This is a genomic window from Halomonas sp. MCCC 1A13316, from assembly GCF_014931605.1.
Classification (GTDB): Bacteria; Pseudomonadota; Gammaproteobacteria; order Pseudomonadales; family Halomonadaceae; genus Halomonas.
This window is the reverse complement of record NZ_CP053382.1, coordinates 568118-625031: the sequence shown is the minus strand read 5'-3', so window position 1 is coordinate 625031 and position 56914 is coordinate 568118. Positions and strand designations below refer to the sequence as shown.

Here is a 56914-nt window from a genome sequence, read left to right as displayed (position 1 = left end):
CGGCCAGGGTCGTGGCGACCAGGGAGCGCTCGATGCCGCGCCGTTCGAATTCGGCACGCACCTTGAGCGGCCCCTGGCCGCGCATCACGCGGGAACGCAGGAAACTCTCGGCAAAGCGCGCATCGGACTGCAACCCCTCGGCTGCCAGCGCGTCGAGGCAGGCATCGATCGCTTCCGGCGAGTGGGCACGGGCGGCCAGTCGCTGCGCCAGTTCGGCGCGGGAGTACTCGCGCCGGGCCAGTAGGCGGATGGCGTCGTCCCGTGGGGACGACGCACGCGCTTCGGACTGGGCAGACATGGCTTAGAGCAGGTCGTCCTCGCGCTCGGCGTCAGCCGCCACCGGCTCCCCGGCCTCCTCTTCCTTGGGCGCGACCGTGGCCAGCAATTGGCCGCGGATCTGGCTCTCGATCTCTTCCATGACCGCCGGGTTGTCCTCGAGGAACTGGGCGGCGTTGGCCTTGCCCTGGCCGATCTTGTTGCCCTTGTAGCTGTACCAGGCACCGGCCTTGTCGACCAGGTTGCACTGCACGCCCAGGTCCACCACTTCGCCGGCATGGTAGATACCCTTGCCGTAGAGGATCTGGAACTCGGCCTGGCGGAACGGCGGGGCCACCTTGTTCTTCACCACCTTGACGCGAGTCTCGTTGCCGGTCACCTCGTCGCCCTGCTTGACCGAGCCGGTGCGGCGGATATCCAGGCGCACGCTGGCGTAGAACTTGAGCGCGTTGCCACCGGTGGTGGTCTCGGGGCTGCCGAACATCACGCCGATCTTCATGCGGATCTGGTTGATGAACACCACCATGCAGTTGGCGTTCTTGATGTGGCCGGTGATCTTGCGCAGCGCCTGGGACATCAGGCGCGCCTGCAGGCCGACGTGGGAGTCGCCCATCTCGCCCTCGATCTCGGCGCGCGGGGTCAACGCCGCCACCGAATCGATGATGATCACGTCGACGCCGCCGGAGCGCACCAGCATGTCGCAGATCTCCAGCGCCTGCTCGCCGGTGTCCGGCTGCGAAACCAGCAGATCGTCGAGGTTGACGCCGAGCTTCTCGGCGTAGCTCGGGTCGAGCGCGTGTTCGGCATCGATGAAGGCGCAGGTCTTGCCCTGTTTCTGGGCCTGGGCGATCACCGACAGGGTCAGGGTGGTCTTGCCCGAGGATTCCGGACCGAAGATCTCCACTACGCGACCGTAGGGCAGGCCGCCGATGCCCAGTGCGATGTCCAGCCCCAGCGAGCCGGTCGACACCGAGGGCATCACCACCCGTGGCGTATCGCCCAGGCGCATCACGGTGCCCTTGCCGAACTGGCGCTCGATCTGGGAAAGGGCGGCATTCAATGCCTTGGAACGGTTTTCATCCTGTGCCATGAGGCTCTCCTCGCAGAACTCGCTGATGCTTGCAGGTGCAAAATGAATGGCGGGCTGCCAACGGGGAGCTCGCCTGGACACTGTATGGTTGGCCAGTAGTATGACGAAAAATTCACTGCGCGACTAGCCACTCGATGAATACGATCTAGGAGCCTGTCGGATTTGACCGATCGTCACGAGAGATTTGGATTTCGAGATAAGTTTATCGATCTGATAAGGCGAATAGCCCGCTATACAACGAATCAGATCGAATCAAATTGGCCGAAAAGACCGGATCTCGTAGTAGATCAGCGTTAAGTCCGACAGGTTCCTAGCCGGCCTCCAGGTAGCGAATCAGCCCGACGATGGCCTCGCGCACTGCCCGCTCGCGCACCGCGCGGCGGTCACCGGGAAACTGGAAACACTCGGCTTGTTGCCGTGTCTCGCCGCCCCAGGCCAGCCACACGGTGCCCACCGGTTTTTCCGGCGTACCGCCTTCGGGGCCGGCCACTCCGCTGATCGCCACGCCGAGCTTGGCCCCGCTGTCGCGACAGGCACCCGCCACCATGGCCTTCACCACTGGCTGGCTGACGGCGCCATGCTGGGCGATCAGCGCTTCGGGCACGCCAAGCAGGCGCGCCTTGGCCGCATTGGAGTAGGTCACGTAGCCGGTTTCGAAGTAGTCCGAACTACCGGACACCGAGGTGATGGCACTGGCTACCCCGCCGCCGGTGCACGATTCGGCCGCGGTGATACTGACCCCATGCTCGCGGCAGCGGCGCCCGAGCCGTTCGGCGAGCGTAGCGAGGTCGAGGTTGGCTAGGCTGGAGGCACTGTGTGGCATGTAACGCTCCTTGGTTCGAGAGGGTCGACGCAGGCGCCGGACGCAGGACCTGCGATTGCCTGCCACCATAGCGCATCCTTTCCGTCGGTAGCAGGTAGAGGATAAACGACCGCCGCTTCCGCATTGGCAGCCATCGGCAAAGCACCGTCGGGAGAGGGTCGTTACGGCATGTCGACCATGGGCAGCGCGTGGTAATCTTGTCCCTCCCATGCCCCACCCAACCGACGAGCCAGCCGAGAAAGCATGAACGACGCGGTCAAGACGGATGTGCCGAGCCATACGCCGATGATGGCCCAGTACCTCAGGATCAAGCGCGAGCACCCCGATGTGCTGCTGTTCTATCGAATGGGCGATTTCTATGAGCTGTTCTTCGACGACGCCAGGCGCGCCGCGGCCCTGCTCGACATCACCCTGACCCAGCGCGGTCAGTCCGCCGGCAAGCCGATTCCCATGGCCGGCGTGCCCTACCACAGCGCCGAAGGCTACCTGGCGCGCCTGGTGAAGGCCGGCGAGTCGGTGGCGATCTGCGAGCAGTTCGGTGACCCGGCGGCCAGCAAAGGCCCCGTTGAGCGCAAGGTGGTGCGCATCGTCACGCCCGGTACGCTCTACGACGAGGCACTGCTCGACGCCCGCCGCGACAACCTGCTGGTAGCCGTGCACCCGGCCGGCAACTGCTGGGGCATTGCCTGGCTGGAACTCTCCAGCGGTCGCTTCAGCGTGCTCGAGGTCGAGGGCGAAGGCGACATGCTCGCCGAGCTGCAACGCCTCGACCCCGCCGAGCTGCTCCTACCCGAGAGCTTGTCGCTGCCACCCGCCCTGGAAGGCCGGCAGGGCCTGCGTCGCCAGAGTGACTGGCTGTTCGATCTCGAATCCGCCACGCGTCTGCTATGCGATCAGTTCGAGGTGCAGGACCTGCGCGGCTTCGGCTGCGCCCATCTCGAGGCCGCCCTCACCGCCGCCGGGGTGCTGGTGGAGTATGCACGTGACACTCAACGCTCGCGCTTGCCCCACGTCACCGCGCTGGGTGTGGAGAATCGCGACGACGCCGTGGTCATCGACGCCGCCAGCCGGCGCAACCTGGAGATCGACATCAACCTCGGCGGCGGCGGCGACAATACGCTGGCAAGCGTACTCGACACCACCGCCACCGCCATGGGCTCAAGGCTGCTCAAGCGTTGGCTCAACCGCCCGCTGCGCGAACGTACCCAGGTGCAGGGCCGCCAGGCGGCGGTCGCCCTGCTGCTGGAGCAGGAGGGCTTCGTGGCCCTGCGCGAGCAACTCAAGGCGATCGGCGACGTCGAACGCATTCTCGCCAGGGTGGCGCTCTACAGTGCCCGGCCGCGCGATCTCGCCCGCCTGCGTGACGCCCTGCTGGCGCTGCCGGAACTGCAGCGCGAACTGCAGGGTTACAGCGAAGGAACCGCGCTCGACGAGTTGGCCCACCATATCCGGCCCTATCCGGAGCTAGCCGACATGCTCGCTCGCGGGCTCAACGACAACCCGCCGGTGGTGATCCGCGACGGCGGCGTCATTCGCGAGGGCTTCGACGCCGAACTCGACGACTATCGAGGACTGGCCGAGCACGCCGGTGACTATCTGGTGCAGCTCGAGGTTCGCGAGCGTGAGCGTACCGGCCTGGCCGGCCTCAAGGTGGGCTACAACCGCGTGCATGGCTATTACATCGAAATTCCCCGCGCCCAGGCCCGCGAAGCGCCGGTCGACTATGTGCGCCGCCAGACCCTGAAGAATGCCGAACGCTTCATCATTCCCGAACTCAAGGAGTTCGAGGACAAGGCACTGTCGGCCAAGTCTCGCGCCCTGGCTCGCGAGAAGCTGCTCTACGACGGCCTGCTCGACTCGCTCAACGGTGAGCTTGGCGCCCTGCAGGGCAGCGGCCGCGCCCTGGCCGCGCTGGATGTGATGGCGGCCTTCGCCGAGCGCGCCCAAGCACTCGGCTTCTCGCGGCCACGGCTCGCCGAGTCGCCGGGCATCGAGATTCGTGGCGGGCGTCATCCGGTGGTGGAACACGTCAGCGACTCGCCTTTCGTGCCCAACGACCTGATGCTCGACGACAACCGCCGCATGCTGGTCATCACCGGTCCCAACATGGGCGGTAAATCGACCTACATGCGGCAGGCGGCACTGATCACGCTGCTCGCCCATACCGGCAGCTTCGTCCCCGCCGACGAGGCCTGCATCGGCCCGGTGGATCGCATCTTCACGCGCATCGGCTCGTCGGACGACCTCGCCGGCGGGCGCTCCACCTTCATGGTGGAGATGACCGAGACCGCCAACATTCTGCACAACGCCACCGACCACAGCCTGGTGCTGATGGACGAGATCGGTCGCGGCACCAGCACCTTCGATGGCCTGTCGCTGGCCTGGGCCAGCGCCGAGCACCTGACCCGCACGCGGGCGTTCACGCTGTTTGCGACGCATTACTTCGAGATGACGGCGCTGTCCGACCAGGCCGAGGGTGTGGCCAACGTGCACCTCACCGCTGCGGAGCACCGCGATGGCATCGTATTCATGCATCGCGTGGAGGAGGGTCCCGCCAGCCAGAGCTATGGCTTGCAGGTGGCACAGTTGGCCGGCGTGCCGCAGTCGGTCATCGCCCGGGCTCGCGACAAATTGTCTCAGCTCGAGCAACAGGAGGTCGACCAGAGCAGCCGCGGCAGCACGCATTCGGCAGATGATGCCAAGCCGCTTCAGAGCGACCTTTTTGCCAGCGCACCGCATCCGCTACTCGACGCCTTGGCCGATCTGGATCCGGATGGATTGTCACCGCGCCAGGCCCTTGAGCTGATCTATACCTGGCGTGAGCGGCTCTAGGCTTCGTGCGGCTTGCTCAGGCCTTTAGGCATGACTAGAATGAAGCGTCCAACGAATTCATGCTTATAAAAAGTTTATTTTTTATAACTATCAGGCTTAAGACTGATACCGAACATCACCAACCGGGAAGGGCACGACCCGGCTGCGAGGAGGGAGACAGGCATGACCTTTGTCGTCACCGAAAACTGCATCAAGTGCAAGTACACCGACTGCGTCGAGGTCTGCCCGGTGGACTGCTTCTACGAGGGGCCCAACTTCCTGGTGATCCACCCGGACGAGTGCATCGACTGTGCCCTGTGCGAACCGGAGTGCCCTGCCGAGGCGATCTTCTCGGAGGACGAACTGCCGGAAGGTCAGGAGGAGTTCATCGCCATCAATGCAGAGCTCTCCGAGGTATGGCCCAACATTGCGGAAAAGCAGGATCCGCCTGCTGACGCCGAAGAGTGGGATGGCAAGCCCGGCAAGCTGCAGTATCTGGAACGCTGAGCCCGCCTAGACGCGACCTGCCTCATGCACCGAAAGCCAGCCGGCATTCGGTGCATTGATTCGTACTGGCACGAACCAAAAAAAGGCGACCCTAAGGTCGCCCGGCTCCCAGCACTTCCTTGGGCGGTTCCCTCCGCCCCCTCTCCTGCGGCAACGTCCTTGCCCAGAGGCGACTTCCTGTCACACCAGGCGTGCCACGTAAATAGCATCCCGTTGCATCCTGCTGGAGAGCCTCCCGCTCTGCCTTGTCCCATGTGCATTCTGGCATTTTCGCTATAGGACGCAAGTTGCCTGCTAGCAACCTCGCGCCCCTTACCTTGGTTGACAGTAGAAGAAACAAGACCGACAAAACAATGGGATAGAACAAGGCCGATACCTTCGGCATCGGCCTTCTCGCACCAAAATAGGCTTAGAACGTCGCCTTTTTGTAGTCAATATCCTACAAGAAAGTCAGCGATGTCGTCGGCCAAGAGGTCAAATCACTGCCCCTTGATCGCCGAACGACCCGGGTAAGAGACGCGCTCGCCGAGCTGCTGCTCGATCACCAGCAGACGGTTGTACTTGGCGACCCGGTCGGAGCGGCACAGCGAGCCGGTCTTGATCTGGCCGGCCGAAGTGCCCACCGCCAGGTCGGCAATGGTGGTGTCCTCGGTCTCGCCGCTGCGGTGAGAGATCACGGCGGTGAAGCCGGCATCCTGGGCCATCTTGATGGCGTCCAGCGTCTCGGAGAGCGAGCCGATCTGGTTGAACTTGATCAGGATGGAGTTGCCGATCTGCTCGTCGATGCCGCGCTTGAGGATCCGGGTGTTGGTGACGAACAGGTCGTCGCCAACCAGTTGCACCTTGTCGCCAAGCTTGTCGGTCAGTGCCTTCCAGCCGTCCCAGTCGGACTCGTCCATGCCATCTTCGATGGAAACGATCGGGTACTGCTCGCACAGTTCGGCCAGGTAGTCGACGAAGCCATTGGCATCGAAGGATTTGCCTTCGCCGGACAGGTTGTACTGACCGTCCCTGTAGAACTCGGAAGAGGCGCAGTCGAGCGCCAGGGTGACGTCGCGACCGAGCTCGTAGCCGGCATCGTTCACCGCCTGCTTGATCACTGCCAGTGCCTCGGCGTTGGACTCCAGGTTCGGCGCGAAGCCGCCCTCGTCGCCCACGGCGGTGGCCAGGCCACGCGCGGAGAGCACCTTCTTGAGGGCATGGAAGATCTCGGCGCCGACACGCAGTGCCTCACGGAAGTTCGCGGCACCCACCGGCTGGATCATGAACTCCTGGATGTCGACGTTGTTGTCGGCGTGCTCGCCACCGTTGAGGATGTTCATCATCGGTACCGGCATGCTGTACTGGCCCGGCTGGCCGTAGAGTTCGGCAATGTGCGCGTATAGCGGCATGCCCTTGGCGTTGGCTGCTGCCTTGGCCGCTGCCAGCGATACGGCAAGGATGGCATTGGCGCCGAACTTGGCCTTGTTGTCGGTGGCGTCGAGTTCGATCATGGCATTGTCGAGACCACGCTGATCGCGGGCATCCATGCCGACCAGACGCTCACGGATGGCGCCGTTGACCGCTTCCACCGCCTTGAGAACGCCTTTGCCCAAGTAGCGCGCCTTGTCGCCGTCGCGCAGCTCCAGAGCCTCGCGCGAGCCGGTGGAGGCACCGCTCGGGGCGCAGGCCACGCCCACGGCTCCGCTCTCCAGACGCACTTCGGCCTGCACGGTGGGGTTACCACGGGAATCGAGCACCTCGAGGGCGTGGATTTCGACAATCTTGGTCATCTGAGTCGTCCTTTCATTCAGTCAGCGTTGATTGAGTCAATGGGGAACCGCCTACTCTCTCGACCTGCAGGAGCTGCCTGGGTAATCGGCTCTTATTCTATTTTCAGTGCTGGCAGGCCCTTTACCAGTTCGTCGAGGGCTTTCATCTGCGCCAGGAAGGGCTCCAACTGATCCAGTGGCAGCGCGCAGGGGCCGTCGCACAGGGCGTTGTCGGGATCCGGATGGGCTTCGAGGAACAGCCCGGCCAGTCCCACGGCCACACCCGCACGCGCCAGCTCGGCGACCTGCTGGCGGCGACCGCCGGCGCTGTCGGCTCGCCCGCCCGGGCGCTGCAGGGAGTGGGTGACGTCGAAGAAGACCGGGCAGCCGGTCTGCTTCATGTCACCGAAGCCGAGCATGTCGACCACCAGGTTATTGTACCCGAAGCTCGATCCGCGCTCGCAAAGCAGTAGGCGATCGTTACCCGCCTCTTCGCACTTGCGTATGATGTGGCGCATCTCGTGGGGCGCCAGGAACTGCGGCTTCTTGATGTTGATCACCGCACCGGTGCGGGCCATGGCCACCACCAGATCGGTCTGGCGCGCCAGAAAGGCCGGCAACTGGATGATATCGGCCACTTCGGCCACGGGCTCGGCCTGCCACGGCTCGTGCACGTCGGTGATGACCGGAACGCCGAAGCGCGACTTCACCTCGGCGAGTATCTCGAGCCCCTTCTCCAGGCCGGGGCCGCGGAAGGAGTGGATCGAGCTGCGGTTGGCCTTGTCGAAGCTGGCCTTGTACACGTAGGGCATCCCAAGCCGGCGCGTGACGTCGACATAAGTCTCGGCGACTTCGAGAGCCAGCTCGCGGGACTCCAGCACGTTCATGCCACCGAGTAGCATCAGCGGCAAAGAATTGCCGGCGGTGAGGCCGGCAAAAGAGATATCGCGTTCAGGTATGGACATCGTCGTCACTCCTGGTGCGCGGTGTGGGCGCGGGTGCGCGCCGCCTTGTGCTCCAGCGCCGCGTTGACGAAACCGGTGAACAACGGGTGTCCGTCGCGTGGCGTGGAGGTGAACTCGGGATGGAACTGGCAAGCCACGAACCAGGGGTGGTCGGGTAGCTCGACCATCTCAACCAGGGAGTTGTCGACGCTCTTGCCGGAAACCACCAGGCCGGCTTTCACCAATTCCTCGACGAACTGGTTGTTGACCTCGAAGCGATGACGGTGGCGCTCGACTATCTCGTCGCTGCCGTAGGCCTCGAGCGCCCTGGTGCCGGGCTCGAGATGGCAGACCTGGCCGCCCAGGCGCATGGTGCCGCCCAGGTCCGAGGCCTCGTCGCGCAATTCGATCTTGCCCTCGGCGTTGATCCACTCGGTGATCAGGCCCACCACCGGGTGCTGGGTATCGTGGGTGAATTCGGTAGAGTTGGCATCCTCCCAGCCGGCTACGTGGCGGGCGAACTCGATCACCGCCACCTGCATACCGAGGCAGATGCCAAGATAAGGAATGCCGTTCTCGCGAGCGTAGCGGGCCGTCTCGATCTTGCCTTCCACGCCGCGCTCGCCAAAGCCGCCGGGCACCAGGATCGCGTCCTTGCCGGCCAGGCGCTCGGTGCCGTGACGTTCGATGTCCTCGGAGTCGATATAGTCGACGTTGACCTTGACCCGGGTCTGGATGCCAGCGTGGATCAATGCCTCGTTGAGCGACTTGTAGGCATCGAGCAGTTCCATGTACTTGCCGACCATGGCGATGTTGATCGACTTAAGCGGGTTGAGCTTGGCGTCGAGTACGTGGACCCACTCGGTCAGTTCGGCCGGCTCGGCCTCGATGCGCAGCTTGTCGCAGACGATCTCGTCGAGGCCGTGCTCATGCAGCATCAGCGGGATGCGATAGATGGTGTCGGCATCCTGCAGCGGGATGACCGCGCGCTCTTCGACGTTGGTGAACAGGGCGATCTTGCGCCGCTCAGTCTCCTCGAGCTCCACTTCGCTGCGACAGATCAGAATGTCCGGCTGGATACCGATCGAGCGCAGCTCCTTGACGCTGTGCTGGGTCGGCTTGGTCTTGGTCTCGCCGGCGGTCTTGATGTAGGGCACAAGGGTCAGGTGCATGAAGAGCGCGCGGCTGGCGCCGAGCTCGCTTCTGATCTGGCGGATCGACTCGAGGAACGGCAGCGATTCGATGTCGCCCACGGTGCCGCCGATTTCCACCAGCGCCACGTCGAAGCCCTCGCCACCGGCATAGACCCGGCGCTTGATCTCGTCGGTGATGTGCGGGATCACCTGTACCGTGCCGCCCAGGTAGTCGCCGCGGCGCTCGCGACGCAGCACGTGCTCGTAGACGCGGCCGGTGGTGAAGTTGTTGCCCTGGGTCATCTTGGTACGAATGAAACGCTCGTAGTGGCCCAGGTCGAGATCGGTCTCGGCGCCATCTTCGGTGACGAACACCTCGCCGTGCTGGAACGGGCTCATGGTGCCCGGATCCACGTTGATGTAGGGATCGAGCTTGAGCATGGTGACCTTGAGGCCGCGCGCCTCGAGTATCGCCGCCAGCGAGGCCGACGCGATGCCCTTGCCGAGTGAGGACACAACGCCGCCGGTCACGAAGATATATCGTGTCATGAAGAACCTGTCGAAACGTGATCATGAGGCACGACAGAAAGCCGCGCCAGGATGGGACGACAGCGTAGCAGATTACGACCAATGGCTCAATTTTGCTGCCAGCGGAGCGGGACTCACGACCACCAGCGCGCCGTCTCGCCACCCAACGGGTCGTGCGTCGGCCGCGAGACCCGGGCGATGCGCGCCACTGCCGCATCGTGCTCGGCGGGATCGGCCCGCAGCAGGTCGAGCTCGCGCTGGTCCTCGGGATAGGCCGCCAGCAGCAGGAAGTCGTCACTGGCCTCGAGGTGACAGTGGCCGGTACCCGCCGGCAGCACCAGGGCATCGCCGGTGCGCAACTCGACGTCGTCACCCTGCTCGCCGCCCAGGCGCAGCTTGCCCCAGCCCGAAAGAACGCCGAACGCTTCGTGGGCAATGGAGTGGTAGTGGTGATAATCGTAGACACCGCCGCGCCAGCTCGAACGCCAGCCGTTGGCGCCGAACAGCGTCTCGAAGCGCGCGGCGATCGCTTCGCGGTCGAGCACCGGATTCACGCCGCGTGAGCGGAAGGCCAGCGCCGCCAGCCGGCTGTTGGGAATGCGCCCGTCATCGGCAAAGGTCAGCCGCTCGGGGGCAACCGGCTCGCCTTGCGCATCGGCAAGTCCCAGATCCATTCGCGTCTCGTCCATGATCGCTCCTCGTTGGCAAGTAATGAACCTGACAAGAGTCTAGGAAAAGAAGCTGCAGGACGAAAACGCCCCGGCACTTGGCCGGGGCGAATCGTGTTGACGGTTAACTGCTTGGCAGCGCTTACACGCCGAGGTAGTCGAGGATCCCCTCGCCGGCTTCGCGGCCCTCGAACACGGCAGTGACCACCAGGTCGGAGCCACGCACCATATCGCCACCGGCGAAGATCTTCTCGTTGGTGGTCTGGAAGGGGTAGGTGCCCTTCTCCGGCGCCAGCACGCGACCGCGCTCATCGAGCTCGATGCCGACCCGGTCGAACCAGGGCGCCGGGCTCGGCTGGAAGCCGAAGGCGATGACCACGGCGTCGGCCGGCAGTATCTCCTCGGAGCCCGGCACCACCTCGGGACGCTGGCGCCCGTTCTCATCGGGCTCGCCCATGCGCGTGCGCACGACCTTCACCCCTTCGACCTTGCCTTCGCCGACCACCGCCACCGGCTGGCGGTTGAACAGGAACTCGACGCCCTCCTCGCGGGCGTTGGCCACCTCGCGCTTGGAGCCAGGCATGTTCTCCTCGTCACGGCGATAGGCACAGGTCACTGTGGCAGCCCCTTGGCGAATCGCCGTACGGTTGCAGTCCATGGCGGTGTCGCCGCCGCCCAGCACCACCACCTTCTGGCCTTCCAGGGAGACATAGTCGGCGGGGTCCTTTTCGAAGCCCAGGCAATGGTTGACGTTGGCGATCAGGTAGTCGAGCGCCTTGTGCACGCCGGGCAGGTCCTCACCGGGGAAGCCGCCGGTCATGTACTTGTAGGTGCCCATGCCGAGAAATACCGCGTCGTACTCCTCGAGCAGGGTGTCGAAGTCGATGTCCTTGCCCACCTCGACGTTGAGGCGGAACTCGATACCCATCTCCTCGAACACCGCGCGGCGACGCTCCATCACCGTCTTGTCGAGCTTGAACTCGGGGATACCGAAGGTGAGCAGGCCGCCGATCTCGGGGTACTTGTCGTACACCACCGGCCGCACGCCGTTGCGCACCAGAATATCGGCACAGCCGAGCCCTGCCGGGCCAGCGCCGATGACGGCGACCTTCTTGTCGGTCCAGGTAACCTGGGACATGTCGGGGCGCCAGCCCATGGCGAAGGCCGTGTCGGTGATGTACTTCTCCACCGAGCCGATGGTCACCGCGCCGAAGCCGTCGTTGAGCGTGCAGGCGCCTTCGCACAGGCGGTCCTGCGGGCACACGCGACCGCACACCTCGGGCAGCGAGTTGGTCTTGTGCGACAGCTCGGCGGCCTCGAGGATATTTCCCTCGGTGACCAGCTGCAGCCAGTTGGGAATGTAGTTGTGCACCGGGCACTTCCACTCGCAGTACGGATTGCCGCAGTGCAGGCAGCGGTGCGACTGGCTGGCCGCCTCCTGCGGCTTGTACGGCTCGTAGATCTCGCCGAACTCACGCGCACGTTTGCGCGCATCCTTCTTCTGCGGATCCTGACGCCCCACGTCGATGAACTGGAAGTCGTTTCTGGTCAAACGGTTGGCCATATTCGTATCTCCTGGAATCCGGCTCACTCGGGACGTCTGCGCGATTCGTCGAGCAGGCTGTTCAGGCTCGCCGCCTTGGGCTTGACCAGCCAGAAATGGCGGGCGAAATCGCTGAAGTCGTCGAGAATTTCGCGTCCCCGAGCGGAACCGGTCTCGGCCACGAACTCCTCGATGGTCTCCCGCAGGTGACGTCGGTAGGCCTCCATGGCCTCGGTATTGACCCGATGGATCTCCACTAGCTCATGGTTGTAGCGATCGACGAAGGAGCGATCCTCGTCGAGTACGTAGGCGAAGCCACCGGTCATGCCGGCACCGAAGTTGATGCCGGTCTCGCCGAGCACGCAGAGCATGCCGCCGGTCATGTACTCGCCACAGTGGTCGCCGGCCCCTTCGATCACCGCATGGGCGCCGGAGTTGCGTACACCGAAGCGCTCACCAGCGGTACCGGCGGCGAACAGCTTGCCGCCGGTAGCCCCGTACAGGCAGGTATTGCCGATGATCGCCGTCTTGTGGCTCTCGAAGCGGCTGCCGCGCGGCGGTACGATGACGACCTTGCCGCCGTTCATGCCCTTGCCGACGTAGTCGTTGGCATCGCCTTCGAGATAGAGGTTGAGCCCCCGGGCGTTCCACACGCCGAAGCTCTGCCCGGCCACACCGGTGAAGCGCAGCGTGATCGGGGCGTCCTCGAGCCCGGCCTCGCCATAGTGCTTGGCCACTGCTCCCGAGGAGAGCGCAGGAACCGAGCGGTCGCAGTTGGTGATGCTGAATTCGAACTCGCCGCCGCTCTTGTCGGCAATGGCCTGTTCGATAGCCGCCAGCACCTCCTGGTTCTTGGTGCCCGGGTCATGGGGCACGTTGCGACTCACCTGGCAGAACTGCGGCGCGTCGGCCGGCACGAAGTCGTTGGCCAGCAGCGGCGTCAGGTCGAGCCTGCGCTGGGAGGCGGTGCCGCCCTCCAGCACTTCGAGCAGGTCGGTGCGGCCGATCAGGTCGGTCAACTTGCGCACGCCCAGCATCGCCAGCAGCTCGCGCACCTCTTCGGCGATGAAGCGGAAGTAGTTCTTGACCATGTCCACGGTGCCGCGGAAATGCTCGTCGCGCAGGTACTGGTGCTGGGTGGCCACACCGGTGGCACAGTTGTTCAGATGGCAGATGCGCAGGTACTTGCAGCCCAGCGCCACCATCGGCGCGGTACCGAAGCCGAAGCTCTCGGCACCGAGGATCGCGGCCTTGACCACGTCGAGGCCGGTCTTCAGGCCACCGTCGGTCTGCAGGCGGATCTTGTCGCGCAGGCCATTGATGCGCAGCGCCTGGTGCACCTCGGGCAGGCCCAGCTCCCAGGGGCTGCCGGCGTGCTTGATCGAAGTCAGCGGGCTGGCCGCGGTGCCGCCGTCGTAGCCGGACACGGTGATCAGGTCGGCGTAGGCCTTGGCCACGCCGGTGGCGATGGTGCCGATGCCGGGCTCGGAGACCAGCTTGACCGACACCTGCGCCTCCGGGTTGACCTGCTTGAGGTCGAAGATCAGCTGCGCCAGGTCCTCGATGGAGTAGATGTCGTGGTGCGGGGGCGGTGAGATCAATGTCACGCCGGGCACCGAGTAGCGCAGCCTGGCGATCAGGTCGTTGACCTTGCCGCCGGGCAGCTGGCCGCCTTCGCCGGGCTTGGCGCCTTGGGCCACCTTGATCTGCAGCACTTCGGCGTTGACCAGGTAGGCCGGAGTGACGCCGAAGCGACCCGAGGCGATCTGCTTGATCTTGGAGCTGCGAACGGTGCCGTAGCGTGCCGGATCCTCACCGCCCTCGCCGGAGTTGGAGCGACCGCCGGCCTCGTTCATGGCCTGGGCCAGCGCCTCGTGAGCTTCCGGCGACAGCGCACCGAGCGACATTCCGGCACTGTCGAAGCGCGGGAGCAGATCGTCGATGGACTCCACCTCTTCCATCGGTAAGGCCGTCTCGGCGGGCTTGAGCCCCAACAGATCGCGTAGAGTGGCGGCAGGGCGCTCGTTGACCAGCTGGGCAAACTTCTTCCACTTGCGGTAGTCGCCCTCCTGCACGGCTTCCTGCAGCGACTTGACCACATCGGGGTTGTAGGCGTGGTACTCGTGATCGTGCACGTACTTGAGCAGGCCGCCCTGATTGATACCCTTGCGCGGCGTCCATGCCTCGCGGGCCAGCAACTCCTGCTGCAGCTGCAGCTCGCTGAAGCCGGTGCCCTCGATGCGCGACGCCATGCCCGAGAAGCACAGCTCCATCACTTCGGAGCCCAGGCCTACCGCCTCGAACAGCTGCGAGCCGCGATACGAGGCCAGCGTCGAAATGCCCATCTTCGAGAGGATCTTGTAGAGCCCTTTCTGCATGCCCTTGCGGTAGTTCTCGCGGGCGTCCGCCGGATTGCCGGTGAGCTCGCCGGTGCGATGCATGTCGGCCATGACCTGGTAGGCCAGCCATGGGAACACCGCGGTGGCGCCGACACCGAACAGCACCGCCATCTGGTGCGCGTCGCGCGCATAGCCGGTCTCGACCACGATATTGGCACGCGGGCGCAGCGCCAGCTTGCCCAGGTGATGATGCACGGCGCCCACCGCCAGCGCGGCGTGGATCGGCAGCTGCCCCTGCTCCAGATTGGCGTCCGACAGCACCAGGATCACCTTGCCGTCGTGCACCGCGGCCTCGGCCTGGCGGCACAGTTCGAGAAGCGCCGCCTTGAGCCCCATCTGCTCCGGGTCGTAGCCCAGACTCAGCCGCAGGTGCGAAAAGGTCGGGTCGTCCTGTTCGAGCAGCGCGGTGAACTTGCGCGGCGACAGCACCGGCGTGGTGAGAATGATGCGATGCGCATGCTCGGGCGTGGCCTTGAACACGTTGAGTTCGGCACCGATACAGGTTTCCAGCGACATCACGATCGCTTCGCGCAGCGGATCGATGGGCGGGTTGGTGACCTGGGCGAATTTCTGGCGGAAATAATCGGTCAGCAGTCGCTGCTTGCGCGACAGTACCGCCATGGGGGTGTCATCGCCCATCGAGCCCACCGCTTCCTGGCCGCTTTCGGCCAGCGGACGCAGCACCTGGTCGCGCTCCTCGAAGCTGACCTGGAACATCTTCTGCCAGGTCTTGACCGCATCGGAGTCCATGTTCTGGAAGCTGGCAAGTTCGGTCAGCGCCGACTCCAGATAGTGCGCCTCCTCCTTCAGCCAGCGCTTGTAGGGATAGGCGGACTGCAGGCGTTCGTCGATGTCCCGGGTGTGCAGCACCTCACCGGTATGGGTGTCCACGGCCAGGATCTGGCCGGGGCCGACGCGACCCTTGGCCACCACGTCCTCGGGCTTGTAATCGTAGGTGCCGATCTCGGAGGCCAGGGTAATGTAGCCGTTCTTGGTGATCACCCAGCGCGCCGGACGCAAGCCGTTGCGGTCGAGCATGCAGATCGCCTGGCGGCCGTCTGTCATGACCACGCCGGCGGGGCCGTCCCATGGCTCCATGTGCATGGAGTTGTATTCATAGAAGGCGCGCAGTTCGCCGCTCATGGTTTCGACGTTCTGCCACGCCGGCGGCACCATCATGCGCACTGCACGGTGCAATTCCATGCCGCCCATCAGCAACACCTCGAGCATGTTGTCCATGCTCGATGAGTCGGAGCCCACGGTGTTGACGATCTCGTCGAGCTCGGCGATGTCGGGCAGCCGCTCGTTGACGAAGTTCTCCTTGCGCGAGTTCGCCCAACTGCGGTTGGCCTCGATGGTATTGATCTCGCCGTTGTGGGCCAGCAGGCGGAACGGCTGGGCCAGCGGCCAGCGCGGTGCGGTGTTGGTAGAGAAGCGTTGATGGAACACGCAGATCGCCGTCTGCAGTCGCGCGTCACCCAGGTCCTGGTAGAAGGTGGGCAGATCGACCGGCATCACCAGGCCTTTGTACGACACCACCTGCGACGACAACGAGCAGACGTAGAAGTCCTCCTCGTCGCGTAGCATCTGCTCGGCGCGGCGGCGCGCCATGAACAGGTCGACGTCGAAGCGTGCGGCATCGCCGAGCTTGCCCGGCTCGACGAACAAGTGGCGTATGCGCGGCAGGCAGGCACGCGCAATGGGGCCGCAGTAGGAGGGATCCACCGGCACGTCGCGCCAGCCGCGGATCACCAGGCCGCAGGCACGTAGCTCGCCCTCGAGGATACTGCGCGCCCGCGCCTCCTTGGCATCGTCGTCGGGCAGGAACACCGCGCCCACGGCGAACTGCTCGCCCAATTCGAGGCCAAGCGCCTCGGCGGCGATTTCGCGCATGAATCCTTCGGGCATCTTGAGCAGCAGACCGCAGCCGTCACCGGTCTTGCCATCGGCGGCGATACCGCCGCGATGGGTCATACAGGTGAGCGATTCGATGGCGGTACGCAGCAGGTCGTGGCTGGCCTGCCCCTCCATGTGTGCGATCAGGCCGAATCCACAGTTGTCACGGAACTCGCCTGGATGATGAAGGCCTTGATTCATGGGCGTGCCTCAGAGAAAGACTATTGACTACACGTCAGCTTTTAAGTATTTTAAATGGTTTTCTTTTATTCCAGCCGCTAATAGCAGCCTGCTGACGTCACGGGAAAAAGGACGCCCAGCATAGACACTTCCTAGCCCGCCGCGCAATCTTCCCACCTCATCAAATCCCCCAAAACTCCCGGCAAATCCGCAACTTGCTGGACAAGACAAAGTAAAAAAAACCATCAGCTCAAGGACTTGCGCCACACGCCAGCGAGTTTCCGAGGTCAGAAAAGAAGAAGTAGACTTTAGTCTATATATGCTCATTTTCCCCATACCGATGCTGCATAAGGCATGCGAATTTGATGCTACATGAGGCATCGGTGCTCGACGACAGTCGGAAGGCATGACGAAGAAAGGCCGCACGAAACGCTTCGTGCGGCCTGTATCGGCTGTGGTAACAATCAGCGGGGGGCGTGGCGCGCAATCAGCGCCGCGGAAAAGTCGCCAGCAACTCCTCCAGCAGCGGCTGGGGCGTCTCGTCGTGAATTACTGCCCGGCCCAGCGCCTCGAGCAGGACGAGACGCAGGCGCGCATCGACGTTCTTCTTGTCCAGACGCATCCGGTCGAGAAAATCGTCCACCTCCATGTCGGCGGGAGCCGTCAGCGGCAAGCCGGCCGCAGCGATTATCGCAGCGGTACGCTCGACATCGGCTCGGGACAGCCAGCCGAGACGCTGTGACAGCTCGACCGCCATCAGCATGCCCACCCCCACCGCCTCGCCATGCAACCAGTTGCCGTAGCCCTGGTGCGCCTCGATGGCATGACCGAAGGTGTGCCCGAGGTTGAGCAGGGCACGCACGCCCTGCTCGGTCTCATCCTCGGCGACGATGTCAGCCTTGAGCTGGCAGCTGCGTTCGATGGCCCACGCTAGTGCCTGCGGCTCCAGCGCCCTCAGCGCCGACATCTCGTCCTCGAGCCAGGCCAGGAACTCGGCATCACGGATCAGTCCGTACTTGATCACCTCGGCCAGGCCCGCCGAGAGCTCCCGCTCCGGCAGCGTCAGCAGGGTGTCGGTATCGACCAGTACCGCGCGCGGCTGCCAGAAGGCACCGATCATGTTCTTGCCGCGCGGATGGTTGACGCCGGTTTTCCCGCCCACCGAGGAGTCCACCTGAGACAGCAGGGTCGTCGGCACCTGGATGAAGCCCACGCCGCGCTGATAGCAGGCGGCAGCGAAGCCGACCATGTCGCCGATCACGCCGCCCCCCAGGGCAATCAGCGTGCAGCGGCGGTTGAAACCGGCTTCGAGCAGGGCATCCCAGATACGGGCCACGCTGGCGAACGTCTTGGTCGACTCCCCGTCGGGCAGGATCAGCTCGCGCACCGTCAACTCCGCGGGGAGCCCTTCGCGTAGCCGCGCCAGGTAGTGGGGCGCCACCGTTTCGTTGGTGACGACCATGACCTGTTGCCCGGCCAGGTAGGGCGTGAGCCAGGCGGGATCGCCAAGCAACCGAGGGCCGATATGGATGGGGTAGCTGCGCTCGTCGAGCGCCACCTGCAGGCTGCGCCGGCTCGAGGAGGGTTCACTCTTTGACATGGTTCAGGCCTTGGCTTGTAGGGGGTCGACCAGTCGCTGCACGCGACGCACGATCTCGTTGACCACTGCCCGCGGGCTGCGCCGGTCGGTGCGCACCACGATATCGGCCGTGGCGCGATAGAGTGGGTCGCGCAAATCGAACATCTCGCGCAGCACCTGCTCGCGATCGGGGCGCTGCAGCAGAGGACGATTGCGATCCTTGGCGACGCGCTTGAGCTGCTGCTCGACGGTGGTGAACAGGTAGATCACGCTACCCCTTTCACGCAGGCGTCGACGATTCTGCTCGCGCAGCACCGCTCCGCCACCGGTGGCGAGGACCACGCCCTCGAGCCCGGTCAGCTCCTCGATCATCTGCACTTCGCGCAGACGAAAGCCCTCCTCGCCCTCGACGTCGAAGATCCACGGAATATCGGCACCACAGCGCGCCTGGATTTCGTGGTCGCTGTCGAGGAACTCACGTGAAAGCTCGGCCGCCAGAAGGCGGCCGATGGTGCTCTTGCCGGCCCCCATGGGGCCGACCAATATCAGATTGGGCAAATCCTGCATCAGCGAATCGCCAGGCCGTCCTCGAGTATCCGTGGAGTGATGAACACCAACAGCTCCACTTTCTGGTTGCTCGACTCATTGTACCGGAAAAGCCTACCCAGCACAGGCAGGTCGCCGAAGAACGGGGTCTTGGCCAGGCGGCTCAGTTGTTCGGTGGTGAGAATGCCGCCCAACACCACCGTCTCGCCGTTGTTGACCAGCACCTGGGTCTCGATACGGTTGGTGTCGATCGGCGGCGCCTGCCCCGGCGCGGCCTCGCGGAAACTGTCGTTCTTGATCACCAGATCCATGATGATGCGATTGTCGGGAGTGATCTGCGGCGTCACCTCCAACGACAGCTCGGCCTCCTTGAACTCGGTCTGCGGCACATTGCCCTCGCCGATGGACTGGTAGGCGCGCTCCTCACCCTGGATGATGGTCGCCTTGCGCTGGTTGGCGGTGATCACCCGCGGCTGCGAGATGGTCTGGCTCTTGTTCTCGCTCTCCAGTGCACGCAGCTCCAGGTCGAGCAGGATATCGCCCGAGAGGTAACCGAAGCTGAAGCTGGTCATGGGATTGGCACTGCCCAGGTCGACCGCCAGCCCGCCGCGCTGGAAGCGGCTGCCGGTAGGATCGTCGAACTCACCGGTGAACTGCCCTCGGCCGTCGCGCTGGCCGGTGAGGCCGTCACCGTAGCCGGCAATCGGGGTACCGGTCGACGCGCCGCCCAGATTGAACCGGCTACCGCCACCGGAGGCTCCCCAATTGACGCCGAGCTCCTGAGTCACGCCGTCTCGCGCTATGACGATACGCGCTTCGATCTGCACCTGGCGCACGGCCACGTCGAGCTGGCCGAGCGTGGCGAGGATCTCCTGAATCTGCTCGGCGGTATCCTGGATCAGCAGCATGTTGGTGCGTGCATCCACCGCCACGCGGCCACGCTCCGAGAGCAGACCGAACCCCTCACCGCCGCGCAGCAACTGAGCCAGGTCTTCGGCCCGGGCGTACTTGACCTGGACGTACTCCGACACCAGCGGCGCCAGCGTCTCCGCCTGGGCTCGCGTCTCGAGTTCCTGACGCTCGATGTTGGCCAGCTCACTGGCCGGCGCCACCACGATCACGTTGCCTTCCTGGCGACTGGCCAGGCCATGGCTCTTGAGCACCAGGTCGAGGGCTTGATCCCAGGGCACGTCCTGCAGATTGAGCGTCACCTGGCCGGTCACGCTGTCACTGGCCACCAGGTTGAGCCCGGTGAAGTCGGCGATGATTGCCAGAACCGAGCGTACTTCAATGTCCTGGAAGTTGAGCGTTATACGCTCCCCGGTATAGGGGAACTGCTGGACGCGCTGCTCGCGCTGCTGCTGGGTGACGGGCTGGGCTTCGATAATGAGCTGCCGCCCGCTCTGGGTCGAGAACATGGCGAACTCGCCGCTGCCTTCGATCTCCAAGGTGACGCCGTCGCGACCGGCACGCGGCGTGATACGTCGCAGCGGCGTACCGAAGTCGCTCACGTCGAGCACCTGGTTGCGCGCTTGCGGCAGCTCGACGCCAACGAGCTCGGCCACGATGCGATTGCTGCCCGCTTCTCGCACCCTGGTATCGACGCCGGCACGGTCGAAGGTGACGACCAGGCGGCCCGCGCCTTCCTCGCCGCGACGGAAGTCGATATCACTGATGGTTGGCTCGGTGCCAGCAGTCGTTGCAGGCCGATCAGGAGTAGACGGTTCGGCGCTCGCGACCGCGGCGGAGGCATTGCCGCCAATGGCCAGCCTCAGGCGGTCGCCCTGTTGCATTGTGGCATAGGGCAGCGGGCCCTCCATATTGAAGACCAGGCGCGTGCGCGATCCCGCCTCCAGCGCCGTGACCTGCTCGACCCCCCCGATACCCAGGTCGATGTGGCGACGCTCCAGCGCATTGGCGGTATCCGTCAGATCGATGGTCAGTCGCGCCGGCTCGTCGAGCCGATAGCCGCGGACCTCCGGCACGCCCCCGCTGAAGGTCAGGTCGATCAGCAGTTCGCCGCGCTCGCCCTGGCGAAAATCCAGATCCGTCAGCGTGGTCGCCGCCAGGGCAGGCACCGCCGCCAAAGCCAGGCAGAGTACCGCCAATGTGCGAATCACTTGTTTCATCGTTGCCCTACTCCCCTGCCTGTTGCCAGTGCCCTGCCACAAGCTGACGCAATGTTTTCAGCGCCTCGTCTCTTCCAAAGCCAAGTTTGTCGTGCGCTCCATCCACCCCCCCCCTCCGGTGGGCACCAGCTCCACCAGCTGTACCGTCGAATCGGTGATGCTGACGATGCGGCCATGGTTCCGACCCAGGTAGTTTCCGGGGCGCAACCGGTACACCTCTCCCTCCGGCGCCCTGACCAGCGCATGGGTCTGACCACCCATGGTCAGTATGCCCACCAGCCTCAGCGCTTCGAGGTCAAACGCCTCGAGCGGTTCGCGGGCCCGCTCGAGGTCGGGAGCCAGGTCACTGCTGCCCGCCGGCATCTCCTCCGGCTCCGGCAACTGCGGCCGGAAAGGGCTACGATGATCGCTGGCCTGGTAGGGAGTCGACTCATAGCTGGGTACTTCCGGCATTTCCAGCACTCGCGGCGCCCCCGGGTTGGTGCGAATATCGCTCAGGCGGCTATCCAGCTCACCCAGCCGGGGATCGGCACAACCCGCCAGCAGCAAGGCCAGCAGGACTATCGTCGAGCGCCGCTTCATTGCTCCTCCTCCTCGCCCAGCGGCCGATAGCTGTAGGTGCGCGCCAGCATCGACAGGCTCAGGCGATCGCTATCCTCCACCGGCGCCAGCACGAAATCATGCAGCGTCACGATACGCGGCAGGGCGGCCACGCTGGCGAGAAAGCCTGCGATATGGTGGTAGTCGCCTTTCACCTGGAGATCGAACGGGCGCTCTATATAGAAGTCACGCTCGACGGTACTGCGCAGACGAATGAAGTCGATGGTCAGGCGGTGGTCGAGGGCACTCTCGCTGATACTGTCGATCAGCGAAGGAATCTCCGCCCCCGAAGGCAGCATTGCCATGAGCTCGTCCATGCGCGACTCGAGCTTTGCCATCTGCTCGAGCATGTCGGGCAGTCGCGCAGCCTGAGCAGCACGATTGCGATAGTCGAGCAGCAGCCGCTCTTCTTCCGCTTCGGCGCGTTGCAGTTCGTCCGCCTTGGGGCCGGCCAGGTACCAGTGCGTACCGGCAAAGGTCAGGCCCAGCACCAGCAGGCAACAGAGCCATTGCAGCAGCAGCGGCCAGGAGCCCGACTCCTTCAGGTCAAGCCCGCGCCAGTCGAGCTCGCGGAGGCGACGCATCTCGGCCCGCAGGTTCATTCTTCGCCTCCCTTTTCTTCCTGCATGCCCGGCGCACCTTCCGTGAGCTGCGTCACGCTAAGACTGAAGCGCCGCCGCTCACCGCCATCCGACTCGACCTCCGACAGTACCGGCTCGGAAAAGGCGGGTGCGCTATCCAGGGCCCGCATCTGCTCCGAGACACGGTGGTTGCTATCGGCGCGCCCGGTCAGGCGCAACTGGTCGCCCTGGCGGCTCATCTGGGTGTAGTGCACGCCATCGACCAGGCTCAAGGTGAGGTCACGGAAGATGCGCACCGTCTGCGAGCGTCCCTGCTGCAGGGCACTGAAGACCTGAACCTGGCCGATCATGCGCTCGCGGATGGCCTCGTACTCGTCGATCGAGCGAATATCGCCTTCGAGTTGCTGCATGCGTTCGAGAATGTGTGCATTGCGCTTACGCTGGGCATCCATCTCGGCGTCGTAGAAGTAGGTCAGCCCCAGGCCACCCGCTGCGCCGAGCAGTGCCATGACCACCAGGGCCAGATAGAAATGGCGGCTGCGCCGCGCTCGCTGTTGCTCGCGCCAGGCCAGCAGATTGATTTCGATGCTCATGTCGGCGACCTCATGGCAAGGCCGCATGCGGTCACCATGGCCGGCGCATCGCTGGCCAGGGTCTGAACATCGATGCGGGAGTTGATCCTCATGCGCAGGAAGGGGTTGGCGATGACTACCTGCATCGCGCTCTCGCGAGCGAGTCGTTCGGCAAGGCCGGGAATGACGCTCGACCCACCGGCCAGCACCATGCGACGTACCTCGTGCTTGCGCCCCGCCGTGTAATAGAGCTGTAGCGAGCGCCCCACCTGCTGGACCAAGGTATCGATAAAAGGCTCGAGCACGCTGGTCCGGTAATCCTCCGGCAGGCCGCCACGCTTCTTGGCCAAGCCGGCCTCCTCCAGCGTCAACCCATAACGCGACCTGATCTCCTCGGTGAGCTGGCGTCCGCCGAATACGGTGTCTCGGCTATAGACGATGCGCCCGCCGCGCAGTACGTGGAAGGCATTCATGGTAGCCCCGATGTCGACCAGTGCCACGCAGTCATCGTCGCCGGCGGCCGGCGGCAGCTGTTGGCGCAACTCACCGAAGGCACGCTCCATGGCGAAGGTCTCGACATCCACCGCCGCCGGCACCAGGCCGGACTGATGCAGGGCATCGGTGAGCTGGTTGACGTCCTGCTGGCGACAGGCGACCAGCAGAACGTCCTGCTGGTCGCCATAGCGGGCATTGAGCCCCAGGCGCTGGAAGTCGAAGGCGACTTCGCTGAACGGAAACGGTATGTGCTTGTCTGATTCGAGTTGAATACGCGCTTCGATCTCGTCATCGTTGAGCGAAGCGGGGAACGTCAGGGTCTTGGTGATGGCGGCGCTGGCCGGCACTGCGGCCGCAGCGAGCCGGGAGGACGGCCTGGCGCTCTCGACCGCACGCCGCAGCGCATCGGCCACCTCGCCCATGTCGCGAATGCGACGTTCGACCACGGCACCTTCGCGCAATGGCCTGACGGCATAGCTTTCGATCTGGTAATGGGAGCCCACCCGCTTGAGCTCGATCAGCTTGACCGTTGCCGAGGTAATATCGACACCGATCAACCCCTTTCCGGAGGGTCCGAGTCGCATCAATCGTTGCCCTTGCGTAAGCCGTCGCGTTAAACGCTAGTTATAATCTTGCTCTTGTATGCCTTGCGTGCCTGAGCATGGAGGCTGAGGAAGATCATACTCGCATGACTAGGGATGAGGTTACATGATATTTCGCCACTGCACACAAAGTTGGTCGGGGTGCTGCCTCAACGCTGGTGGCGAGCGGCTCAGGTTCTCTATAATGGCCACCACGCCAGTGAAGGCTCTCTTTCATCGCCATCCCCTTCCTGCTCTCACCACGGATAACGCCTTTTCATGAAGTGGATCAAAACCCTGGTTCTCTCGGCCTTCTGGCTGCTGGTATCGCTGTCCGCCGCGGCCCTGCTCAGCGTGGCCGGCGCGGCACTTTATTTCTCTCCGGGCCTGCCCGACGTCCGCCAGCTGCAGGATTTCGAGCTGCATACGCCACTGCGCATCTTCACCCGCGACGGCAAGCTGATCGGCGAGTACGGTGAGGAACGGCGCATGGCGGTCTCCTTCGACGAGATTCCCGAAGATTTCATCCAGGCCCTGCTGGCCGCCGAAGACGCCTCCTACTTCGACCATCGCGGCGTCGACCCCAAGGGCCTGGCGCGTGCCGCCCTGGAACTCGCCGCCAGCGGCGACATACAGTCGGGCGGCTCCACCATCACCATGCAGGTGGCGCGCAACTACCTGCTGACGCTCGATCGAACCTTCACCCGCAAGATTCGCGAGATTCTCCTGGCGCTGCAGATGGAGAAGATCCTGTCCAAGGAAGAAATCCTCGAGCTCTACGTCAACAAGATCTTTCTCGGCCATCGCGCCTACGGTATCGCCGCCGCTGCCGAGGTCTACTACAACAAGCCGCTCGACGAACTCACCCTGGCGCAGAAGGCAATGATCGCCGGCCTGCCCAAGGCACCGTCTTCGTTCAATCCGCTGGCCAACCCCGAACGCTCGTTGATTCGCCGCAACTGGATCCTCTACCGCATGCGCGAGCTCGGTCACATCGACCAGGAAACCTACGAGGAAGCCGTCCAGGAGCCGACCACCGCCCGCCGCTACGTGGCCCAGGTCGAAGTCGATGCTGACTACGTGGCGGAAATGGCACGCCAATATGCCATCGAGCGCTTCGGCGAGGATGCCTATACCGGCGGTTACCGTATCCACACCACCCTGGACAGCGACCTGCAGCCCTTCGCCCAGCAGGCCCTGGCTCGCGGTCTGATCGACTACGACACTCGTCACGGCTGGCGCGGACCGGAGGAGCGCGACATTCCCGCCAGTCTCGCCGAAGCGCAGGAGCGTACTGAACGACGCGGGCTGGAGGAGGAACTCGACGAGTCTCCCGAGATCATGGAAACCGCCCGACAGGCGGCTGAGCGCAGCCAGACGAGAGTCGAGGGTATCGACGGCGACGTCAGCAACTGGTTGCGAGTACTGGAACGTACGCCGGGCTACGGCCCGCTGCAGCCCGCCATCGTGGTGCAGAGCGAGGACCGAGAAATGCGCGTGCTGACGCGCGACGGCGAGCTAGCCACCCTCGACTGGGACGGCCTGAGCTGGGCCCGCGAATACCGCAGCCCGCGGGCTCGCGGATCCGAACCCTCCTCTGCCGCCGCGATCGCCACCACCGGCGACCTAGTACGCATCCTCAAGCGAGAGGACGGCAGCTGGCGGCTCTCGCAACGCCCTGGCGCCGAGGGCTCGATCGTCGTGATGGCCCCTCGAACCGGCGCCATCCTCGCCCTACAGGGCGGCTTCAGTTTCAATGCCAGCAAGTTCAATCGCGCAGTGCAGGCGCAGCGGCAGTCGGGCTCGATCTTCAAGCCCTTCGTCTTCCTGGCGGCACTGGATACCGGGTTGATGACCGCTTCTACCGTGGTCAACGACGCCCCGGTGGTCATGCACGACGGCAGCAGTCTGTGGCGTCCGGTAAACTCCAGCGGCGACTTCCTCGGCCCGACCCGCCTGCGCGTGGCACTCGCGCGCTCGCGCAACCTGGTCACGATTCGCGTCCTGCAGACCCTGGGGCTCGACAACACCATCGAGTACCTGGAAGGGTTCGGCTTCAGCCCCAGCCGGCTGCCGCATGGCTTGTCGCTGGCGCTGGGCAGCGCCAGCCTGACTCCGCTGGAAATGACCAATGCCTATGCCGTGCTGGCCAACGGCGGCTTTCAGGTCTCCCCCTGGTTCATCGAGCGCGTCACCCGTGGCAGCGACGATCAAGTCATCAGCGAGGCTCGCCCGGCCATCGCTTGTCGTGACTGCCGCGAAGGCCAGACCGAGGTCGAGGTCGACGGCAAGCGCTACGACGTGGCACCCCGCGTGGCAGACCCAACCGCGGTCTATATTCTGCGCGACATGCTGCGCGACGTGATCGAAAGCGGAACCGGACGTGCTGCCCTGTCGCTCAACCGCAGCGACGTGGTAGGCAAGACCGGCACGACCAACGATCAGCGCGACGGCTGGTTTGCCGGCTACAATGATGAGCTGGTGACCACCGTGTGGGTCGGCAAGGATGACAATGAATCGATCGCTGAATATGGCGGCAACGCCGCCCTGCCGATCTGGATCGACTTCATGGGCAATGCGCTGGAAGGCAGGCCCGAGGCCATGCCGGAGCCGCCCGAGCAACTGGTCACGGCGCGCGTCGACGAACAGACCGGACGGCGCCTGAGCGAAGGGCAGTCGGGCGGGATCTCCGAGATCTTCCACCCCGACCATCTGCCGGACATGGAACCGCATCGCATCGAGCAGGAGATAGAGCAGCGTAGCGGCTCGCAGGGCACAGGCAGCTACGAAGCGATCTTCTGATACGAATGTAACCTGGGGGGCAGCAAGGACGCGGCTCCCCGTCTTGCCAACGCCATACAGCCGCTTCACGAGGCGGCCCGCTATCGGGACAACAGGACAGGTTCGTTGCTATGTCACGATTGATGCCATGGAGCGTCATTGGCCTGGCGCTATTGCCGGGCACCGCCCTTGCCGCCAGCATCTTCTATGCCCCCCCGCAACCCGAGGAAGACAGCCCCACCTTCAGCGGCGAAGCCGAGTTCGGTTACACCCAACTCAGAGGCAACACCGACAGCCAGACATTGATCGGCAAGAGCCGACTGACCTGGCTGACCAGCCGCTCCTGGACGCATACCCTGCGCGGCGAGGTGCGCAATGTTTCCCGCAACGAGGACACCAGCGCCGAGCAGTACCTGATTTCCGGACGCGAGCGCTATGACTTCGACGGCCCCCACTACCTCTTCGGCTTCGCCCGCTGGGAGAAGGATCGCTTCAGCGGCTACGACCAGCAATTCACCACCATCGGCGGCTACGGACGACAAGTGATCGACCGCGATCCCCATCGGCTATCGCTCGAGGCCGGCCCGGGATATCGCCATGATCGGATCGACGGCGCCGAGAACAATAATCTGGGGGTCATCTACAGCGCACTCGACTACCAGTGGACGTTTTCCGAGTATTCCCATGTGCGCCAGGAAATGTCGGTGGAAGCGACCGACGAGAACACTACGACGAGGTCGGTATCATCACTCACCGCCCGGCTCAACTCTCGCCTGTCGCTGCGACTCTCGCACGAGATCAAGCACGACTCCGACCCACCGGCGACGGCGGACGCGAATACCGACCAGACCACCAACGCGACTCTTCTTTATACCTGGTAGCCTGCGACGAAACGCAACGAAGCCACGAACGACTGCGCCGGCCCTAAGGCCGGCGCAGTCGTTCGTGGCAATGCCGAGTCGGACGATCAGCTACCGTAGACGTCGTCCACCGTTTTCAGCGGGTAGTGGGCCGGATAGGGACGACGCGCCACGCCGGAGTCCACCGCGGCCTGGGCTACCGCTGCCGGAATGCGCTCCAGCAGGCGTACGTCGACCGGCGTGGGGATGATGTACTCGGGGCCGAACTCCATGTGATCGCGTTCGTAGGCATCGAGCACAACCTGGGGCACCGGCTCGCGGGCCAGATCCTTCAGCGCGTGTACGGCAGCGACTTTCATCTCTTCGTTGATTCGCGTGGCGCGCACGTCCAGTGCACCACGGAAGATGAAAGGGAAACCCAGCACGTTGTTGACCTGGTTGGGATAGTCGGAACGACCGGTGGCCATTATCACGTCGGGCCGCGCCTCGCGCGCCACGTCGGGCTGGATCTCGGGATCGGGGTTGGTGCAGGCGAAGACGATGGGATTCGGCGCCATCTTGCGCATGTGCTCGGCGGTCATCAGGTTGGGACCGGACAACCCGATGAAGACGTCAGCGCCATCGATGGCATCGTCCAGCGTGCGCTTATCGGTATCCACCGCGAATACCGCCTTGTGGGGGTTGAGTCCCTCGCGACCGGCATGAATCACGCCGCGCCGGTCGAGCATCACCAGGTTCTCCGAGCGAGCGCCGCAAGCCACCAGCAATTTCATGCAGGCGATGGCAGCAGCCCCGGCGCCAAGGCAGACGATCCTGGCCTCTTCCAGACGTTTGCCGGCGATCTCCAGCGCATTGAGCATGCCGGCCGCGGTGACGATGGCGGTGCCGTGCTGATCGTCGTGAAATACGGGAATGCTGCACTGCTCGATGAGCGCCTGCTCGATCTCGAAGCACTCGGGTGCCTTGATGTCCTCGAGATTGATACCTCCCCAGGTATCGGCAATGCGCGCTACGGTATCGATGAAGGCCTGCGGGCTCTCGGCGTTGACTTCGACGTCCACCGAGTTGATCCCCGCGAAGCACTTGAACAGCACCCCCTTGCCCTCCATGACCGGCTTGCTGGCCAGCGGCCCCAGGTTGCCCAAACCCAGGATGGCACTGCCGTCGGAGATCACTGCCACCAGATTGCCCTTACCGGTATAGCGATAGGCATTCTCGGGGTCACGGGCGATCTCGCGAACAGGCTCGGCGACACCAGGACTATAGGCAAGGGAGAGATCACGGGCGGTAGCGGTGGGCTTGGTCAGCTCCACGGAGAGCTTTCCGGGAATCGGCTTGGCGTGATAATCCAGCGCTGCCTGCTTCTTGGCGTCTGTCATGCTGAGAATCCGGTATTCATCTTTGGGAGGGGCCACCTACAATATAGAAAAAGATTCCACAGCTCAACAAAACGCCCGTTCGTGCATTTTCTAAGTGCTTTCATGACCATTCGATGCTATTTGCTGCAACTTATATCATTCATCGCAGCCATAACCCTTTCCTTATCCTTGCCTCGTACCCTGACTGAAGAAACGAACCAGGAACAATCGGGTAGGGGCCGGGGTTGCCCCCGGCGCCCTCCCACACCACCGGGCGTTGGCAGGGCCTGATTCATGTGCGAGGCGCCTGCATTCCACCAGGGGCCTCGACCGTTACCCGCTGACTTCCAGGCTCGCGTGTCGTCCAGGCCCAGCGCAAGGAGTTTCCGGCGCCGGGTGCCGGATCGCTTCCATTGCCGCCAGATCACGCAGCGCAATCGGCGCCGTATCCATTGGTCCAACGCTTCCAGCGGGCGCTTCACATCGACGAAGCTGAAGTAGCTGGCCCAGCCCCGCAGGACCGGGATCCGTTCTTCGATCACTCGTCGGATGTTGCGCCCCTTGCCGCGCTTGAGGATATCCCGGACACGCTGCATCAGACGCTGCAGGCTGGCCTTGGCCAACGTCAGCTTCGGCCGCTTGTGCCGGGTCAACGCGTAGCCCAGATAGCCACGGTGCCACGGCCGGTCCACCGTGCTCTTGTCGCGATTGACCGTGAGCCGGAGTGAGTTATCGAGATAGTCACTCAGGCTGGCCATGACGCGCTCGCCTGCCCGCCGACTCCTGACGTATACCTGCACGTCGTCGGCGTAGCGGCAGAAGCGGTGGCCGCGGCACTCCAGTTCCTTGTCCACGTCATCCAGCAGGATATTGGCCAGCAGCGGACTCAGCGGTCCGCCTTGGGGCGTACCCTGCCGGCGCGGCGTGGTCAGGCCGTGCTGGAACATCCCGGCTTCCAGGTAGCGGCGGATCAGGCGCAGCACCCGCTTGTCGCGAACGCGGCGCGCGACCCGCGCCATCAGCAGATCGTGGTTCACTCGGTCGAAGAAGGCTTCCAGGTCGAGGACGACCACCCAGCGGTGGCCGGCAGTGACATGGGTCTTCATGGCCGAGACGGCCTGCTGGGCGCTGCGCTTCGGGCGGTAACCGTAGCTCGATTCGGAAAAACCCGGATCGAAGAGCGGCGTCAGCACCTGCAGCAGCGCCTGCTGGATCAGCCGGTCGGTGACCGTGGGGATGCCGAGCTGTCGCGTCCCGCCCTTGGGCTTGGGGATCTCGACGGCTCGGATCGGGCTGGGGTGGTACTCACCGGTCAGCAGCCGCTCACGCAGCGTTGGCCAGTGCTGTTTCAAGTGATCTGCCAGTTGGTGCACCGTCATGCCGTCGGCACCCGGTGCGCCTTTGTTGGCGACCACCTTACGGTAAGCCCGCGCCATGTTGGCCTTCTCTAGCGCGGCCTCCATGAGCGGGTCGGGCTCCGCTTTCGTCCACGATGACGACGCCGGAACCGTCTCGACGCCCACCGGCCGGGGCTCGGGGTTCCGCCCCTGCCCCTCTGGGTGGGTGGCGGTATCAGCGCCAGCTTCGGTCTTCATGATCGATCCTCGAGACGTCATCGCCTACTCGCGGTTCCTCATGTTCGGCCCCTGGTGCCGTGGTGAATCGGCACTTACTATGGCCTCTGCTGACGTCTGATAGCCCATCCCGTCGCCTCTCGACGCCGGTAGCACCGTGGCAGACCACCAGACCTCCCAGGGTAAGACGCGCGACCTTCCCGCTTATGCCTGTCGGATTTACGCCATGGCGTTCCGTGCAAGTATTGGGCTTTAGTGACTCTTGACACCTCACCCCGCCATGCCGCCTTGTATCCGCTTCCTGTTCGTCAGGCCAGCGTTTTGCCTCAGGCTTCCTTCAGATTCCCCCTCGCGGGAGACACCCTTGCCGTCGGCTAGCACTTCCCCTTGCCGGGCGTGCAGGGGGACTTTCACCCCCAAGTCATCCCGAGACACCACTCTCGGGAACAGCGCCAGTCAGGCGCTGCGCGCCATGCCTGGCGCACAAAAGAAAACCCGCCGTGAAGGCGGGTTTCCGGGGCGATACCGTGTCGCTGCGAGGGCGAATCAGCCACGCTTGACGGCGGCACCGAAGCGCTTGTTGAAGCGTTCGACGCGACCACCAGTGGTCGCCTGCTTCTGCTTGCCGGTGTAGAAGGGGTGGCACTGGGAACAGACATCCAGTGACAGGTCATGGCCGGCAGTGGTGCCAACCTCGAAGGTCGCGCCGCAGGAGCAAGTCGCGGTGACCATCTTGTAATCCGGGTGAATACCTTGTTTCATCTTGAGCCTCATGGAGCGGTATGCCGCCACCTGATCCATTGCCAGGCACCGCATACAGGGTTGTCTGTCGTCGCTACTCGTCCAACGTTAAGTCGTTCAACCAACCGGTAGCCGCCAGGCCTGATTCACGAGCCAGGTGCCACGACGGCCGGATATTCTAGCAGAGTCGACGCCGGAGGCAAATTGCCAGACACCATCTCTTCGTTGCCGCCTCGCGTATTGCGCGTGGCGATTCCCACCCCCCTGAGACGCCTGTTCGACTACCGCCCGAGCCGTGAAGCGCCGCCCGGAGGCTGGCAGCCCGGCCTACGCGTGCGCGTGCCGTTCGGTCGTCGGCAGATGGTCGGCATAGTCATGGAGTGCGGCGATCGAAGCGATTTCCCCTTGGACCGGCTGAAGCCGGTGGAGGCTTGGCTGGACGCCGAGCCGCTGCCCGAGGACTGGCTGTGGCTGTGCCGTTTCACTGCACGCTACTACCAGCATTCGCTCGGCGATACCCTGCATCAGGCCCTGCCCGTGCTGCTGCGCCAGGGCCGCCCCCTGGCCGGACGCATGCGTGAACATTGGCAGGCCTTGGCGCCCCCCTGCGATGACGACCCGCGCCTGCGGCGTGCGCCGCGCCAGGCCGAGTTGCTGGGCATGCTGCGGCAGCATGCCCATGGACTACCCACCCAGGCGGTAGTGGCCCAGGGCTTTTCGCGCGAGCAACTGCTGGCGCTGGTGGAAAAGGAATTCATTGCCCGGCAGGAGATTCCCCTGAGCGCCGCCGAACCTGCCACCGAGCAACTGCTGGCCGAGCCGGCACTGCCACTCAACCGCGAACAGGTCACGGCGCTGGCGGCTCTGCACGAGCGCCTCGACGGTTTTCACCCTTGCCTGCTGCACGGCGTGACCGGCAGCGGCAAGACCGAGGTCTACCTGCAACTGATCGAGGCGGTTGTCGCCCGTGGCCGCCAGGCCCTGCTGCTGGTACCGGAGATCGGCCTGACGCCACAGACCCTGGCACGCTTTCGCAAACGCTTCCGGGTGCCGGTGGTGGCACTGCACTCGGGGCTAACCGACAACGAGCGCCTGGATGCCTGGGAAGCAGTGTCCAGCGGTCGTGCGCCGATCGTCATCGGTACCCGCTCGGCGATCTTCACGCCGCTGGCACGGCCTGGTGCGATCATCGTCGACGAGGAGCACGACGGCTCGTTCAAGCAGCAGGAGGGGCTGCGCTACCATGCCCGCGACCTGGCCGTGGCGCGTGCCAAGCATCATGCCATCCCGCTGCTGCTGGGCAGCGCCACGCCGTCGCTGGAAAGCCTCTACCATGCCGAGCGCGGCAATTATCGCCACCTGCACCTGACCCGGCGCGCCAGCCGACACGCCCCGGCTCGGCTGGAGCTGATCGACTTGCGCGGCCGCCCACGCCAGGGCGGCCTGATTCCGCCGGCGATCGAAGCGATTCGCGAGTCGCTCGAAGCCGGCCATCAGGTTCTGGTGTTCATCAACCGCCGCGGCTTCGCGCCTACCCTGGCCTGCCACACCTGCGGCTGGATGGCCGATTGCGACCACTGCGACGCGCACATGACCCTGCACCGCCAGCCGCCGATGCTGGCTTGCCACCATTGCGACAAGCACCGCCCGGTGCCGGACGCCTGCCCCGGCTGCGGCAGTGCCGACCTGCGCCCGTTGGGCAGCGGCACCGAACGCACCGAAGAGACCCTGGCGGCACTATTCCCCAAGGTGCCGGTTCACCGCATTGACCGCGACAGCACTCGCCGCCGCGACGCCTTCGAGCAGACGCTCGCTGAGGTCAGGCGCGGCGAGCCCTGCCTGCTGGTGGGCACCCAGATGCTGGCCAAGGGGCATCACTTGCCCCATGTCACCCTTTGTAGTGGTGGTCAATGCCGACGCCGGGCTCTATGCCAGCGACTTCCGCGCCCTGGAGCATAGCGCCCAGCTGCTGATCCAGGTAGCCGGCCGCGCCGGCCGCGCCGCGCACCCCGGTCGCGTGCTGGTTCAGACCCTGCACACCGACGACCCGCACCTGCGGCTGCTCGCCGAGCGCGGCTACGATGCGCTGGCCGAGCAGCTGCTCGCCGAACGCCGCGCCGCCGCCCTGCCGCCCTTCCGCTTTCTGGCACTGCTGCGCCTGGAGAGCCCTCGCGAGGAGGCCGCCATGACGCTTGGCCGCGAGGCGGCGGCCATGCTGCGACCGTGGACCGGCGAGCACGCCCCCGACGTGAGCTGCCTGGGCCCGGTGCCTGCACCCATGGAGCGGCGCCAGAACCGCTACCATGTCCAGTTGATGCTGAGCGCCGGCCGGCGCAGCCAGTTGCACGCGGCCTGCGCTCAACTGACCGCCTGGCTCGAGGCATCGCCCGAGGCGCGCCGGGTGCGCTGGTCGCTGGACGTCGACCCGCAGACACTGAGCTGAACGCGGCCTTTAAAGCGGGGGCACAATTGCCGATAATGGCCGACCAGCCCAATTTTCGTGGCCGCGCCTTTTCGTTCGCGAGTGCCTCAGGCTTCGTCATCACCTCGTGCGCCCGCCGCTACAGGACATAACCGCTTCATGAAAGAGACGATCATCTCCCTGCTCGAGAACGCCCTCGACACGCTCAAGCAGCAGGGCACGCTGCCCGCCGACACCGCACCGACCATCAAGGTCGACCCGACCAAGGACAAGGCCCATGGCGATTACGCCACCAACCTTGCGCTGATGCTGGCCAAGCCGGCCGGCAAGAAGCCGCGCGAGCTGGCCGAAGCACTGGTGGCCGCCCTGCCGGCGAGCGATGCCGTGGTCAAGGTAGAGATCGCCGGCCCCGGGTTCGTCAACTTCTTCGCCGCCGCCGACGCCGCCGCACAGGTCGTGTGCCAGGTACTCGACGCCGGCGACGCCTTCGGTCGCAGCCTGACCGGGCGTGGCCGGAAGGTCCAGGTGGAGTTCGTCTCCGCCAACCCCACCGGGCCGTTGCACGTGGGCCATGGCCGCGGCGCGGCCATCGGCGACTGCATCTCGCGGTTGCTCGAGGCGACCGGTCACGACGTGACCCGCGAGTTCTACTACAACGACGCCGGTGCCCAGATCGTCAACTTGGCGCTGTCCGTTCAGGCCCGCGTCAAGGGCCTCACCCCCGAGGACGAGGCCTGGCCCGCCGACGGCTATCGCGGCGACTACATCAGCGAAGTGGCCAACGACTATCTGGCCGGCGAGACGGTGCATGCCGACGATCGCCACGTTACCGCCAAGAGCGATCCCGATGACCTCGACGCCATCCGCGACTTCGCCGTGGCCTGGCTGCGCCGCGAACAGGATCTCGACCTCAAGGCCTTCGGCGTCTCCTTCGACGTCTATTTCCTGGAATCCTCGCTCTACCGCGAGGGCAAGGTCGAGGAGACGGTCGAGCGGCTGATCGAGAAGGGCCACACCTACGAGCAGGACGGTGCTCTGTGGCTGCGCACCACCGACTTCGGCGATGACAAGGACCGGGTGATGCGCAAGTCCGACGGCAGCTACACCTACTTCCTGCCCGACGTGGCCTATCATCTGAACAAGTGGCAGCGTGGCTTCGCCACGGTGATCAACGAGCAGGGCGCCGATCACCACTCCACGGTAATGCGGGTACGTGCCGGCCTGCAGGCGCTGGAGATCGGCATTCCCCAGGGCTGGCCCGACTACGTACTGCACCAGATGGTGATGGTGACCCGCTCGGGGGTCGAGGTGAAACTCTCCAAGCGCGCCGGCAGCTACGTCACCGTACGCGACCTGATCGACGAGGTCGGTCGCGACGCCACGCGTTTCTTCCTCGCCGCTCGCCGCGCCGACTCGCAGCTCACCTTCGACATCGACCTGGCCCGCGCGCAGTCCAACGACAACCCGGTCTACTACGTGCAGTACGCTCACGCCCGTGTGTGCAGCATGCTGCGCAAGGCGAAGGCCCAGGAGCTCGGCTTCGATCACGACTTGGCGATGGTCAGCCTGGCGAAGCTCGAGGAGGACCAGGAGAAGGCGGTAATGAACCGACTGGCGCGCTTCCCCGAGGTGGTCGCGCATGCCGCTGACTGCCGCGAGCCGCAGCAGGTAGCCCAGTACCTGCTGGATCTCGCTGCGGAGTTCCACTCCTGCTACAACGCGGTGAAAGTCATGGTCGACGACGACGAGCTGCGCAACGCCCGTCTGGCCCTGGGCCTGGCCACACGCCAGGTGCTGCGCAACGGCCTCGACCTGCTGGGCGTCGGCGCCCCGGAGGAAATGTAAGCCATGGCCGCCCAACGCACACCCAAGAAACGTGGCGCCACTACCAGCCGCAAGCGCGCCTCCACCCAGCGCCAGGGCTTCCGCCTGCCCGGCTGGGTGTGGGGGCTGGGCGGCCTCATTGCGGGTTTCCTGCTGGCTCAGCACCAGCACGGCACCGCTCCGTGGCAGCCGGGTAGCGACTCGCCGCTGGCCAAGCTGATCCCGCGCACGCCTTCCGAGGTGAGCGAACCCGCGCCCACCATCGAGCCGCGCGAACCGCCCATGCCCACCTTCGAGTTCTATACCCTGCTTCCCGAGGAGGTCGTGGCACCGAAGGAGGTCGCCTCGACCGCCTCACCGCCGGAACCAACGGTCGAGGTGCCTCCACCCATCGACACCGACGCCGCCGCCGAGCCGGCACCGGCCGACGATCCCATCGCCCAGGTGATCGCTGCCAACCTGCGCGACGAAGTGAATGCCACACCGACCAATGAAGCGGAAGCGCCGGCAGGCACGCGCTACATGCTGCAGGCGGCCTCGTTTCGCCAGTCGGACGATGCCGAGCAGTTGCGCCAGCGCCTGCGCAACCTGAGCCTGGTGGCCCAGGTCAGTCAGGTTCAGTCTGCCGATGGCCAGACCTGGCATCGGGTGATGGTGGGCCCCTACGACGACACCCGCGAACTCAACCGCGCCGAGGACCTGATGACGACCCAGGGAATCACGCCGCTGCGACACCGCGCCACCAACTGAGGAACGAGCGACGCCAGCGAGGAATCGCCTTGCGATTCGCCGGCCCTGCTCATCGGCGCTTGAATTCGATGGCCACTGCCCACACCTAACCTGAACGCTCATTCACGGCCCCCGGCGCAGCGGGGCGCCGAAAGTCACCGGGAGCCAAGGCTCCCCGTTACGGAGTTCTCTCCATGACCACGATCGTTTCCGTGCGCCGCGGTGACCAGGTTGCCCTGGCCGGCGACGGCCAGGTATCGCTGGGCAATACCGTGATGAAGGGCAATGCCAGCAAGGTGCGCCGCCTTTATCGCGGCCAGGTGCTGGCCGGTTTCGCCGGCGGCACCGCCGACGCCTTCACGCTGTTCGAGCGTTTCGAGGCGCAGTTGGAAAAGTACCAGGGCAACCTGGTCAAGGCGGCGGTGGAGCTGGCCAAGGACTGGCGCACCGACCGCGCCCTGCGCCGGCTCGAGGCACTGCTGGCGGTGGCCGACAAGAACGCCTCACTGATCATTACCGGCAACGGCGACGTGGTGGAACCGGAGCGTGGCATCATCGCCATCGGTTCGGGAGGCAATTTCGCCCTCGCCGCAGCGCGCGCCATGCTCGAGAACACCGAGCTCTCGGCCACGGAAATCACCGAGAAGTCCTTGGATATCGCCGCCGACATCTGCGTGTTCACCAACCACCACGTCACTCTCGAAACGCTCTAAGGGCTGCCACCATGTCCCAGATGACCCCCCGCGAGATCGTCCACGCTCTGGATCAGTACATCGTCGGTCAGCAGGACGCCAAGCGCGCCGTCGCCATTGCCCTGCGCAACCGCTGGCGGCGCATGCAGCTCGACGACGACCTGCGCCCTGAAGTCACCCCCAAGAACATCCTGATGATCGGCCCCACCGGGGTGGGCAAGACCGAGATCGCCCGGCGCCTGGCCAAGCTCGCCCGCGCGCCCTTCATCAAGGTCGAAGCGACCAAGTTCACCGAGGTGGGCTACGTCGGCCGCGACGTGGAGTCGATCATCCGCGACCTCACCGAGGCCGCCATCAAGCTGGTGCGCGAGCAGGCCAAGGACGAGGTACGCAACCGCGCCGAGGACGCCGCCGAGGATCGCATCCTCGACGCCCTGCTGCCACCGCCGCGCGGCCAGGAGGACAGCCCGCGCAGCGACAGCTCGACGCGCCAGGTCTTCCGCAAGAAGCTTCGCGAGGGCGACCTCGACGACAAGGAGATCGACATCGAGATCACCCCGCAGGGGCCGGGCATCGATATCATGACCCCGCCGGGCATGGAGGAGATGACCAACCAGTTGCAGAGCCTGTTCTCCAACATGGGCCGGCAGAAGACCGAGACCCGACGAGTCAAGGTCAAGGACGCCTTCGCCCTGCTGCGCGACGAGGAAGCCGCCAAGCTGGTCAACGAGGAGGAGATCAAGCATCGCGCCATCGATGCCGTGGAGCAGAACGGCATCGTCTTCCTCGACGAGATCGACAAGGTGGCCAAGGGCAGCGGCCAATCCAGCGGCGGCGAAGTCTCCCGCGAGGGTGTGCAGCGCGACCTGCTGCCACTGATCGAGGGCTCGACTGTGTCCACCAAGTACGGCATGGTCAAGACCGACCACATCCTGTTCATCGCCTCGGGCGCCTTCCATCTGTCGCGCCCCTCCGACCTGATTCCCGAGCTGCAGGGCCGCCTGCCGATCCGGGTCGAGCTCGAGGCGCTGACGCCGGAGGACTTCAAGCGCATCCTCACCGAGCCTTCCGCCGCCCTGACCAAGCAGTACAAGGCGCTGCTGGCCACCGAGGGGCTTGAGATCGAGTTTACCGAGGACGGCATCGAGCGCATCGCCGAGATCGCCTGGAAGGTCAACGAAGGCACCGAGAACATCGGCGCACGGCGCCTGCATACGGTGATGGAGCGACTCCTGGAAGACGCCTCGTTCAAGGGCGCCGATTTCGGGAGTCCCCTTTCCGTCGATGCCGCCTACGTCGACTCCCAGCTCGGCGAGCTGGCCATGGACGAAGATCTGTCGCGGTATATTCTTTAAAGCGCGGCTACACCGCGCGAAGAGGAAAGAGGGAAGAAATGAAGAGGGAAGCAGTGCCATGCTCTCCCTCTTCTTGTTTCGCAGTGCCGCTCTTCTGTCTTACGTCTCACTGGAGATGCCCATGACCGCCCCCATTCCCACCAAGATCCATTATCACAAGAAGGCCCGCGAGCTGGAGCTCACCTACGACGACGAGAGCCATCGGCTGCCGGTGGAATACCTGCGCGTCTACTCCCCCTCCGCCGAGGTGCGCGGCCATCACCCCAGCCAGGCCGTGCTGCAGGTGGGCAAGAAGGACGTCGGTCTCAAGAACGTCGAGCCGGTGGGTCGCTATGCCATCAAGCTCGCCTTCGACGACGGCCACGACAGCGGCCTGTACAGCTGGGACTACCTATTCGAGCTGATCCAGAACCGCGAGACCTACTGGGCGGATTATCTCGAGCGCCTGGAGAAAGCCGGCGCCAGCCGCGAGCCGCTGGGCATCGAGATCAAGCAACTGTAGCGGGGTCAAAGACAAGGAAGCCGGGGGGAGGCTACAATAGGGCGCAAATTGAGGTCCGTTCCTCACCTTTCCGCAGCGATTCGGGAGCCTTTTTCGCATGAGCCCTCACTCCACCCCTGGGGACCAGCGCACCACCCACTTCGGCTACCAGGAAGTGCCTGTAGAGGAAAAGGCCTCGCGCGTGGCCGATGTCTTCCACTCCGTGGCGGCGCGCTACGACGTCATGAACGACCTCATGTCGCTGGGTATCCACCGGCTGTGGAAGCGCCTCACTATCGAGCGCAGCGGGGTACGGCCGGGGCATAGCGTACTCGATATTGCCGGCGGCACCGGCGACTTGACGCTGAAGTTCTCACGCATGGTCGGTCCTCGTGGCCGTGTAGTGCTGGCCGATATCAACCAATCGATGCTGCGGGTCGGCCGCGACAAGCTGCTCGACAACGGCGTCGGCGGCAACGTCGAGTATGTTCAAGCCAACGCCGAATGCCTGCCGTTTCCCGATAACAGCTTCGACTGCATCACCATCGCCTTCGGCCTGCGCAACGTCACTGACAAGGACGCCGCGCTGCGCTCCATGGCTCGCGTGCTCAAGCCCGGCGGCCGCCTGCTGGTGCTGGAGTTCTCCAAGCCGAACAACCCCATGCTGACCCGCGCCTACGACGAGTACTCCTTCCGCCTGCTGCCCTTCATGGGCCAGATGGTGGCGGGCGACTCCGACAGCTATCGCTACCTGGCCGAGTCGATTCGCATGCACCCCGACCAGGAAACGCTCAAGGACATGATGGAAGCGGCGGGCCTGGAGCGGGTCGAGTACACCAACCTCACCGGGGGCATCGTCGCCCTGCATCGCGGCATCAAGCTCTGAGGGCGCAATGACGTTGACTCCGACCCTGCTGCTGGCCGGCATCGAGCGTACCCTCAATGCCCTGCTCGCCCGCGATCTGGCCGCGCCCGCGCGCCTGGCACGGCTGTCCGGTAGCCGGGTGCTGCTGCGTCTGGAGCGCCCCTCCCTGGCCCTGCTGCTGAGTTTCCATCACTATGGCGTCGACTTGATGCGTCAGGAAGCGCCCGACGAGAGCAGCGCCGATGCCGTGGTCGAGCTCGATGCCGAGACACTGGGGGAGCTACTGGGCGGCGAATCGATGGAGCGGTTGATGTTTCGTGGGCGCCTGGCGGTGCGTGGGCGGGTACATCTGCTCGAGGAAGTTCGCGACCTGTTTGTCGACCTCGATATCGATTGGGAGGGAGAACTCGCCCAATGGCTGGGTGACGTGCCTGCACACAGCCTGGCCGAGGGATTGAGGCGCATGGCCCGCTGGGGCCTGCGCGCCCAGCAGGAGATGCGTGCCGATATCGCCGAGTACGTGTTCGAGGAAGCGCGCCTGCTACCCGGACGTCACCAGCTCGAGGCCCTGCGCGACCATCTCACCGAGCTGGAGGTTGCCACCGACCGTCTCGACGCCCGACTGGCCAGGCTGCGACGTCGGTTGGAACACGAGGCCGCGCCATGATGGGGCTTCGCCTGCTGCGCATCATGTGGGTTATCACCCGCTACCGCCTCGATACTCTGCTACCGCTGCAGCGCCTGCCCTGGTGGCTGCGCCTGGCCTTCCTGCTCTCGCCGCTGCGCCTGGTGCCGGTGGGACGTCGCACGGGTGGTGAGCGTCTGCGTCTGGCACTGGAGTCGCTGGGCCCGATCTTCGTCAAGTTCGGTCAGTTGCTCTCAACACGCCGCGACCTGCTACCCGAGGAGATCGCCAACGAGCTGAGGCGGCTGCAGGACCAGGTGCCGCCCTTCCCCGGCGATGAAGCCAGGGCGCTGGTGGAGTCCGAGCTGCGCATGCCGCTGGATGTCGCCTTTGCCCATTTCGAGCCCGAATCGCTGGCGTCGGCCTCCATTGCTCAGGTGCATGCCGCTCGCCTGCACGGCGGTGAAGATGTGGTGGTCAAGATCATCCGCCCAGCCATCGATCGCGTCATGCGCCAGGACATGGCGCTGATGTACCGGGTGGCCGGTCTGCTGACCCTGATTCCCGAAGCGCGTCGACTGCGGCCGGTGGAAGTGGTGCGCGACTACGAGGCGACCCTGTTCGACGAGCTAGACCTACTCAAGGAAGCGGCGAACACTTCGCAGCTCAAGCGCAACTTCAAGGATTCGCCGCTGCTTCACGTGCCCACGGTGCACTGGTCGCATACCCGCCGACGGGTCATGGTGCAAGAACGCATTCACGGCATACCGGTGGCCGACATCACCGCGCTGAGGGCCCAGGGCACCGACCTCAAGCGCCTGGCCGAGCGCGGTGTGGAGATCTTCTTCACCCAGGTGTTTCGCGACAACTTCTTTCACGCCGACATGCATCCGGGCAACATCTTCGTCGCCCGCGAGCACCCTCACGACCCCCAGTACATCGCCATCGACTGCGGCATCGTCGGCAGCCTGACCCGCGAGGACCAGGACTACCTGGCACGCAACCTGCTCGCCTTCTTCCGTCAGGACTACTATGAGGTCGCCGCGCTGCACATCGAGTCGGGCTGGGTGGGCGAAGATACCCGGGCCAACGAGTTCGCCGCCGCCATCCGCACGGTATGCGAACCGATCCTGGAGAAGCCGCTGAAGGACATCTCCTTCGGTCAGGTGTTGCTGGGGCTGTTCCAGACTGCACGGCGGTTCAACATGGAGGTCCAGCCGCAGCTGGTGCTGCTGCAGAAGACCCTGCTCAACATCGAGGGGTTGGGGCGCCAGCTGTATCCCGACCTCGATCTATGGAGCACCGCCAAGCCTTACCTGGAACGCTGGATGCACGAGCGCGCCGGGGCGACGGGCCTGTGGGAGTCACTCAAGCGCCAGGCACCGGAGCTGTCACGCCAGCTCCCCGAGCTGCCGAGTGTGGCCCACCACGCCCTCAGCCGCATCGAACACGAGCATCGCCAGCGCCGCCGCCAAGCCCTGGCCCTGGGCGGCATTCAGCACCAGCTTCGCGAAGGCCGCCGCGGCGGGCGCCGCATGCGCCTGGGGGTGCTGCTGGCCGGGCTGGCACTTGCCTGGCAGCCGCTGACCGAATGGGCCGCGGGCCAACCCTGGCCGGTGCTTGTCGCCGGGCTGCTTGGCCTCGTGCTGCTGGCCTGGCAGTGAACTTGATCCATCGCAATGGGAGTCGCCTGCATGCATGATATTCTCGATGAACTCTTCGACGTGCTGAGCCAACGCCGCAGCGCCGACCCCACCGAATCCTACGTGGCCGCCTTGCATGACAAGGGGCTAAACAAGATACTCGAAAAGGTCGGCGAGGAAGCCACGGAAACCCTGCTGGCAGCCAAGGATGCCGAAGCGGGTGGCGACGCCGAACGCAAGGCAGTGGTCGCCGAAACCGCCGACCTGTGGTTTCATAGCCTGGTGATGCTTTCGCATCTCGGACTCGACCACCGGGACGTGCTAGACGAGTTGGCCCGACGCTTCGGAATTTCCGGGCACGAAGAGAAGGCCGCAAGGTCAAAGTAAAATTGGCTTCCGGATCCGCCGGAAACCCGACTCAGAGGTAACCTCCATGTTAGGTGGCATCAGTATCTGGCAACTGCTGATCGTACTCGGCATCATCATTCTGATCTTCGGCACCAAGAAGCTGCGTAACGTCGGCTCCGACCTGGGCGGTGCGGTCAAAGGCTTCAAGCAGGCCGTCAACGAGGAAGGCAAAGACAAGGACGGCAAGACGCAGGCCAAGGTGAGCCACGAAGAGCAGCCCAACACCTATGACGTTCACGCCGAGGAGAAGAAGGCGGCGGACAGCGTCGAGGAACGAGAAGAGCGCAAGTAAGCCTCCATGTTCGATATCGGCTTTCTCGAACTCCTGATCCTCGGCATCGTGGGCCTGCTCGTGCTCGGCCCCGAGCGCCTGCCCAAGGCGGCGCGCACCGTGGGGCTATGGGTGGGCAAGATCAAGCGCACCGTGTCGAGCATGCAGCGCGAGATCAACTCTCAGCTCGAAGCGGAGGAGCTGCGTCAGAAGCTCAAGGAGCAGCAGACCAAGCTCGACGAGAGCCTGAACAAGGCCAAGCGCGACGTGGAGAGCATCGCCGAACCCACCTCGTCGACGCCACGCAAGGGCAACGACGAGCGGACCGAGGTGCCGGCGCGTGAGCCCGACAGCGAAACGCCACCGGCATCGAAGCGGCTCGACGATGCACTGGCCAGCGCCAGGACCCCGGACAACGTGCCCTCTCCCCCCGACGATGACAAGGACGCCGCTTCCCGATGAGCGACTCCGACGACAAGCAGGAACTTGGCCAGGCCCCCTTGATAGAGCACCTGATCGAACTGCGTTCGCGCCTGCTGCGTGCCGTGGTGGCAGTTTTGGTGATCTTCCTGGGGCTCTACCCATTCGCCAACGAAATCTACACCTTCGTGGCGCAGCCGCTGATGGGCTTGCTGCCGGAGGGGGCGCAGATGATCGCTACCGAAGTGGCCTCGCCGTTCCTGGCTCCGTTCAAGCTGACCCTGGTGGTGGCGGTTTTCATCGCCATTCCTTTCGTGCTGCACCAAGCCTGGGCCTTCGTCGCCCCTGGGCTCTACGACAACGAGAAATCGCTGGCCCTGCCGCTGCTGGCCTCCAGCGTAGGGCTGTTCTACGCCGGCGCCGCTTTCGCCTACTATGTGGTCTTTCCGCTGCTGTTCAAGTTCTTCACCCAGACCGGGCCGGAGGACGTGGCGGTGATGACCGACATCAACCAGTACCTGAACTTCGTACTCAAGATGTTCTTCGCCTTCGGCGTGGCCTTCGAAATCCCCATCGCCACCTTTCTGCTGATCCTGTCCGGCGCCACCACGGTAGAAAGCCTGACGAAGAAACGGCCCTACATCATTCTGTGCTGTTTCGTGATCGGCATGCTGCTGACACCTCCCGATGTGATCTCGCAGAGTCTGCTGGCGATTCCCATGTACCTTCTCTATGAAGTGGGCATCCTGTTCGGTCGCCTGGTGCGGCGCCGGAGGTCCAGGTCGGAGGAGCCCGAGGAAACGGCACCGCTGAAGGGGCGTGACGACGCCTGACTGACCTGGCAGACTTTCTCATGAAGCAAGACGCCCCCGCTCGGATCGGAGCGGGGGCGTCTTGCATAACGGCTGGCGACGCTCAGAGATCCATCAGCTCGTCGATACGGTCGACCAGCTTGAAGATCCCCGTGGCGGCCTCGCCGATCCGGGTGGCCAGCATATAGGCCGGCGTAGTCACCACACGGTTTTCGAAATCAACTACGATATCCTCGACGCCGCAGCTGCGATGCAAGCCGCCCATGGAGCTGATCGCACCAGAGACGCCGGGGTCGTGGCCGACGGTCACGGCGATGCCGGGTCCCAATACCTTGGGCACCAGGGCAGGAGTGATGCACATCAGGCCGATGGGCTTGCGTGCCTGGTAAAACGGCGCCAGCGCCTCGACCAGTTCCGGCAGCGGCTCCATGTCGCTACCGGCTTCGGCAAAGTTCGACAGATTCTTGGCCGCACCGAACCCACCGGGAAGAATCACCGCGTCGAACTCGTCGACCTCCAGCTCCTCCAGCGGCGCTATGTTGCCCCGTGCCAGGCGAGCCGATTCGACCAGTACGCTGCGCGACTCGCCTTCAATGATGTCGCCGCTACGGTGATCGATCACGTGAAGCTGCATGATGTCGGGGGCGAAGCAGCGATAGCCGATGCCCAACTGATCCAGCCGCAACAGGGTCAGGGTAGTCTCGTAGATCTCCGAGCCGTCCTGGACACCGCAGCCCGACAGTATGACCGCCACTTGTTTGCTCATGCCTTTCTCCTTGTAATGAGGCGCCTCGAATGAAGGGCTCTGCCTGAATCCTGAGCCCACACTTTAGAGAGTCGGGCCGGGTGCGACAAGGCGTGACTTCCCGCGCAGGGTGGCGCTGATATACTCGATGAAACCCATTCGAACGCATCGCACTGTCACCCTTGCCGGGGCACACATCCGTTACGTCATGGTCAATGGCGAAACGGCGCCCCACAGCTGGAGTAGAGCATCTTGAGTTTCATGACCACACGCCAGTTCCCCGCCGCGCGCATGCGGCGCATGCGCCGCGACGATTTCTCGCGCCGCCTGATGCGCGAATCGACCCTTACCGCTGCCGACCTGATCTGGCCGGTGTTCGTCCTCGACGGCGAAAAGCGCCGCGAGGCCGTCCCCTCGATGCCGGGCGTGGAGCGGCTGTCGCTGGATCTTTTGATCGAGGAAGCGCACGAAGCATACGATCTCGGCATCCCGGCCCTGGCTCTGTTTCCGGTGGTGGATCAAACGCTGAAGAGCGAACTGGCCGAAGAAGCGTACAACGCCAATGGCCTGGTCCAGCGCAGTGTGCGTGCGCTCAAGGCTGCCGTGCCGGAGCTCGGCATCATCACCGATGTGGCTCTCGACCCTTACACCATTCACGGCCAGGACGGCATCATCGACGACAGTGGCTACGTGCTCAATGATCGCACCGTAGAGACGCTGCTCAAGCAGGCGCTCTCCCACGCCGAGGCCGGCGCCGATGTGGTCGCCCCCTCGGACATGATGGATGGCCGTATCGGCGAGATCCGCCAGGTGCTGGAGCAGGAGCACCTGCACAACGTACGCATCATGGCCTACAGCGCCAAGTACGCCTCGCGCTACTACGGTCCCTTTCGTGACGCGGTGGGATCGGCCGCCAACCTGGGCAAGGCCGACAAGCGCACCTACCAGATGGACCCTGCCAACAGCGATGAGGCGCTGCACGAAGTGGCGCTGGACCTGGCCGAGGGGGCCGACATGGTGATGGTCAAGCCCGGCATGCCCTACCTAGACGTGGTGCGACGCGTCAAGGACGAACTCCGGGTGCCCACCTACGCCTATCAGGTAAGCGGTGAATACGCCATGCACATGGCCGCCTTCGATAACGGCTGGCTCGAGGCCGACGAGGTCATCCTCGAGTCGCTGACTTGCTTCAAACGCGCCGGCGCCGATGGCGTGCTGACCTACTTCGCCAAGCGCGCCGCTCGCCTGTTGGCCGGCTAGTCTCAACTGCGCTTGAAGGCCGCCAGGTCGTGGGGGTCGAAGCCTTCGACCTGGGCGGGCAATCCGCGCTCTTCGCGAAGCCGGCCGATCTTGGCCCGCTCGCCGATCAGCTCGGCGTCGTCATCGAGAGTGCGGCCGTTGAGCTCGGCTAGCTGGGCCATGCCCTGATGGTAAGCGGTCATCAGATGCAGGGCTACGCCGTTGCCCTGATCCATTTCGCGGCGCAGGGTGGTGAGGTAACCGCTGAGCCGGGAGAGATGCTGCTTGAGCTGCCAGACATAGCGCATCTCATTCATCCACGGGCGCTCGCGTAGCACGGCGAAGGTCAGGCTGGTGAACAGCAGTCCGAGAAATACGCCTAACGCGTTGAGCCACAGGCTGGAGCCGAAGCTCGCCACCAGTAATTGGGAAAATACCAGGCCGAAGACGATCAACTGGCCGGCCATGGCGATGCTGATGATCCTGGCCTTGCGGCGGTAGGTCTCGGGGTCATGGTATTCGAAGGTAAACGGCATGCGGGGCTCCTGTGGCGACGCGATGCCGGGATTATCCCGGCATCGCCCGCCGAGGTACAGTCGCCCGTGACCGAGTCAGCGTAGCCGCTCGGCCGCTTCCAGCAGCAAGGTCTCGGTAGCCTGCCAGCCCAGGCAGGGGTCGGTCACCGAGACGCCGTGGCGCAGCGCACCGGGAACCAGCTCCTGGCGCCCCTCCTCCAGGTGGCTCTCGAGCATCAACCCCATCAACGAGGATTCGCCTGCTGCGCGCTGCGCCACCACGTCGCGCAGCACCTCGGCCTGGCGACGATGATCCTTGCGTGCGTTGGCATGACTGCAGTCGACCATCAGCCGTGCCGGCAGGCCGGCGCCCTCCAGCGCTGCGCGGGCAGCACGTACCGAGACGCTATCGTGGTTGGGCCCCCGGTGGCCTCCGCGTAGCACCACGTGTGCGTGAGGATTGCCCATGGTCTCGCACAGCGCGGGCCGCCCCTGCTCGTCGAGACCGAAATGCCGATGCGGATGTGCCGCTGCATGGATGGCGTCCACCGCAACGCCCACGTCGCCGCTGGTCGCGTTCTTGAAGCCCACTGCCGCTTCGAGGCCACTGGCAAGCTCGCGATGCAGCTGCGACTCGGTGGTGCGGGCCCCGATGGCGACCCAAGCCAGCATGTCGTCGAGGTAGGCAGCCAGCATCGGCTGCAGGACCTCGGTGGCCACCGGCAGGCCCAGCATGGCGACTTCATGCATCAGGTGGCGCGAGAGGTGCAGGCCGCGGGCCATATCGCCACTGCCGTCCAGGTCGGGGTCGTAGGCGAGCCCCTTCCACCCCACCGTGGTACGTGGCTTCTCCACGTAGACACGCATGACCGGCAGCAGGCGGTCGGAAATCTGCGGCGAAAGTTCGGCTAGCCGGCGCGCGTACTCCAGTGCGGCCAGGGGGTCATGTATCGAGCAGGGGCCGACCACCACCAACATACGGTCGTCGCGACCGCTGACGATATCGTGAATGGCTCGTCGCTGGGCGCAGAGGCGCTCAACCAGCGGTGCTGTCAAGGGCAGGCGCTGGCGCAGCTCACCGGGAGTCGGCAGGGTCATGTCGGTACGGCGGATATCGGTAGGCTGACGGTCGGTCAGACGTTCGGCAAGAGAAGCGGGGGCGTTCATGCAGTATCAACTCCGTGAGATCGGTAAACATCGTGTCGTCGTGCCACCGGTGATCTCACGGTCGGAGGTGGCGCACTGGACCGACCGCGCGGCGCTAAATCGCCAGCCATAGCACCAGCCATAATAGTCGTGACGGGCTTGAGCGGCGAAAGTGGCGCGGCGTGCGGTCATGGTACGTCTCCTCTGGTTGAATTATAGGGGTTTTACAACGCAAAACCCCCGGTCGGGGTTGCCGACCGGGGGTTTCTGGGGAGGCAACCCGTTTAGGGTGTGCCTGCGTAGCTGTCCTGGCTCAGGACCCGGCCACGGGCACACCGGCACTAAACCAATACCAGTACTGACCGCCGAAGCCGACATGACGCGCCGACACCGCGCTCATAGCACGGTGACAGGCATTGGCGTATCGATGGGTGGTCGGTGTCATGGTGCTCTCCCGATGTTCAGCCTTCATCGTGCCGGATCGCGGCAGGCTTGGCAAGCGTGGCCGTCAGCCCGTGACTACCTGGTACCAGCCGATCGTGGCCGGCAGTGCGCTCATGCTGACCAACACCACCAGGCCCAGCACTATCGACAGCAGGCCGCTGTCATCCTTGAAGTCATGGTCGTTCGCCATGTTGGCTCCTCGTTCTCGAATTGTCAGTGGGAAAGCGTATTCTAGCGGAGGTGGCGTCCGCCATCGACCGGCAGCGTGATCCCGGTGACGTAGCGATTGTCGAGCAGGTAGCGAAGGCTCTGATAGATCACGCCCGGCCCCGGGACCGTGCCCATCGCCGACTTGGCCCTGGCCTGCTCGGCGTAGTCCGCATCATCATTCTCGCTCAGCATGATCAAGGCCGGCGCGATGGCATTGACCTGGATCGCCGGCGCATACATGGCCGCGAACGAGAGCGTCAGGTTCTCGAGCCCGGCCTTGGTGGCGGCATAGGCGGCATGCCTTCTCGAGCCCTTCCGGGCCACGTAGTCGGTCATGTGCACGATGTCGCGCTGGGGCTCGCCGCAGGCGTCGAGCAGTTCGCGACAGTGCAGGTTGATCAGGTAGGGCGCCAGCATGTGCACGCGGAACAGGCGCTCGAAATCGGCACCGGCATCATCACCCGCGCTGTCTGCCACCCAGTCGCCAGCGTTGTGCACGATGGCCCTGAGCCTCGTCGTCTCGGCCTTGAGCCGAGTTATGAAATCGAGAATGCCCGCTTCGGTGGCGAAATCCGCCTGCAGGGTGACGATGCCACGGCCCCGCAGCGCCTCGAGTTCGGGACGCTCGCGGCGGTAGCTGATGATCACCGGGTGGCCGTCGTCGATCAATCGCTCGGCACAGTGGCGCCCCAGACGCTGGGCACCACCGGTGATTAGGATCGGCGCGGCGCTCATCCGGCACTTCCCCGACGCAACACGCCGGCGGTTGGCACCAGCGGCTGACGTGGAGCGTAAGCGAAGACGTCGGAAAAGACCCGCGATGGCTCGAGGCCCAACGAGGCCAATACGTCGACGCAGGCATAGACCATGCCCGGCGAGCCGGAGAGATAGACATCATGGCCACTGACGTCGTCGAGCGCGGCGGCCAACGCCTGGTCGATGCGGCCATGATGCCCCTCGACCCGCACACCGGTGACCGGGGGCTCCGGCGCCACCTCGGTAACCACATGGAAGCGCACGTTGTCATGCTGCTCGGCCCACTCCTGCGGCAGGCTCTCCAGATAGAGGTCGCGCCGCTCGCGGGACGCCCACCACAGCTCGATGGGCCGCTCCGGCGCCTCATGCAGCGAGGCCTCGACGATCGCCTTCATCTGGGCGAAGCCGGTGCCGGCCGCGACCAGCAGCAGCGGCCGCCGGCTGGACGAATCCAGTACGCAGTCACCTCCCGGCAGGCGTACCGTGAGGTGATGCGCCACCACGATCAGCTCGCGCAGACGGGCGGAGTTCTCACGCTCCGGCCAATGCTGAATGTGCAGCTCCAGGGTGCCGTCACCGGTATGGGCACTGGCAATGGAGAAAGGCACCCAAACGTCGTCGTCCAGCTTCAGCTCGAGATACTGGCCCGGATCGTGGGCCATGGCCTCGGCGCGCCCCTCCAGGTGCACGCGGAACACGTCGGGGGTCAGGTCCTCCACCGCCGTTACCTGGCAGGTCAGGGTCCTCGGGGTCATGCAAGCCTCTTGTCGTCAGGGTGAGGGGGGAGGCTGATGCCCAGTTCGTTCCAGCGCTCGCTGACGCGGGCCTTGACGGCCTCGTCCATGACGATGGGCGTGCCCCATTCCCGGTCGGTTTCGCCGGGCCACTTGCTGGTGGCGTCCAGCCCCATCTTAGAGCCCAGCCCTGCCACCGGCGAGGCAAAGTCGAGATAGTCGATGGGCGTATTCTCGACCAGCACGGTATCCCGAGCCGGATCCATGCGGGTAGTAATGGCCCAGATCACGTCCTTCCAGTCGCGGGCGTCGACGTCGTCGTCGAGCACCACCACGAACTTGGTGTACATGAACTGGCGCAGGAAGCTCCACACACCCATCATCACGCGCTTGGCGTGTCCCGGGTACTGCTTCCTCATGGTCACCACCGCCATGCGGTAGGAGCAACCCTCCGGCGGCAGGTAGAAGTCGACGATCTCGGGAAACTGCTTGCGCAGGATAGGCACGAACACTTCATTGAGCGCGAGGCCCAGTATCGCCGGCTCGTCGGGCGGCCGCCCGGTGTAAGTCGAGTGATAGATGGCGTCGCGGCGCATGGTCATGCGCGTCACGGTGAATACCGGGAACTCGTCGACCTCGTTGTAGTAGCCGGTATGATCGCCGTAGGGTCCTTCCGGAGCCATATCGTCGGGATAGATGAAGCCTTCGAGGATGATCTCGGCCGAGGCCGGCACCTCGAGATCGGCATGCCCGCACTTGACCAGCTCGGTGCGCGAGCCGCGCAGGAGGCCGGCGAAGGCGTACTCGGAGAGCGAATCCGGCACCGGAGTCACCGCGCCGAGGATGGTGGCCGGGTCGGCACCCAGCGCCACCGCCACCGGGAACGGCTCCCCCGGGTTCGTCTGCTGAGACTCCTGGAAGTCGAGCGCGCCGCCGCGATGGGACAGCCAGCGCATGATCAGGCGGTTTTTGGAAAGCTTCTGCTGGCGGTAGATCCCCAGGTTCTGGCGCTTCTTGTGCGGCCCGCGGGTCACTACCAGCGGCCAGGTGATCAGCGGGGCGGCATCGCCCGGCCAGCAGTGCTGGATCGGCAGGCGGTCGAGGTCGACGTCGTCGCCTTCGAGCACTACCTGCTGCACCGGCGCCGAGCGCACCGTCTTCGGTCCCATGCTCATCACCTGCTTGAAGATCGGCAACCTGTCCCAGGCGTCACGGAAGCCCTTGGGCGGTTCGGGCTCCTTGAGGAAGGCGAGCAGCTCGCCTACCTCGCGCAAAGCCGAGACCGAGTCCTGGCCCATGCCCATGGCGACCCGCTTCGGCGTGCCGAACAGATTACCCAGCAGCGGCATGTCGTGGCCTTTGACGTTCTCGAACAGCAGCGCCGGGCCGCCGGCGCGCAAGGTGCGATCGCATATCTCGGTGATCTCGAGATAGGGGTCCACCTCGGCGCTCACGCGTATCAGCTCGCCCTGGGCCTCCAGGGCCTTCATGAAGTCGCGCAGGTCATTGTACTTCATTCGATTTCCCGTTTCCGGAACGACGAAAGGGGCAGCATAGCATGCCGCCCCTTTGCGCACCGCCCGATCCTGTCTAGCGGCGCTTCATTGCCTCGAAGAATTCCAGGTTCGTCTTGGTATCTTTCAAGCGGTCGATGAGGAATTCCGTCGCCGCGGTGTCGTCCATCGGGTTGAGCAGCTTGCGCAGGATCCACATGCGCTGCATCTCGTCCTCGGAGGCGATCAGGTCCTCGCGACGGGTGCCCGAACGGCGAATGTTGAGGGCCGGATAGACGCGTCGCTCGGCGAGCTTGCGGTCCAGGTGGGCTTCCATGTTGCCGGTGCCCTTGAACTCCTCGAAGATCACCTCGTCCATCTTCGAGCCGGTATCGACCAGCGCGGTGGCGATGATGGTCAGGCTGCCGCCTTCCTCAATGTTACGTGCGGCACCGAAGAAGCGCTTGGGCTTTTCCAGGGCGTGGGCGTCGACACCGCCGGTGAGAACCTTGCCGGAGCTCGGCACCACGGTGTTGTAGGCGCGTGCCAGGCGGGTAATGGAGTCGAGCAGGATCACCACGTCCTTCTTGTGCTCGACCAGGCGCTTGGCCTTCTCGATGACCATCTCGGCGACCTGCACGTGGCGTGCCGGCGGCTCGTCGAAGGTCGAGGCGACCACCTCGCCGCGCACGGTGCGCGACATCTCGGTCACTTCTTCCGGGCGTTCGTCGATCAACAGCACGATCAAGTGGCACTCGGGATTGTTGCGCGTGATCGAGGTGGCGATGTTCTGCAGCATCAGCGTCTTGCCCGCCTTGGGCGGCGAGACGATCAGGCCGCGCTGGCCCTTGCCGATGGGTGCGGTGAGATCGATGATGCGTGCGGTGAGATCCTCGGTGGAACCGTTGCCGATCTCCATGCGAAGCCGCTCCTGGGGGAACAGCGGCGTGAGGTTCTCGAACAGGATCTTGTGCTTGGCGTTTTCCGGCTTGTCGAAGTTGATCTGGCTGACCTTGAGCAGCGCGAAGTAGCGCTCCCCTTCCTTCGGCGGACGAATCTTGCCGGAAATCGAATCGCCCTTGCGCAGATTGAAGCGACGTATCTGCGACGGTGAGACGTAGATGTCGTCGGGGCCGGCCAGGTAGGAGCTGTCGGCACTGCGCAGGAAGCCGAAGCCGTCCTGGAGGATTTCCAGTACACCATCGCCGTAGATGTCCTCGCCGCTCTTGGCGTGCTTCTTGAGGATGGCGAAGATGATGTCCTGCTTGCGCGAGCGGGCCAGGTTGTCGATGCCCATTTCACGGGCGATCTCCAGAAGGTCCGGCACGGATTTTTGCTTGAGTTCGGTAAGATTCATCGGTGCGTTCGGAATTTGCTCATGTCAGCGTGGCGGCACGGCGGCCGTGGGAGTGGTGCGAAAAAAGAACGGTGCGCCGCTTGAGTGCGTTCAGAGCCCGGGAGAGCTGCCGCTCATGAGCGATGCTCGTGGCTGTACGACCACTCTGCGAAGGGATCGTCGCACGGTATCGTGTTCGAGGGAGCAGCGCTTCTTTGTCACCTGAGTTCATCGCCTGGTGCGTTTCAGGTGCCACCATGGCTACGGCACATGACAACGAGCGACAAGAAGGGGCTGTCTGACGACTTGATGTTGACCGCGACGCGGTCGGAAAGCATTCGGAACAGGCGAACGACCCGATGTTAGTCAAGGCCGGCGAGGAACGCAACCCCGTAGATAAACCTTGTGCGATTGACACGCTCCGTGAGTCGCCGCACCCTTTAGCCATTCGCTATCAGGATGCTTCGATGAACTCACCCACGGAACGGCCCAACCTCGCCAGCGACGCCTCCAGTGTGCAACAGGAACAACGCCTGGCCGCGATCGATCTGGGTTCCAACAGCTTTCATCTGCTGGTGGCGCATTACCGGGACGATCGGCTCGAGGTCGTAGCCCGACTGGGCGAGAAGGTACAACTGGCCGCCGGCCTGGATGCCGCCAACCATCTGGACGAAGCCTCGATGCAGCGCGCCATGGCGTGTCTCTCCCGCTTCGCCCCCCTGCTGGAAGGCGTGGTTGCCGAGCGCCTGCGCGTGGTGGGCACCAGCGCGCTGCGTACAGCTCGCAATCGTCAAACTTTCATTGAGCGTGCCGAAGCATTGCTGGGCTGTCGTATCGAGGTGATCCCCGGGCACGAGGAAGCCCGCCTGATCTACCTGGGCGCGGCCCATACCTTGGCCGAGAACGGCCGTCGCCTGGTCGTGGATATCGGCGGTGGCTCCACCGAGTTCATCGTCGGCGAGAAATTGAAACCGCTGAAGCTGGAGAGCCTCGACATCGGTTGCGTCACTCATACCCAGCGCCATTTTGCCGATGGCCAACTGAGCGAAGCGCGCATGGGCCAGGCCGAAGCGGACGTTCTGGCACAGCTTGCGTCACTCCGGGTGAGTTACAGCGAACTGGGCTGGGACGAGGCACTGGGCTCCAGCGGCACCATAAAGGCGGCCGCCTCGGTGCTTGCCGCCAGTGGTGGCACACCCTGTGAGATCAGCCGGAGTGGCTTGCTGGAGCTGCGTCAGCGGTTGATCGAATGCGGACATCTCGATCGGGTCGCCCTGGAGGGGCTCAAGCCCGACCGCGCGCGTATCTTTCCCGCCGGCGTGGCAATTCTCGGAGCGATTTTCGAAGCCCTCGAGCTGACCACGATGCGCTATGCCGACGGCGCGCTGCGCGAAGGCGTGCTGCACGACATGCTGGCCCGCGATATCTCACGCCAGCACTGAGGCCTCACTCCTCGCAACCGAAGCTCGCCACCCTTCGGCCACCGCCAACCAGCGTGCCGAGTCGGGCTGAAACGCCGCAACGGGCGTACCGTCGCACCAGGCCACCAGCAGCCGCTCGCGCTCCCAGGGCGGCACGCTCATCTCCTGCAACAGACGCTTTAGATCGCGCCCTCCCCGCCCCGCCAGACGCAGCCGCTCCCCTCCTTGCCGTGCCGTCAGGGTCAGCGCCACCGGGCGACCGTCGGCCGGAGCCAATGCAGCCTGCAGCCCCCCCCAGGGCAATGGCAACGGTGCCATGCCATTCCACTCAGCACGCCAATCCGATGCCATGTCTGCGCTCTTCGGCCGCAGATAGAGGTCGCCGCGCCATACCCGTGCCTCGGCATCCCCCCAGTCGACCCGCACCCGGGCGTCCGGACGCGCCTCGAGCTGGGCCAGCAGGCTTGCGAGACGCGCCGACGGCGGCATCGTCAGCCCCAGCCGGTGACAGACATGGCGAACCAGAGAACGTTGGCGTTCCGGCGCAAGTGCCACGAGCCCCGCCAGCGGCACGCGGGCAGGATCGCCGCCGAGGATGGCCAGGTCGCTTGTGGCGAACGCTTCGATCAGCGCATCGGCCTCGGCGGCGCAGCGGGCGCTGCTCGCCAATGCCTCGGCCGCATGCGGCCAACGTTGTGCCAGCAGCGGTATCACCGAGTGCCGCAGGAAATTGCGGTCGAGCGTCTCGTCGGCGTTGGAGGGATCGTCGATCCAGTCGAGTCCGGATTGTTCGGCCTCGGCCTCGAGTTCGTTCCGCGAGCGGGCGAGCAGCGGGCGCTCGAGGCGCCTTCCCTGCCATTCACGGCCTGGCGGCATGCCTGCCAGGCCACGCACCCCGCTGCCGCGCAGAGCGGCCAACAGGAGGGTCTCGGCCTGATCGTCACGGTGCTGGGCCAGCCACAGCGTCTCGCCCGGCGCCACGCGCCGGAAAAAGGCGCCGTAGCGTGCCCGCCGAGCCGCCCCTTCCAGCCCCAGCCCGGCGTGGCGGTCGACCGCCACGCGTTCGACGAACAGCGGCACGCCCAGTCGCGAGGCGAGCCGGCGGCAGTGAGTCTCGAAGTCGGCGGCGGCAGGTTGCAGCCCGTGGTGGACATGCAGTGCATGCAGCGGACGCGGATGTCGGCGGCACGCCTCGGCGGCGAGAGTCAGCAGCAGGCTCGAATCCAGCCCGCCGGAGAGCGCAACCCAGACGACACGCCCCGGCGGGGTCTCCGCCAGGGCGTCGTCGATGGTCGCTTGCAGGGACATTGAGAAACCTCCGGCCTAGCGGGGCCGCTTCGAGCGAAGGCCAGACCAGGCAAAAATCGGCGCAAAAGCGGAGTTTACTTTAGTAAATGAGCATTTTAAGCCGATTTTTAACGCAGTATGGCCGAGCGCAGAAAGGCCCATTAAGTCGGGGCTCCATAGCTCATCAGGCGCTCATAGCGGCGTTCCAGGAGCGCCTCGGTATCCATCGCCTCGAGCCGCTCGAGGCTCGCCAGCAAGGCCTCCTTGACCCGCTCGGCGGTGGTCTGCGGATGACGATGGGCGCCGCCCAGCGGCTCCTCGATCAGGGTGTCGACGAAGCCCAGTTCCTGCAGGCGCTCGGCGGTGATGCCCATGGCCTGGGCGGCATCGGCGGCCTTCTCGGCACTCTTCCACAGGATCGACGCACAGCCCTCTGGCGAGATCACCGAATAGGTGGAGTACTGCAGCATGGCCAGCTCGTCGCATACGCCGATGGCCAGCGCCCCGCCGGAGCCGCCCTCACCCACTACGGTGGAGATGATCGGGGTCTTGAGCCGCGACATTACCGCCAGGTTGTAGGCGATGGCCTCGGACTGACCGCGCTCCTCGGCGTCGATGCCGGGATAGGCGCCCGGCGTGTCGATGAAGGTGAGTACCGGCATCTTGAAGCGCTCGGCCATCTCCATCAGACGGCACGCCTTGCGATAGCCCTCGGGACGCGGCATGCCGAAGTTGCGCCGCACCTTCTCCTTTACGTCGCGACCCTTCTGGTGGCCGATGATCATCACCGGGCGGTCGTCGAGGCGGGCGATGCCGCCGACGATGGCCGGGTCGTCGGCGAAGCGGCGGTCGCCGTGCAGCTCGTCGAAGTCGGTGAAGACGTGCTCGAGGTAGTCGAGCGTGTAGGGGCGCTGGGGGTGGCGTGAGAGCTGCGACACCTGCCAGGGGCTCAGGTCCTTGAAGATCGACTCGGTGAGCTTGCGGCTCTTCTCCTCCAGGCGACCGATCTCGTCGCTGAGGTTGAGCTTGCTGTCGTTGCCGACCAGGCGCAGTTCTTCGATCTTGGCCTGGAGTTCGGCGATGGGCTGTTCGAAATCGAGGTAATTGGGATTCATAGTGGCTGGGCCGCCTTGTCTTTGCTGTCGCCGAGGCATGATGAACGCTGTTCGCCCCGGAAGCCATAAAATCGAGTGTCGGGCATTATCGCACCCTCAACGCGCGGCGCAAGGCAGGCATGAGGTGTCATGCCAGCGCCGAGGGGCGCCGGGGACAGGCCGAAGAGGAGGTCTTTTGCCATGGATGGCAAAAGTAGCGCCCAAGGATGGGTTCACAGCGCCTCCTCGCAGTCCTGTTGCCGGGTCAGCCCCGATGCCTTGTTCGGTGCACCTCGCTAAAGTCTGGATTAACTTGCTGCATTCAGCGGTACTTCAGCCGCACGCCATCCTGCCCCTCTACTTCACGCAGCGCGATCAGCAGCTCGTCGCAGGGCGACACCCGCCACTGGCCGTCCAGTTCCAGCCAGCCGGCGGCCGCGTCGTTGCGGTAGCGCAGGCGTACCGGCAGGCCGCCGTCGTCGCGGTGCGGCGCCAGGCTGTCGCGTAGGGTGTCGATCAGCCGGCCGTTGACCCGAGTGCCGTCCAGCGACAGCTCCACCGCTTCGCCGTAGCGGGCGCGAGCGGCCACCATCGGCGTGACATCCTTACCGCGCAGGCGCAGGCCACCGGAGAAGTCGTCGCTGGAGACCTCGCCCTCGACGATCAGCACCTGGTCGGCCTCGATCTGGCCGCGCAGGGAGTCGAACAGCTCGCCGAACAGCGACGCCTCGATGCGCCCGGTGCGGTCGTCCAGGGTGATGAAGGCCATGGTGTCACCGCGCTTGGACTTCATGGTGCGCATGGCCACCACCAGGCCCGCCACCCGCTGCGGCTCGCGCGAGGGCTTGAGGTCGCTGATGCGCGTGGAGACGAAACGTGCCAGCTCCTTCTCGTACTCGTCGATGGGGTGTCCGGTGAGATAGAGCCCGAGGGTCTCCTTTTCGCCGGCCAGGCGCTCCTTGTCGGTCCACTCGCGGGCGCGGCGATAGGCCTCGTAGGGG

Annotated in this window: 48 protein-coding genes and 1 pseudogene (2 of these 49 cut by a window edge); 19 read left to right on the top strand and 30 right to left on the bottom strand. The window is 64.8% G+C overall.

Annotated features, from left to right (window positions below; all coding sequences use genetic code 11):
* The 3 genes from HNO52_RS02890 to HNO52_RS02880 all read right to left on the bottom strand — a co-directional run.
* Positions 1-298: the 5' portion of a regulatory protein RecX gene (locus HNO52_RS02890; protein ID WP_197567574.1), read on the bottom strand. 182 nt of this gene lie to the left of the window's left edge; 298 of the gene's 480 nt are visible here — the first part of the coding sequence; it begins with the start codon at positions 296-298; the stop codon falls past the left edge of the window.
* 3 nt (positions 299-301) lie between these two features.
* Positions 302-1366, bottom strand: a complete 1065-nt coding sequence (gene recA / locus HNO52_RS02885; protein ID WP_197567573.1) for a recombinase RecA — start codon at positions 1364-1366, stop codon at positions 302-304.
* Positions 1367-1676: 310 nt separating this feature from the next.
* Entirely contained in the window at positions 1677-2189 is a 513-nt protein-coding gene (locus tag HNO52_RS02880) for a CinA family protein (protein ID WP_197567572.1), read from the bottom strand.
* A 243-nt stretch (positions 2190-2432) separates the two neighbouring features.
* Between HNO52_RS02880 and mutS the strand changes: the two genes are divergently transcribed.
* A complete protein-coding gene (mutS, locus tag HNO52_RS02875) occupies positions 2433-5021 on the top strand; it encodes a DNA mismatch repair protein MutS (protein ID WP_197567571.1) in 2589 nt (862 codons plus the stop codon).
* A gap of 162 nt (positions 5022-5183) precedes the next feature.
* Positions 5184-5507 (top strand): ferredoxin FdxA, encoded by a 324-nt coding sequence (fdxA, locus tag HNO52_RS02870; protein WP_197567570.1) that lies wholly within the window; start codon positions 5184-5186, stop codon positions 5505-5507.
* A 479-nt stretch (positions 5508-5986) separates the two neighbouring features.
* On the opposite strand, the gene eno is transcribed toward fdxA, so the two are convergent.
* The 13 genes from eno to pilM all read right to left on the bottom strand — a co-directional run bounded on the left by eno (position 5987) and on the right by pilM (position 23635).
* Positions 5987-7279: a phosphopyruvate hydratase gene (gene eno, locus HNO52_RS02865; protein ID WP_197567569.1), complete on the bottom strand. Its 1293-nt coding sequence runs from the start codon at positions 7277-7279 to the stop codon at positions 5987-5989.
* A 92-nt stretch (positions 7280-7371) separates the two neighbouring features.
* Complete coding sequence (gene kdsA / locus HNO52_RS02860) at positions 7372-8223, bottom strand: 3-deoxy-8-phosphooctulonate synthase (RefSeq protein ID WP_197567568.1); 852 nt, start codon at positions 8221-8223, stop codon at positions 7372-7374.
* Positions 8224-8228: 5 nt separating this feature from the next.
* Complete coding sequence (pyrG, locus tag HNO52_RS02855; RefSeq protein WP_197567567.1) at positions 8229-9884, bottom strand: CTP synthase; 1656 nt, start codon at positions 9882-9884, stop codon at positions 8229-8231.
* A 113-nt stretch (positions 9885-9997) separates the two neighbouring features.
* Positions 9998-10552 carry a cupin domain-containing protein gene (locus tag HNO52_RS02850; protein ID WP_197567566.1) on the bottom strand — a complete coding sequence of 185 codons (555 nt, stop codon included), beginning with the start codon at positions 10550-10552 and terminating at the stop codon, positions 9998-10000.
* A gap of 121 nt (positions 10553-10673) precedes the next feature.
* Complete coding sequence (locus tag HNO52_RS02845; RefSeq protein WP_197567565.1) at positions 10674-12095, bottom strand: glutamate synthase small subunit GltD family protein; 1422 nt, start codon at positions 12093-12095, stop codon at positions 10674-10676.
* Positions 12096-12118: 23 nt separating this feature from the next.
* Positions 12119-16570 carry a glutamate synthase large subunit gene (gene gltB / locus HNO52_RS02840; RefSeq protein ID WP_197567564.1) on the bottom strand — a complete coding sequence of 1484 codons (4452 nt, stop codon included), beginning with the start codon at positions 16568-16570 and terminating at the stop codon, positions 12119-12121.
* Positions 16571-17036: 466 nt separating this feature from the next.
* Positions 17037-18149 (bottom strand): 3-dehydroquinate synthase, encoded by a 1113-nt coding sequence (gene aroB, locus HNO52_RS02835; RefSeq protein ID WP_197567563.1) that lies wholly within the window; start codon positions 18147-18149, stop codon positions 17037-17039.
* A gap of 3 nt (positions 18150-18152) precedes the next feature.
* Positions 18153-18695 carry a shikimate kinase AroK gene (gene aroK / locus HNO52_RS02830; RefSeq protein WP_197567562.1) on the bottom strand — a complete coding sequence of 181 codons (543 nt, stop codon included), beginning with the start codon at positions 18693-18695 and terminating at the stop codon, positions 18153-18155.
* Entirely contained in the window at positions 18695-20803 is a 2109-nt protein-coding gene (locus HNO52_RS02825; protein WP_197567561.1) for a type IV pilus secretin PilQ, read from the bottom strand. The genes aroK and HNO52_RS02825 overlap by 1 nt, the downstream gene beginning before the upstream one ends.
* A gap of 57 nt (positions 20804-20860) precedes the next feature.
* Positions 20861-21385 (bottom strand): pilus assembly protein PilP, encoded by a 525-nt coding sequence (locus HNO52_RS02820; RefSeq protein ID WP_197567560.1) that lies wholly within the window; start codon positions 21383-21385, stop codon positions 20861-20863.
* Positions 21382-22005 (bottom strand): type IV pilus inner membrane component PilO, encoded by a 624-nt coding sequence (locus HNO52_RS02815; RefSeq protein ID WP_197567559.1) that lies wholly within the window; start codon positions 22003-22005, stop codon positions 21382-21384. Before HNO52_RS02815 ends, HNO52_RS02820 begins: the two co-directional genes overlap by 4 nt.
* Positions 22002-22577, bottom strand: coding sequence for a PilN domain-containing protein (locus tag HNO52_RS02810; protein WP_197567558.1), 576 nt, complete (start codon positions 22575-22577; stop codon positions 22002-22004). The genes HNO52_RS02815 and HNO52_RS02810 overlap by 4 nt, the downstream gene beginning before the upstream one ends.
* On the bottom strand, positions 22574-23635 hold the full coding sequence (gene pilM, locus HNO52_RS02805; protein ID WP_197567557.1) for a type IV pilus assembly protein PilM: 1062 nt from the start codon (positions 23633-23635) through the stop codon (positions 22574-22576). The genes HNO52_RS02810 and pilM overlap by 4 nt, the downstream gene beginning before the upstream one ends.
* Positions 23636-23911: 276 nt before the next feature.
* On the opposite strand from pilM, the gene HNO52_RS02800 reads away from it, so the two are divergent.
* On the top strand, positions 23912-26434 hold the full coding sequence (locus HNO52_RS02800; RefSeq protein WP_197567556.1) for a penicillin-binding protein 1A: 2523 nt from the start codon (positions 23912-23914) through the stop codon (positions 26432-26434).
* Positions 26435-26544: 110 nt separating this feature from the next.
* A complete protein-coding gene (locus HNO52_RS02795) occupies positions 26545-27294 on the top strand; it encodes a DUF481 domain-containing protein (RefSeq protein WP_197567555.1) in 750 nt (249 codons plus the stop codon).
* An 86-nt stretch (positions 27295-27380) separates the two neighbouring features.
* Here HNO52_RS02795 and HNO52_RS02790 read toward each other — a convergent pair whose 3' ends face one another.
* The 3 genes from HNO52_RS02790 to rpmE form a co-directional block, all read right to left on the bottom strand.
* The gene (locus HNO52_RS02790; RefSeq protein ID WP_197567554.1) at positions 27381-28652 is read right to left on the bottom strand and encodes a malic enzyme-like NAD(P)-binding protein; all 1272 of its coding nucleotides are present in this window, start codon (positions 28650-28652) and stop codon (positions 27381-27383) included.
* A 116-nt stretch (positions 28653-28768) separates the two neighbouring features.
* Positions 28769-30226 carry a group II intron reverse transcriptase/maturase gene (ltrA, locus tag HNO52_RS02785; protein WP_197567553.1) on the bottom strand — a complete coding sequence of 486 codons (1458 nt, stop codon included), beginning with the start codon at positions 30224-30226 and terminating at the stop codon, positions 28769-28771.
* A 525-nt stretch (positions 30227-30751) separates the two neighbouring features.
* Entirely contained in the window at positions 30752-30967 is a 216-nt protein-coding gene (rpmE, locus tag HNO52_RS02780; protein WP_167112351.1) for a 50S ribosomal protein L31, read from the bottom strand.
* A 183-nt stretch (positions 30968-31150) separates the two neighbouring features.
* Between rpmE and HNO52_RS02775 the strand changes: the two are divergent.
* From HNO52_RS02775 to tatC, 13 genes and pseudogenes are all read left to right on the top strand, one after another.
* Positions 31151-33389, top strand: a pseudogene (locus HNO52_RS02775) (primosomal protein N').
* Between the two features lie 138 nt (positions 33390-33527).
* Positions 33528-35213 (top strand): arginine--tRNA ligase, encoded by a 1686-nt coding sequence (argS, locus tag HNO52_RS02770; RefSeq protein ID WP_197567552.1) that lies wholly within the window; start codon positions 33528-33530, stop codon positions 35211-35213.
* A gap of 3 nt (positions 35214-35216) precedes the next feature.
* A complete protein-coding gene (locus HNO52_RS02765; protein ID WP_197567551.1) occupies positions 35217-35942 on the top strand; it encodes an SPOR domain-containing protein in 726 nt (241 codons plus the stop codon).
* 173 nt (positions 35943-36115) lie between these two features.
* Complete coding sequence (gene hslV, locus HNO52_RS02760; RefSeq protein ID WP_197567550.1) at positions 36116-36634, top strand: ATP-dependent protease subunit HslV; 519 nt, start codon at positions 36116-36118, stop codon at positions 36632-36634.
* An 11-nt stretch (positions 36635-36645) separates the two neighbouring features.
* A complete protein-coding gene (gene hslU / locus HNO52_RS02755; RefSeq protein WP_197567549.1) occupies positions 36646-37968 on the top strand; it encodes an ATP-dependent protease ATPase subunit HslU in 1323 nt (440 codons plus the stop codon).
* 121 nt (positions 37969-38089) lie between these two features.
* Positions 38090-38470 (top strand): gamma-butyrobetaine hydroxylase family protein, encoded by a 381-nt coding sequence (locus tag HNO52_RS02750; RefSeq protein WP_197567548.1) that lies wholly within the window; start codon positions 38090-38092, stop codon positions 38468-38470.
* Positions 38471-38567: 97 nt separating this feature from the next.
* Positions 38568-39335 carry a bifunctional demethylmenaquinone methyltransferase/2-methoxy-6-polyprenyl-1,4-benzoquinol methylase UbiE gene (gene ubiE, locus HNO52_RS02745; protein ID WP_197567547.1) on the top strand — a complete coding sequence of 256 codons (768 nt, stop codon included), beginning with the start codon at positions 38568-38570 and terminating at the stop codon, positions 39333-39335.
* A 7-nt stretch (positions 39336-39342) separates the two neighbouring features.
* Positions 39343-39981, top strand: a complete 639-nt coding sequence (locus HNO52_RS02740; protein ID WP_197567546.1) for a ubiquinone biosynthesis accessory factor UbiJ — start codon at positions 39343-39345, stop codon at positions 39979-39981.
* Positions 39981-41603: a ubiquinone biosynthesis regulatory protein kinase UbiB gene (gene ubiB / locus HNO52_RS02735; RefSeq protein ID WP_197569070.1), complete on the top strand. Its 1623-nt coding sequence runs from the start codon at positions 39981-39983 to the stop codon at positions 41601-41603. The genes HNO52_RS02740 and ubiB overlap by 1 nt, the downstream gene beginning before the upstream one ends.
* A 30-nt stretch (positions 41604-41633) precedes the next feature.
* Positions 41634-41969: a phosphoribosyl-ATP diphosphatase gene (locus tag HNO52_RS02730; RefSeq protein WP_197567545.1), complete on the top strand. Its 336-nt coding sequence runs from the start codon at positions 41634-41636 to the stop codon at positions 41967-41969.
* A gap of 46 nt (positions 41970-42015) precedes the next feature.
* The gene (tatA, locus tag HNO52_RS02725) at positions 42016-42282 is read left to right on the top strand and encodes a Sec-independent protein translocase subunit TatA (RefSeq protein WP_197567544.1); all 267 of its coding nucleotides are present in this window, start codon (positions 42016-42018) and stop codon (positions 42280-42282) included.
* Between the two features lie 6 nt (positions 42283-42288).
* Entirely contained in the window at positions 42289-42723 is a 435-nt protein-coding gene (tatB, locus tag HNO52_RS02720) for a Sec-independent protein translocase protein TatB (RefSeq protein WP_197567543.1), read from the top strand.
* On the top strand, positions 42720-43514 hold the full coding sequence (gene tatC, locus HNO52_RS02715; RefSeq protein ID WP_197567542.1) for a twin-arginine translocase subunit TatC: 795 nt from the start codon (positions 42720-42722) through the stop codon (positions 43512-43514). Before tatB ends, tatC begins: the two co-directional genes overlap by 4 nt.
* A gap of 82 nt (positions 43515-43596) precedes the next feature.
* Here tatC and elbB read toward each other — a convergent pair whose 3' ends face one another.
* Positions 43597-44259, bottom strand: a complete 663-nt coding sequence (gene elbB, locus HNO52_RS02710) for an isoprenoid biosynthesis glyoxalase ElbB (protein ID WP_197567541.1) — start codon at positions 44257-44259, stop codon at positions 43597-43599.
* 240 nt (positions 44260-44499) lie between these two features.
* Here elbB and hemB point away from each other — a divergent pair, with 240 nt between their 5' ends.
* Positions 44500-45498 carry a porphobilinogen synthase gene (hemB, locus tag HNO52_RS02705; protein ID WP_442907171.1) on the top strand — a complete coding sequence of 333 codons (999 nt, stop codon included), beginning with the start codon at positions 44500-44502 and terminating at the stop codon, positions 45496-45498.
* Between the two features lie 2 nt (positions 45499-45500).
* Here the strand turns inward: hemB and HNO52_RS02700 are convergent, their stop codons facing one another.
* The 7 genes from HNO52_RS02700 to rho form a co-directional block, all read right to left on the bottom strand.
* Positions 45501-46013 carry a DUF3087 family protein gene (locus HNO52_RS02700; RefSeq protein ID WP_197567539.1) on the bottom strand — a complete coding sequence of 171 codons (513 nt, stop codon included), beginning with the start codon at positions 46011-46013 and terminating at the stop codon, positions 45501-45503.
* A gap of 75 nt (positions 46014-46088) precedes the next feature.
* Positions 46089-47159 (bottom strand): 3-deoxy-7-phosphoheptulonate synthase, encoded by a 1071-nt coding sequence (locus HNO52_RS02695; protein ID WP_197567538.1) that lies wholly within the window; start codon positions 47157-47159, stop codon positions 46089-46091.
* Positions 47160-47646: 487 nt separating this feature from the next.
* On the bottom strand, positions 47647-47772 hold the full coding sequence (locus tag HNO52_RS21210) for a hypothetical protein (protein WP_269476074.1): 126 nt from the start codon (positions 47770-47772) through the stop codon (positions 47647-47649).
* Between the two features lie 41 nt (positions 47773-47813).
* Entirely contained in the window at positions 47814-48527 is a 714-nt protein-coding gene (gene folM, locus HNO52_RS02690; protein WP_197567537.1) for a dihydromonapterin reductase, read from the bottom strand.
* Positions 48524-49303 carry an NAD(P)H-flavin reductase gene (locus HNO52_RS02685; protein ID WP_197567536.1) on the bottom strand — a complete coding sequence of 260 codons (780 nt, stop codon included), beginning with the start codon at positions 49301-49303 and terminating at the stop codon, positions 48524-48526. Before HNO52_RS02685 ends, folM begins: the two co-directional genes overlap by 4 nt.
* On the bottom strand, positions 49300-50799 hold the full coding sequence (gene ubiD, locus HNO52_RS02680; protein ID WP_197567535.1) for a 4-hydroxy-3-polyprenylbenzoate decarboxylase: 1500 nt from the start codon (positions 50797-50799) through the stop codon (positions 49300-49302). The genes HNO52_RS02685 and ubiD overlap by 4 nt, the downstream gene beginning before the upstream one ends.
* 73 nt (positions 50800-50872) lie before the next feature.
* Positions 50873-52132 (bottom strand): transcription termination factor Rho, encoded by a 1260-nt coding sequence (gene rho, locus HNO52_RS02675; RefSeq protein WP_167112395.1) that lies wholly within the window; start codon positions 52130-52132, stop codon positions 50873-50875.
* Positions 52133-52578: 446 nt separating this feature from the next.
* On the opposite strand from rho, the gene HNO52_RS02670 reads away from it, so the two are divergent.
* On the top strand, positions 52579-53553 hold the full coding sequence (locus HNO52_RS02670) for a Ppx/GppA family phosphatase (RefSeq protein WP_197567534.1): 975 nt from the start codon (positions 52579-52581) through the stop codon (positions 53551-53553).
* Here the strand turns inward: HNO52_RS02670 and tilS are convergent.
* The 3 genes from tilS to dnaE form a co-directional block, all read right to left on the bottom strand.
* Positions 53539-54840: a tRNA lysidine(34) synthetase TilS gene (gene tilS, locus HNO52_RS02665; RefSeq protein ID WP_197567533.1), complete on the bottom strand. Its 1302-nt coding sequence runs from the start codon at positions 54838-54840 to the stop codon at positions 53539-53541. The two genes, HNO52_RS02670 and tilS, sit on opposite strands and share 15 nt — an antisense overlap.
* A gap of 140 nt (positions 54841-54980) precedes the next feature.
* Positions 54981-55934: an acetyl-CoA carboxylase carboxyl transferase subunit alpha gene (gene accA / locus HNO52_RS02660; RefSeq protein ID WP_197567532.1), complete on the bottom strand. Its 954-nt coding sequence runs from the start codon at positions 55932-55934 to the stop codon at positions 54981-54983.
* Between the two features lie 301 nt (positions 55935-56235).
* A protein-coding gene (gene dnaE, locus HNO52_RS02655; RefSeq protein ID WP_197567531.1) for a DNA polymerase III subunit alpha crosses the window boundary here: on the bottom strand, positions 56236-56914 show its final stretch. Its footprint extends 2825 nt past the window's final position; only the last 679 of its 3504 coding nucleotides appear in the window; its start codon lies beyond the right edge, outside the window; it ends in the stop codon at positions 56236-56238.

What these genes read in the sequence shown, in the direction of transcription:
- recA (WP_197567573.1), bottom strand. Translation starts at nt 1,366, where the DNA reads ATGGCACAGGATGAAAACCGTTCCAAGGCATTGAATGCCGCCCTTTCC.
- HNO52_RS02880 (WP_197567572.1), bottom strand. Translation starts at nt 2,189, where the DNA reads ATGCCACACAGTGCCTCCAGCCTAGCCAACCTCGACCTCGCTACGCTC.
- mutS (WP_197567571.1), top strand. Translation starts at nt 2,433, where the DNA reads ATGAACGACGCGGTCAAGACGGATGTGCCGAGCCATACGCCGATGATG.
- fdxA (WP_197567570.1), top strand. Translation starts at nt 5,184, where the DNA reads ATGACCTTTGTCGTCACCGAAAACTGCATCAAGTGCAAGTACACCGAC.
- eno (WP_197567569.1), bottom strand. Translation starts at nt 7,279, where the DNA reads ATGACCAAGATTGTCGAAATCCACGCCCTCGAGGTGCTCGATTCCCGT.
- kdsA (WP_197567568.1), bottom strand. Translation starts at nt 8,223, where the DNA reads ATGTCCATACCTGAACGCGATATCTCTTTTGCCGGCCTCACCGCCGGC.
- pyrG (WP_197567567.1), bottom strand. Translation starts at nt 9,884, where the DNA reads ATGACACGATATATCTTCGTGACCGGCGGCGTTGTGTCCTCACTCGGC.
- HNO52_RS02850 (WP_197567566.1), bottom strand. Translation starts at nt 10,552, where the DNA reads ATGGACGAGACGCGAATGGATCTGGGACTTGCCGATGCGCAAGGCGAG.
- HNO52_RS02845 (WP_197567565.1), bottom strand. Translation starts at nt 12,095, where the DNA reads ATGGCCAACCGTTTGACCAGAAACGACTTCCAGTTCATCGACGTGGGG.
- gltB (WP_197567564.1), bottom strand. Translation starts at nt 16,570, where the DNA reads ATGAATCAAGGCCTTCATCATCCAGGCGAGTTCCGTGACAACTGTGGA.
- aroB (WP_197567563.1), bottom strand. Translation starts at nt 18,149, where the DNA reads ATGTCAAAGAGTGAACCCTCCTCGAGCCGGCGCAGCCTGCAGGTGGCG.
- aroK (WP_197567562.1), bottom strand. Translation starts at nt 18,695, where the DNA reads ATGCAGGATTTGCCCAATCTGATATTGGTCGGCCCCATGGGGGCCGGC.
- HNO52_RS02825 (WP_197567561.1), bottom strand. Translation starts at nt 20,803, where the DNA reads ATGAAACAAGTGATTCGCACATTGGCGGTACTCTGCCTGGCTTTGGCG.
- HNO52_RS02820 (WP_197567560.1), bottom strand. Translation starts at nt 21,385, where the DNA reads ATGAAGCGGCGCTCGACGATAGTCCTGCTGGCCTTGCTGCTGGCGGGT.
- HNO52_RS02815 (WP_197567559.1), bottom strand. Translation starts at nt 22,005, where the DNA reads ATGAACCTGCGGGCCGAGATGCGTCGCCTCCGCGAGCTCGACTGGCGC.
- HNO52_RS02810 (WP_197567558.1), bottom strand. Translation starts at nt 22,577, where the DNA reads ATGAGCATCGAAATCAATCTGCTGGCCTGGCGCGAGCAACAGCGAGCG.
- pilM (WP_197567557.1), bottom strand. Translation starts at nt 23,635, where the DNA reads ATGCGACTCGGACCCTCCGGAAAGGGGTTGATCGGTGTCGATATTACC.
- HNO52_RS02800 (WP_197567556.1), top strand. Translation starts at nt 23,912, where the DNA reads ATGAAGTGGATCAAAACCCTGGTTCTCTCGGCCTTCTGGCTGCTGGTA.
- HNO52_RS02795 (WP_197567555.1), top strand. Translation starts at nt 26,545, where the DNA reads ATGTCACGATTGATGCCATGGAGCGTCATTGGCCTGGCGCTATTGCCG.
- HNO52_RS02790 (WP_197567554.1), bottom strand. Translation starts at nt 28,652, where the DNA reads ATGACAGACGCCAAGAAGCAGGCAGCGCTGGATTATCACGCCAAGCCG.
- ltrA (WP_197567553.1), bottom strand. Translation starts at nt 30,226, where the DNA reads ATGAAGACCGAAGCTGGCGCTGATACCGCCACCCACCCAGAGGGGCAG.
- rpmE (WP_167112351.1), bottom strand. Translation starts at nt 30,967, where the DNA reads ATGAAACAAGGTATTCACCCGGATTACAAGATGGTCACCGCGACTTGC.
- argS (WP_197567552.1), top strand. Translation starts at nt 33,528, where the DNA reads ATGAAAGAGACGATCATCTCCCTGCTCGAGAACGCCCTCGACACGCTC.
- HNO52_RS02765 (WP_197567551.1), top strand. Translation starts at nt 35,217, where the DNA reads ATGGCCGCCCAACGCACACCCAAGAAACGTGGCGCCACTACCAGCCGC.
- hslV (WP_197567550.1), top strand. Translation starts at nt 36,116, where the DNA reads ATGACCACGATCGTTTCCGTGCGCCGCGGTGACCAGGTTGCCCTGGCC.
- hslU (WP_197567549.1), top strand. Translation starts at nt 36,646, where the DNA reads ATGTCCCAGATGACCCCCCGCGAGATCGTCCACGCTCTGGATCAGTAC.
- HNO52_RS02750 (WP_197567548.1), top strand. Translation starts at nt 38,090, where the DNA reads ATGACCGCCCCCATTCCCACCAAGATCCATTATCACAAGAAGGCCCGC.
- ubiE (WP_197567547.1), top strand. Translation starts at nt 38,568, where the DNA reads ATGAGCCCTCACTCCACCCCTGGGGACCAGCGCACCACCCACTTCGGC.
- HNO52_RS02740 (WP_197567546.1), top strand. Translation starts at nt 39,343, where the DNA reads ATGACGTTGACTCCGACCCTGCTGCTGGCCGGCATCGAGCGTACCCTC.
- ubiB (WP_197569070.1), top strand. Translation starts at nt 39,981, where the DNA reads ATGGGGCTTCGCCTGCTGCGCATCATGTGGGTTATCACCCGCTACCGC.
- HNO52_RS02730 (WP_197567545.1), top strand. Translation starts at nt 41,634, where the DNA reads ATGCATGATATTCTCGATGAACTCTTCGACGTGCTGAGCCAACGCCGC.
- tatA (WP_197567544.1), top strand. Translation starts at nt 42,016, where the DNA reads ATGTTAGGTGGCATCAGTATCTGGCAACTGCTGATCGTACTCGGCATC.
- tatB (WP_197567543.1), top strand. Translation starts at nt 42,289, where the DNA reads ATGTTCGATATCGGCTTTCTCGAACTCCTGATCCTCGGCATCGTGGGC.
- tatC (WP_197567542.1), top strand. Translation starts at nt 42,720, where the DNA reads ATGAGCGACTCCGACGACAAGCAGGAACTTGGCCAGGCCCCCTTGATA.
- elbB (WP_197567541.1), bottom strand. Translation starts at nt 44,259, where the DNA reads ATGAGCAAACAAGTGGCGGTCATACTGTCGGGCTGCGGTGTCCAGGAC.
- hemB (WP_442907171.1), top strand. Translation starts at nt 44,500, where the DNA reads ATGACCACACGCCAGTTCCCCGCCGCGCGCATGCGGCGCATGCGCCGC.
- HNO52_RS02700 (WP_197567539.1), bottom strand. Translation starts at nt 46,013, where the DNA reads ATGCCGTTTACCTTCGAATACCATGACCCCGAGACCTACCGCCGCAAG.
- HNO52_RS02695 (WP_197567538.1), bottom strand. Translation starts at nt 47,159, where the DNA reads ATGAACGCCCCCGCTTCTCTTGCCGAACGTCTGACCGACCGTCAGCCT.
- HNO52_RS21210 (WP_269476074.1), bottom strand. Translation starts at nt 47,772, where the DNA reads ATGGCGAACGACCATGACTTCAAGGATGACAGCGGCCTGCTGTCGATA.
- folM (WP_197567537.1), bottom strand. Translation starts at nt 48,527, where the DNA reads ATGAGCGCCGCGCCGATCCTAATCACCGGTGGTGCCCAGCGTCTGGGG.
- HNO52_RS02685 (WP_197567536.1), bottom strand. Translation starts at nt 49,303, where the DNA reads ATGACCCCGAGGACCCTGACCTGCCAGGTAACGGCGGTGGAGGACCTG.
- ubiD (WP_197567535.1), bottom strand. Translation starts at nt 50,799, where the DNA reads ATGAAGTACAATGACCTGCGCGACTTCATGAAGGCCCTGGAGGCCCAG.
- rho (WP_167112395.1), bottom strand. Translation starts at nt 52,132, where the DNA reads ATGAATCTTACCGAACTCAAGCAAAAATCCGTGCCGGACCTTCTGGAG.
- HNO52_RS02670 (WP_197567534.1), top strand. Translation starts at nt 52,579, where the DNA reads ATGAACTCACCCACGGAACGGCCCAACCTCGCCAGCGACGCCTCCAGT.
- tilS (WP_197567533.1), bottom strand. Translation starts at nt 54,840, where the DNA reads ATGTCCCTGCAAGCGACCATCGACGACGCCCTGGCGGAGACCCCGCCG.
- accA (WP_197567532.1), bottom strand. Translation starts at nt 55,934, where the DNA reads ATGAATCCCAATTACCTCGATTTCGAACAGCCCATCGCCGAACTCCAG.